The organism is Gracilibacillus halotolerans (assembly GCF_014206945.1).
Taxonomy (GTDB): Bacteria; Bacillota; Bacilli; order Bacillales; family Amphibacillaceae; genus Gracilibacillus; species Gracilibacillus halotolerans.
Window position 1 is genome coordinate 1 of sequence record NZ_JACHON010000009.1, and the last position, 57,671, is coordinate 57,671.

47 protein-coding genes, 1 rRNA gene and 1 other annotated feature (1 of these 49 running past the window's edge) are annotated in these 57,671 nt (G+C 36.2%); of the genes, 14 read left to right on the top strand and 34 right to left on the bottom strand.

The genetic code is table 11. The features are described 5' to 3' along the window. The 4 genes from GGQ92_RS09855 to rlmN all read right to left on the bottom strand — a co-directional run. Positions 1-95 (bottom strand): 16S ribosomal RNA (locus GGQ92_RS09855); the annotation flags it as partial. 352 nt (positions 96-447) lie between these two features. After that, complete coding sequence (leuS, locus tag GGQ92_RS09860; RefSeq protein ID WP_184247912.1) at positions 448-2,865, bottom strand: leucine--tRNA ligase; 2,418 nt, start codon at positions 2,863-2,865, stop codon at positions 448-450. Positions 2,866-2,929: 64 nt separating this feature from the next. Then, positions 2,930-3,155 (bottom strand) — a binding site (T-box leader). A 62-nt stretch (positions 3,156-3,217) separates the two neighbouring features. Continuing rightward, positions 3,218-4,876, bottom strand: a complete 1,659-nt coding sequence (locus GGQ92_RS09865; protein WP_184247916.1) for a glycoside hydrolase family 13 protein — start codon at positions 4,874-4,876, stop codon at positions 3,218-3,220. 231 nt (positions 4,877-5,107) lie between these two features. Next, positions 5,108-6,178, bottom strand: coding sequence for a dual-specificity RNA methyltransferase RlmN (gene rlmN / locus GGQ92_RS09870; protein WP_184247920.1), 1,071 nt, complete (start codon positions 6,176-6,178; stop codon positions 5,108-5,110). A 360-nt stretch (positions 6,179-6,538) separates the two neighbouring features. Here rlmN and cspD point away from each other — a divergent pair, with 360 nt between their 5' ends. From cspD to GGQ92_RS09890, 4 genes are all read left to right on the top strand, one after another. After that, positions 6,539-6,739, top strand: coding sequence for a cold-shock protein CspD (gene cspD / locus GGQ92_RS09875; RefSeq protein ID WP_184247923.1), 201 nt, complete (start codon positions 6,539-6,541; stop codon positions 6,737-6,739). A 222-nt stretch (positions 6,740-6,961) separates the two neighbouring features. After that, positions 6,962-7,468 carry an RNA polymerase sigma factor gene (locus tag GGQ92_RS09880; RefSeq protein WP_184247926.1) on the top strand — a complete coding sequence of 169 codons (507 nt, stop codon included), beginning with the start codon at positions 6,962-6,964 and terminating at the stop codon, positions 7,466-7,468. After that, positions 7,455-8,303 (top strand): hypothetical protein, encoded by an 849-nt coding sequence (locus GGQ92_RS09885; RefSeq protein WP_184247929.1) that lies wholly within the window; start codon positions 7,455-7,457, stop codon positions 8,301-8,303. The genes GGQ92_RS09880 and GGQ92_RS09885 overlap by 14 nt, the downstream gene beginning before the upstream one ends. Before the next feature lie 210 nt (positions 8,304-8,513). Continuing rightward, positions 8,514-9,515, top strand: a complete 1,002-nt coding sequence (locus GGQ92_RS09890; RefSeq protein WP_184247932.1) for an LLM class flavin-dependent oxidoreductase — start codon at positions 8,514-8,516, stop codon at positions 9,513-9,515. Between the two features lie 49 nt (positions 9,516-9,564). Here the strand turns inward: GGQ92_RS09890 and GGQ92_RS09895 are convergent, their stop codons facing one another. Next, positions 9,565-10,359 (bottom strand): alpha/beta hydrolase, encoded by a 795-nt coding sequence (locus tag GGQ92_RS09895; RefSeq protein WP_184247935.1) that lies wholly within the window; start codon positions 10,357-10,359, stop codon positions 9,565-9,567. 163 nt (positions 10,360-10,522) lie between these two features. Between GGQ92_RS09895 and GGQ92_RS09900 the strand changes: the two genes are divergently transcribed. Next, positions 10,523-12,004 (top strand): MDR family MFS transporter, encoded by a 1,482-nt coding sequence (locus GGQ92_RS09900; RefSeq protein WP_184247938.1) that lies wholly within the window; start codon positions 10,523-10,525, stop codon positions 12,002-12,004. A 164-nt stretch (positions 12,005-12,168) separates the two neighbouring features. Beyond that, positions 12,169-12,435, top strand: a complete 267-nt coding sequence (locus GGQ92_RS09905) for a hypothetical protein (RefSeq protein WP_184247941.1) — start codon at positions 12,169-12,171, stop codon at positions 12,433-12,435. Between the two features lie 26 nt (positions 12,436-12,461). Here GGQ92_RS09905 and GGQ92_RS09910 read toward each other — a convergent pair whose 3' ends face one another. Next, positions 12,462-13,208: a TSUP family transporter gene (locus GGQ92_RS09910; protein WP_184248127.1), complete on the bottom strand. Its 747-nt coding sequence runs from the start codon at positions 13,206-13,208 to the stop codon at positions 12,462-12,464. Positions 13,209-13,233: 25 nt separating this feature from the next. Next, positions 13,234-14,145 (bottom strand): AEC family transporter, encoded by a 912-nt coding sequence (locus tag GGQ92_RS09915; protein WP_184247943.1) that lies wholly within the window; start codon positions 14,143-14,145, stop codon positions 13,234-13,236. A 204-nt stretch (positions 14,146-14,349) separates the two neighbouring features. Here GGQ92_RS09915 and GGQ92_RS09920 point away from each other — a divergent pair, with 204 nt between their 5' ends. From GGQ92_RS09920 to GGQ92_RS09935, 4 genes are all read left to right on the top strand, one after another. Continuing rightward, positions 14,350-15,168: a lipoate--protein ligase family protein gene (locus tag GGQ92_RS09920; protein ID WP_184247946.1), complete on the top strand. Its 819-nt coding sequence runs from the start codon at positions 14,350-14,352 to the stop codon at positions 15,166-15,168. Positions 15,169-15,180: 12 nt separating this feature from the next. Continuing rightward, positions 15,181-16,128 (top strand): lipoyl synthase, encoded by a 948-nt coding sequence (gene lipA / locus GGQ92_RS09925; protein WP_184247948.1) that lies wholly within the window; start codon positions 15,181-15,183, stop codon positions 16,126-16,128. Between the two features lie 99 nt (positions 16,129-16,227). Continuing rightward, positions 16,228-17,022: an HAD family hydrolase gene (locus tag GGQ92_RS09930; RefSeq protein WP_246384339.1), complete on the top strand. Its 795-nt coding sequence runs from the start codon at positions 16,228-16,230 to the stop codon at positions 17,020-17,022. A 205-nt stretch (positions 17,023-17,227) separates the two neighbouring features. Continuing rightward, a complete protein-coding gene (locus GGQ92_RS09935; RefSeq protein WP_184247952.1) occupies positions 17,228-17,380 on the top strand; it encodes a YjcZ family sporulation protein in 153 nt (50 codons plus the stop codon). A 40-nt stretch (positions 17,381-17,420) separates the two neighbouring features. Here the strand turns inward: GGQ92_RS09935 and GGQ92_RS09940 are convergent, their stop codons facing one another. From GGQ92_RS09940 to GGQ92_RS09950, 3 genes are read right to left on the bottom strand one after another with little or no spacing between them, the layout of a single operon-like run. After that, positions 17,421-18,608 carry a D-alanine--D-alanine ligase family protein gene (locus GGQ92_RS09940; RefSeq protein WP_246384348.1) on the bottom strand — a complete coding sequence of 396 codons (1,188 nt, stop codon included), beginning with the start codon at positions 18,606-18,608 and terminating at the stop codon, positions 17,421-17,423. Between the two features lie 11 nt (positions 18,609-18,619). Next, the gene (locus tag GGQ92_RS09945; RefSeq protein ID WP_184247958.1) at positions 18,620-20,194 is read right to left on the bottom strand and encodes a UDP-N-acetylmuramoyl-tripeptide--D-alanyl-D-alanine ligase; all 1,575 of its coding nucleotides are present in this window, start codon (positions 20,192-20,194) and stop codon (positions 18,620-18,622) included. A gap of 1 nt (position 20,195) precedes the next feature. Continuing rightward, positions 20,196-20,966, bottom strand: coding sequence for an alpha/beta fold hydrolase (locus GGQ92_RS09950; protein WP_184247961.1), 771 nt, complete (start codon positions 20,964-20,966; stop codon positions 20,196-20,198). Between the two features lie 302 nt (positions 20,967-21,268). On the opposite strand from GGQ92_RS09950, the gene GGQ92_RS09955 reads away from it, so the two are divergent. Continuing rightward, positions 21,269-21,826, top strand: coding sequence for a biotin transporter BioY (locus tag GGQ92_RS09955; protein WP_184247964.1), 558 nt, complete (start codon positions 21,269-21,271; stop codon positions 21,824-21,826). Positions 21,827-21,912: 86 nt separating this feature from the next. Here GGQ92_RS09955 and GGQ92_RS09960 read toward each other — a convergent pair whose 3' ends face one another. The 4 genes from GGQ92_RS09960 to GGQ92_RS09975 all read right to left on the bottom strand — a co-directional run bounded on the left by GGQ92_RS09960 (position 21,913) and on the right by GGQ92_RS09975 (position 28,566). Beyond that, entirely contained in the window at positions 21,913-23,223 is a 1,311-nt protein-coding gene (locus GGQ92_RS09960; protein ID WP_184247967.1) for an ABC transporter substrate-binding protein, read from the bottom strand. Between the two features lie 6 nt (positions 23,224-23,229). Beyond that, the gene (locus GGQ92_RS09965; protein WP_184247970.1) at positions 23,230-25,056 is read right to left on the bottom strand and encodes a GGDEF domain-containing protein; all 1,827 of its coding nucleotides are present in this window, start codon (positions 25,054-25,056) and stop codon (positions 23,230-23,232) included. Positions 25,057-25,541: 485 nt separating this feature from the next. Beyond that, the gene (locus GGQ92_RS09970) at positions 25,542-26,819 is read right to left on the bottom strand and encodes an MFS transporter (protein WP_184247973.1); all 1,278 of its coding nucleotides are present in this window, start codon (positions 26,817-26,819) and stop codon (positions 25,542-25,544) included. A gap of 619 nt (positions 26,820-27,438) precedes the next feature. Continuing rightward, positions 27,439-28,566, bottom strand: a complete 1,128-nt coding sequence (locus GGQ92_RS09975; protein WP_184247976.1) for a peptidoglycan-binding protein — start codon at positions 28,564-28,566, stop codon at positions 27,439-27,441. A 289-nt stretch (positions 28,567-28,855) separates the two neighbouring features. Here GGQ92_RS09975 and GGQ92_RS09980 point away from each other — a divergent pair, with 289 nt between their 5' ends. The 3 genes from GGQ92_RS09980 (at position 28,856) to GGQ92_RS09990 (ending at position 32,840) form a co-directional block, all read left to right on the top strand. After that, positions 28,856-29,563 carry a DsbA family oxidoreductase gene (locus GGQ92_RS09980; protein WP_184247979.1) on the top strand — a complete coding sequence of 236 codons (708 nt, stop codon included), beginning with the start codon at positions 28,856-28,858 and terminating at the stop codon, positions 29,561-29,563. Positions 29,564-30,176: 613 nt separating this feature from the next. Continuing rightward, complete coding sequence (locus GGQ92_RS09985) at positions 30,177-32,315, top strand: methyl-accepting chemotaxis protein (protein ID WP_184247982.1); 2,139 nt, start codon at positions 30,177-30,179, stop codon at positions 32,313-32,315. A gap of 135 nt (positions 32,316-32,450) precedes the next feature. Continuing rightward, positions 32,451-32,840 carry a hypothetical protein gene (locus tag GGQ92_RS09990; protein ID WP_184247985.1) on the top strand — a complete coding sequence of 130 codons (390 nt, stop codon included), beginning with the start codon at positions 32,451-32,453 and terminating at the stop codon, positions 32,838-32,840. Positions 32,841-32,848: 8 nt separating this feature from the next. Here the strand turns inward: GGQ92_RS09990 and GGQ92_RS09995 are convergent, their stop codons facing one another. The 20 genes from GGQ92_RS09995 to GGQ92_RS10090 all read right to left on the bottom strand — a co-directional run. Continuing rightward, a complete protein-coding gene (locus GGQ92_RS09995; RefSeq protein WP_184247987.1) occupies positions 32,849-34,120 on the bottom strand; it encodes a hypothetical protein in 1,272 nt (423 codons plus the stop codon). Continuing rightward, positions 34,083-34,751: a YesL family protein gene (locus tag GGQ92_RS10000; protein ID WP_184247990.1), complete on the bottom strand. Its 669-nt coding sequence runs from the start codon at positions 34,749-34,751 to the stop codon at positions 34,083-34,085. The genes GGQ92_RS09995 and GGQ92_RS10000 overlap by 38 nt, the downstream gene beginning before the upstream one ends. A gap of 22 nt (positions 34,752-34,773) precedes the next feature. Beyond that, positions 34,774-35,484 (bottom strand): DUF1961 family protein, encoded by a 711-nt coding sequence (locus GGQ92_RS10005; RefSeq protein ID WP_184247993.1) that lies wholly within the window; start codon positions 35,482-35,484, stop codon positions 34,774-34,776. Positions 35,485-35,547: 63 nt separating this feature from the next. Continuing rightward, positions 35,548-36,426, bottom strand: a complete 879-nt coding sequence (locus tag GGQ92_RS10010) for a carbohydrate ABC transporter permease (protein WP_184247996.1) — start codon at positions 36,424-36,426, stop codon at positions 35,548-35,550. Between the two features lie 19 nt (positions 36,427-36,445). After that, positions 36,446-37,330, bottom strand: coding sequence for an ABC transporter permease (locus GGQ92_RS10015; RefSeq protein WP_184248133.1), 885 nt, complete (start codon positions 37,328-37,330; stop codon positions 36,446-36,448). Between the two features lie 131 nt (positions 37,331-37,461). Then, positions 37,462-39,000: an extracellular solute-binding protein gene (locus tag GGQ92_RS10020; protein WP_246384353.1), complete on the bottom strand. Its 1,539-nt coding sequence runs from the start codon at positions 38,998-39,000 to the stop codon at positions 37,462-37,464. A gap of 204 nt (positions 39,001-39,204) precedes the next feature. Next, the gene (locus GGQ92_RS10025) at positions 39,205-41,799 is read right to left on the bottom strand and encodes an exo-rhamnogalacturonan lyase family protein (RefSeq protein ID WP_184247999.1); all 2,595 of its coding nucleotides are present in this window, start codon (positions 41,797-41,799) and stop codon (positions 39,205-39,207) included. Between the two features lie 131 nt (positions 41,800-41,930). Further along, positions 41,931-42,548, bottom strand: coding sequence for a rhamnogalacturonan acetylesterase (locus GGQ92_RS10030; protein WP_184248002.1), 618 nt, complete (start codon positions 42,546-42,548; stop codon positions 41,931-41,933). Beyond that, positions 42,523-45,048 carry a glycosylhydrolase-like jelly roll fold domain-containing protein gene (locus GGQ92_RS10035; protein ID WP_184248005.1) on the bottom strand — a complete coding sequence of 842 codons (2,526 nt, stop codon included), beginning with the start codon at positions 45,046-45,048 and terminating at the stop codon, positions 42,523-42,525. The genes GGQ92_RS10030 and GGQ92_RS10035 overlap by 26 nt, the downstream gene beginning before the upstream one ends. Before the next feature lie 12 nt (positions 45,049-45,060). Continuing rightward, positions 45,061-47,382, bottom strand: coding sequence for an AraC family transcriptional regulator (locus GGQ92_RS10040; RefSeq protein ID WP_246384356.1), 2,322 nt, complete (start codon positions 47,380-47,382; stop codon positions 45,061-45,063). A 299-nt stretch (positions 47,383-47,681) separates the two neighbouring features. Continuing rightward, positions 47,682-49,148 (bottom strand): sodium:solute symporter family protein, encoded by a 1,467-nt coding sequence (locus tag GGQ92_RS10045; RefSeq protein ID WP_184248008.1) that lies wholly within the window; start codon positions 49,146-49,148, stop codon positions 47,682-47,684. Beyond that, positions 49,145-49,333, bottom strand: a complete 189-nt coding sequence (locus GGQ92_RS10050) for a hypothetical protein (protein ID WP_184248011.1) — start codon at positions 49,331-49,333, stop codon at positions 49,145-49,147. The genes GGQ92_RS10045 and GGQ92_RS10050 overlap by 4 nt, the downstream gene beginning before the upstream one ends. 305 nt (positions 49,334-49,638) lie before the next feature. Then, positions 49,639-51,507, bottom strand: coding sequence for a PTS fructose transporter subunit IIABC (locus GGQ92_RS10055; RefSeq protein ID WP_184248014.1), 1,869 nt, complete (start codon positions 51,505-51,507; stop codon positions 49,639-49,641). Between the two features lie 13 nt (positions 51,508-51,520). Then, positions 51,521-52,441, bottom strand: a complete 921-nt coding sequence (gene pfkB, locus GGQ92_RS10060; RefSeq protein WP_184248017.1) for a 1-phosphofructokinase — start codon at positions 52,439-52,441, stop codon at positions 51,521-51,523. Beyond that, positions 52,438-53,193, bottom strand: coding sequence for a DeoR/GlpR family DNA-binding transcription regulator (locus GGQ92_RS10065; protein ID WP_184248020.1), 756 nt, complete (start codon positions 53,191-53,193; stop codon positions 52,438-52,440). Before GGQ92_RS10065 ends, pfkB begins: the two co-directional genes overlap by 4 nt. A 784-nt stretch (positions 53,194-53,977) precedes the next feature. After that, positions 53,978-54,436: an ASCH domain-containing protein gene (locus tag GGQ92_RS10070; RefSeq protein ID WP_184248023.1), complete on the bottom strand. Its 459-nt coding sequence runs from the start codon at positions 54,434-54,436 to the stop codon at positions 53,978-53,980. Positions 54,437-54,439: 3 nt separating this feature from the next. Next, positions 54,440-56,005, bottom strand: coding sequence for a ribosomal protection-like ABC-F family protein (abc-f, locus tag GGQ92_RS10075; protein ID WP_184248026.1), 1,566 nt, complete (start codon positions 56,003-56,005; stop codon positions 54,440-54,442). A gap of 290 nt (positions 56,006-56,295) precedes the next feature. Further along, positions 56,296-56,466: a hypothetical protein gene (locus GGQ92_RS10080; protein ID WP_184248029.1), complete on the bottom strand. Its 171-nt coding sequence runs from the start codon at positions 56,464-56,466 to the stop codon at positions 56,296-56,298. Further along, positions 56,459-57,484 (bottom strand): LLM class flavin-dependent oxidoreductase, encoded by a 1,026-nt coding sequence (locus GGQ92_RS10085; RefSeq protein ID WP_184248032.1) that lies wholly within the window; start codon positions 57,482-57,484, stop codon positions 56,459-56,461. Before GGQ92_RS10085 ends, GGQ92_RS10080 begins: the two co-directional genes overlap by 8 nt. A gap of 64 nt (positions 57,485-57,548) precedes the next feature. Next, on the bottom strand, positions 57,549-57,671 hold the 3' portion of the coding sequence (locus GGQ92_RS10090) for an RluA family pseudouridine synthase (protein ID WP_184248035.1). 552 nt of this gene lie beyond the right edge of the window; only the last 123 of its 675 coding nucleotides appear in the window; the start codon falls outside the window, past its right edge; the stop codon is at positions 57,549-57,551.

Genomic DNA, 57,671 nt, shown 5'->3' on the forward strand with positions numbered 1-57,671 from the left:
ATCCCGAAGGAATCGGTTTGCTTCCCGCGCTCGACTTGCATGTATTAGGCACGCCGCCAGCGTTCGTCCTGAGCCAAGATCAAACTCTCAATAAAGTAGTTGACTTTAAGCTCGCTTAAAAGCTAGCATATTGCTTATATTTCTTACTCGTTGTTTGATTCAGTTTTCAATGATCAAGTAATTGCTGTTATTATCGACAGCTTATACATCTTATCATTTTCTTGTATAAGTGTCAATAACTTTTTTGAGTTGCTTTGTCGACTAATTGCGACAAATTTATTATACCAAAGTACCAGTGTTTTGTCAATAAATGTGAAAAATAATTTTCTCATTACTTTTACGCCGTTTTATAAATGACCTTTCGTTTTTTGGCGTAGTTTTATTTTAACATAACAAAAGAGCTAGTCAACAACCAATTACTTCCAGCACGACTAGCTCCATGTTAACTTAGTTAGCTACAATGTTCACTAACTTACCTGGAACAACAATAACTTTACGAACCGTTTTTCCAGTTAACCGTTCTTGAATACTATCCAGTTCTAAGGCCTGCTTTTCGATTTCATCTTTCGTAGCATCCTTAGCAACCATCATTTTCTCTCTTACTTTTCCCATGATTTGAATAACTATTTCTACTTCATCTTCAACTAGTTTTGATTCATCATAAGTTGGCCAAGACTCATAAGCAATGGTACTTTCGTTTCCTAATCGTTGCCATAGCTCCTCTGCTAGATGTGGCGCTACCGGCGATAGTAACTTCACAAATCCTTCAGCATATACTTTAGGAAGCTTTGTAGCTTTATAGGCTTCGTTTATAAAGACCATCATTTGAGATATACCGATATTAAATCGTAAATCTTCAAAATTCTGCGTTACCGTCTTAACTGTTTCATGATATACCTTTTCTAACTCGTCGGATTTATCTTGATCTACAATCTTTTCCGATAACGCTCCTTCATCGGTTACGTATAATCTCCATACTCGGTCCAGAAATCTCCTCGCACCATCCAAGCCTGTTTCAGACCATGCAATCGATGCTTCTAATGGACCCATGAACATTTCATATAGACGTAATGTATCTGCACCGTGGCTTTTCACAATATCATCAGGATTTACTACATTACCTTTTGATTTACTCATTTTTTCATTATTCTCACCAAGTATCATTCCTTGGTTGAATAATTTTTGAAACGGCTCTTTAGTAGGAACAACTCCAATATCATATAAAAACTTATGCCAGAATCGTGCATATAGTAAATGAAGTACAGCGTGTTCCGCACCGCCAATATAGACATCTACAGGCAACCATTCATTTAATGCCTCGTAGTCAGCTAACTTATCTGAATTATGCGGATCGATATAACGGAGAAAATACCAACTACTACCTGCCCACTGTGGCATCGTGTTAGTTTCTCGTCGGCCTTTCTTTCCTGTCACAGGGTCCGTTACGTTAACCCAATCTTCTATTATTGCTAATGGAGATTCTCCAGTTCCAGATGGTTTGATCTCATCTGTTTTCGGTAAAATTAAAGGAAGTTCTTCCTCTGGAACAGCTGACATTGTTCCGTCTTCCCAATGAATAATTGGAATTGGTTCACCCCAATAACGTTGGCGGCTAAATAACCAATCACGTAAACGGTACGTTATTTTCCTTCTACCTACTTTATTATCCTCTAACCACTCAATGGCTTTTTTAATTCCCTCTTCCTTATTTAACCCATTCAAGAAATCAGAATTAATATGGATACCGTCTCCAGTAAAGGCTTCTTCTTCAATATTTCCGCCTTCTAGAACTGGAATGATTTTTAGGTCAAATTTTCTAGCGAACTCGTAGTCACGCTCATCATGTGCTGGAACAGCCATAATTGCCCCAGATCCATACGACATTAATACATAATCCGCAACCCAAATAGGTAGCTTCTCTCCATTAATAGGATTAATCGCATAAGCTCCAGTAAAAACACCTGTTTTATCTTTTGCCAAATCGGTTCTTTCCAAGTCACTTTTCTTCTGAACTTCTTCTATATATTGTTCAACGACTTCTCTTTGAGATTCCGTTACTATTTTTTGTACTAATGGATGTTCAGGAGCGAGTACTGCGTATGTAGCTCCAAACAAAGTATCTGGTCTAGTTGTGAACACTTCAAAACTTTCATTAAATTGGTCTACTTTAAAAATAACTTCTGCACCTTCGGATCGACCAATCCAGTTACGTTGCATATCTTTAATACTCTCAGGCCAATCTAGTTCCTCTAAATCATCGAGTAGTCGATCTGCATAAGCCGTAATCTTTAACATCCATTGTTTCATTGGTTTACGAATGACAGGATGTCCACCACGTTCACTTTTGCCATCGATTACTTCTTCATTAGCTAGAACTGTACCGAGAGCTGGGCACCAGTTAACCGGAACTTCATCGATATAGGCTAAACCTTTTTCATATAGTTTAAGAAAAATCCATTGTGTCCATTTATAATAGTTAGGATCTGTTGTATTGATTTCTCGATCCCAATCGTACGAAAAACCAAGCTCCTGGATTTGTCTTCGAAATGTGTTAATATTTTTTTCCGTGAATTCTGCTGGATCATTACCTGTATCAAGCGCATATTGTTCTGCAGGAAGGCCAAAAGCATCCCAACCCATTGGATGAAGTACTTCATAATCTTGCATTCGCTTCATTCTCGAAAGTATATCCGTTGCTGTATAACCCTCAGGATGACCAACATGTAACCCTGCACCTGAAGGATACGGAAACATATCCAATGCATAGAACTTCTTCTTATTAGAATTTGTATCAGTTTTAAATGTTTTATTATCTAACCAATACTTTTGCCATTTTGACTCGATTTCAATATGTTGATATGACAAAACAACAACCTCCTTATAAAACATATGTTCTCCCAACACAAAAAATCTCTCCTATCCCAAAAAAACATGGGACGAGAGAGATTCCCGCGGTACCACCCAAACTTAGTACTGACCGTGCCAGCACTCACTTAAATTCCTTAACGCGGACTAACGGCAAAAGTTAATAACGTTCGTGTGTTCACTTTTGCAACATCAAAGGTGAGTTCATAATAGTAAAAGGATAGCTCGCACCAATATGCTATCTCTCTGATTCCTTTACTATCATTACTACTCCTAATCATCGTTGTTCCTTATCACTAATTATACTAATGATAGTTTAAAGAATTGTGTGACTATTGTCAAGATGGGACGATTACCATACATAGACACGCGTTTCATAAGGACGTAACATCATCTGTTTTTCCATCGATGTTGCCTCATAATTCGTTAATTCAATTGTAGGTTGCTTTTCGAGAATGTTACTTGGTATATCGATCGTTGTATCTTCAGCAAACATGTTACAAACAACGAGCGCTCCGTGATCTCCAGAATTTCTTGTATATGCATAAACTTTTTCATGTTCTTTCTCGATTAGCTCGTAAGTTCCATATACAAACAAATCATATTTTTTACGCAATTGAACCATCTTCTTATAGAAGTTTAACACAGAATCTTCATCCGCTAACTGCTGCTCTACGTTAATCTTCTTATAGTTCTCGTTCACTTTCATCCAAGGAGTACCTTTTGTAAAACCTGCATTTTCTTCGCTATTCCACTGCATTGGCGTACGACTATTATCACGCCCAGTTTGCCAAATGATCTCCATTACTTCTTGGTGAGACATACCTTCTTCAATCGATTCGTAATACAGATTTTTAATGGCTACATCGTCATAATCATCAATAGAATCAAACTTTACGTTAGTCATACCTATCTCTTGACCTTGATAAATAAAGGGTGTTCCTTGCATAAAGAAATAAAGTGCTCCCAGAGATTTAGCAGATTCCTTCCAATAATTCTCCGCATCGCCCCATGTTGAGACCGATCGTGGCTGATCATGATTTTCGAAGAATAAAGCATTCCAACCAACGCCTTCTAAGCCCTTTTGCCATTTAGTTAGCGTATCCTTAAGAGCTCTAAGATCGAAACCTCCATCAGCAGTTCGTTTCCATAGCCCTAGGTGCTCAAATTGGAAGATCATATCGAAGTAACCCTTTTCTTCACCGACCCATTTATCCGCGTCTTCAATCGTAACCCCGTTTGCCTCACCAACCGTCATTACATCATAATTATGGATTGTTTTTTCAGCGAATTCAGATAGAAAAGCATCAATACCTGGTCGATTCATATGTCCTTCAAATGACGGTACATATTTTTTATTATCAGGGTTAGGCATGTCAGGGAACCCAGGAACTTTTTTAATATGAGAGATAGCATCGACACGGAATCCATCAATTCCTTTATCGAGCCACCAATTAACCATATCGTATAGCTCATTTCTAACTGTTTCATTCTCCCAGTTTAAGTCAGGTTGTTTTCTTGAAAATACGTGGAGATAATATTCTCCTGTCTTCTCATCGAATTCCCAAGCTGAGCCACCAAAGATAGACTCCCAATTATTTGGTTCTTTTCCATCCTTACCAGGGTGCCAAATATAATAATCACGATAAGGGTTGTCTTTGGAGGAACGAGACTCAATAAACCATTCATGCTCATCTGAAGTGTGGTTAATGACTAAATCCATAATTAATTTCATCCCACGTGCATGCACAGCATCTAACAATTCATCGAAATCTTCCATCGTACCGAAGTCATTTAAGATTGCTTTATAATCACTTATATCGTATCCATTATCATCATTAGGTGATTGATAGATTGGAGAAACCCAAATAACATCAATTCCTAAATCCTTTAAATAATCAAGTTTATTTAAAATACCTTGTAAATCTCCAATCCCATCTCCATTTGCATCCATAAAGCTTCGCGGATACACTTGATAGGCTGTCGCTTCTTTCCACCATTTTCTCTTCATCCGTTTACCTCCTGATAACTTCACTATTGCGCAAACGATTGCATTTACATTATATCATTAATATGAACGATTCTGTCAATATATATTATCTTTTTAATAGCAAACGATTGTATGAACTGCAAAAAGTAATTGGAAACGTTTATTTATTTATTTTATCTTTAACAACTTTCCATAAAAAAACCGAACTATTTCGATTTTTATACAATCGAATAGCTCGGTCTTCATCTCTATTTATGCGTATTTTTTCTCTTTTCTAATTTGTTTACTCCGTAATTGTCCACATGCTGCGTCTATATCTGTACCTTGCTCTACCCTTACACCACATTGAATACCATTCTCTAACAATATCTGATAGAAATCTAAAATGGCTTTTTTCTCACTACGATTATATTGGTTATGTTCGTCCACAGGGTTATAAGGAATCAAGTTCACGTATGATAAATGTCGTTTGTTTTTTAATAACTCCACAAGCTCTAAAGCTTCTTTCTTATGATCATTAACGTCCTTAAGTAGAATATATTCAAAGGTAATTCTGCGATTTGTCTTCTCTAGGTAGTAGTCAATTGCTGGCATTAATTTCTCTAGAGGGAAAGCTTTATTTATTTTCATTATTTGCGTTCTCAATGCATTATTAGGTGCATGTAACGAAACAGCTAAATTTACTTGTAGATTTTCGTCGGCAAAATCATATATACGTTTCACTAGGCCACTAGTTGAAACGGTGATATGTCGTGCACCAATGGATAGCCCATTTTGATCATTAACGATATTTAGAAAGTCCATCGTATTATCGTAGTTATCAAATGGCTCACCAATACCCATCACTACTATATGACTTACACGATCATCATTTTCTCTACTGTCCAAATGTCTTTGTACATTCACGATCTGCTCAACAATCTCTCCCGCTGATAAATCCCTGCTTTTTCGGAGCAACCCACTAGCACAGAACGAACAACCTATATTACAACCTACTTGGGTCGTCACGCACACAGAATACCCATAACTAAATTTCATAAGAACCGTCTCAATAAGATTCCCGTCCTCAAGTTTAAATAAGAACTTAATTGTTCCATCCTTGGATTCTTGTCTAATCTCTTCCTCCATTGATTGCATGGTGTATTCATCTCTAAGTAATTGTAAACATTCATTGTTGACATTTAACATATCATCAAACGAAGTAACTCGTTGCTTGTATAACCAGTTCCATATTTGTTTTGCTCGAAACTTTTTTTGTTTATTATTTACAACCCATTCAACCAGTTGATCAAAGGTAAGCGAATAGATGGATGGTTTTTTCATTGTTATTTCCTCATTTCATTTCCTGAATTCATCTATCTATCATAAACAAATGAAGAGCCAATTGCAATATATTGTTAGGCAATAAGCCACTCTTTAAAAAATTGAGATAACTTTATAATAATCTGAAGATAACTGGGAATAATGGTACTAAGCACGGACATAGCTCTTATTTACTATTTTTAGCATGGTTGGCAAATCCTTATGTAAAAGCTTGATTTTTGTTTTTTCGGCTGATATACTATGATTAACTATTTTGTTCGATGACACCTTCAAGTGCGTTACGTGAAGTTTTCGTTTTGGGGTAAGAGCAAGAATAGTAATACATTTGTGTGATGCATCACACTAGGAGGAAAAAGATCTATGGTAGAAGGTAAAGTAAAATGGTTTAACGCAGAAAAAGGTTTCGGTTTTATTGAAGTAGAAGGCCAAGACGATGTATTCGTTCACTTTTCTGCAATCCAAGGCGAAGGTTTCAAAACACTTGAAGAAGGTCAAAGCGTTACATTCGAAATCGAAGAAGGAAACCGCGGACCACAAGCAGCTAACGTTGTTAAAAACTAATCTTTTTAACTCGTAATGGCTTAAATAAAACCGATAGAGAATATTCTCTATCGGTTTTTCTATGTCTTCATCTATATCCACTTTAAGCTCCCCTATTTGTAGGTATCCCTTTCATTCCATTAGTGACACTACATAATATATTTTTTAAAAAAGTGTAATATTTTTATTTGTAAGACGTCTATTAAGCAAAGACATGAAACGTTCGCAAAAGGAGGTTCCTAAATGAACGAGGAATTAATTACTGATTGGTTTGATGCTTACGCAAACGATGTTTATCGTTTTTTAATTTATTATACCTCCTCCGCTGATGTAGAAGATCTCGTACAAGAAGTTTTTATAAAGGCGATTCATCATTACGACCACTTTAGAGGAGATTCTAGTCCAAAAACTTGGCTCTTTTCCATCGCAAGGAATGTCGCGATTGACCAAGCAAGGAAAAATAACCGAAAAAACTGGCGATCACTCATTCATTTATATGAAGATAATACGGATCCTTCACCAGAGGAAACAAAAATAACGAAAGAAACTGTACAGGAGCTCTATGAAGCCATCGAAAAATTAAAGCAGAGTTACCGTGATGTAATTATTCTCAGAGCAATCAAAGAATTGTCAGTGAAGGAAACCGCTAAAATTTTAAACTGGACTGATACAAAAGTCCGGGTCACCTATCACCGGGCATTAAACGTATTAAAAGAACAGTTAAAGGAGGTTCATAATGAAGGAGAATAATCATCAGCCCTTAGAAAATAAATTAAAAAAATTAAAGCTTTCATCCACGTTAGACCTTAATAAAAAGGAGGAGATTGTAATGGCACTTCAAAAAGAAGCGAGGACAAAAAAGAAACCAAACCGATTTTGGATTTACTTTCCGACAGCGGCTGTTATCGTACTTTGTGGAATATTTATTTACAATGTGATTATTGACAATGATGCATCGCATAACGCTAATGATTCTAATCAAGAAGAGCCTCCAGTTCAACAACCAATCGAGGAGGATAACAAAGACGAAACAGAGGATAACGAACAAGAAACGAATGTTGAGACTGATAAAACTACTAATGAAGAGGAAGACGAACAACCAACCTCTGAAGAGACAGGCAGCCTATCTATAACGGAAGGTGACTCTTCTAAGAAGACCATTCTCGTCGAAGGTATGGAGGAAGAAGAACTTTTCATAACTTACACATTAGAACCATATGATATTCAGTTTGAAATTGCCGATTATATTAATAATTATGAAATAAACGACGATCAAGTAAGATTCTATACCGATCCTTCTTATTCTTCTATTACAATGGAGATAAAAGAAAACACAACACCAGAAGCTATCTTGCCAGATATACAGCAAGAATATGCCGCCAATGAACCTGTCGAAGAAGTAAATGACTTACCGACTGACGAGAACAGCTACTATGGAGTATTCCAAAATTTCTATGATCCTCCACAAGGTTTTTACCTCTACCAGATAGGAGATCATGTATTCGTTATTCAGTATGAATATGGCATCGAGGGTGGAGACGGCATGGACCCAAGACTTGAGGTATTAAGAAAGTCGATAAAATAGCCCTAGCTAGAACCATTTCATGTTTGGTTTATTCAAGCATGAAATGGTTCCTTTTTTACATTATCTATATTGAATCTTCCTTACTTTTCTACGCTGTTTATCACTTATCCCCTTTACTTACATACACAGACCATAAGCAGATAATTAGAACTTCTTCTATCAAGAGCGTATCATTTCTTTAAGAAACTGTTCCTAAAGGAGTGTCCATTAATGTCCAATCCGTTTGAAAATATTAAAGCGTCTATCCTTGATTTAGCACCTATCTTAGAAGAAGGAACAATATCGGAATCCTTCGAAAAAAGTGCTGATTTGGCGAAACATGTCGAAAATTTAGGTTATTACCGCTACTGGTTAGCGGAACATCATAATATGCCTGGTATTGCTAGTTCAGCAACCTCCGTTGTAATCGGACATATAGCAAGTCATACTTCTAAAATAAGAGTTGGTGCAGGTGGAATTATGCTACCTAACCACGCTCCGTTAGTTATCGCAGAACAATTCGGAACATTAGATGCTCTATATCCGAATCGAATCGATTTAGGCCTTGGTCGTGCACCAGGAAGTAATCAAGCTACGGCTATTGCATTACGACGTACACTAAATAGTAGTCCGAATGATTTCCCACAGCAAGTTGAAGAATTAGAGGATTACTTTAAAGGACAAGGTTATGTGCGTGCTATTCCAGGTGAAGGCGCGAATGTTCCGATTTGGCTATTAGGCTCAAGTGATTTCAGCGCTAGACTTGCAGCAGAAAAAGGATTACCTTTCGCATTTGCTAGCCACTTTTCACCTGATTATACCATCCCTGCTTTACGTATTTATCGAGAAAATTTCAAGCCTTCTGGTCAATTAGCAGAGCCTTTAGCAATGGTTGGTGTAAATATTGTAGCAGCGGAAACAACAGAAGAAGCCCAATGGCTAGCAACCTCTCAACAACAACAATTCCTAAGCCTTGTGAGAGGAGAACAATCCAAGCTACAGCCTCCAATTGATGACATTGATAAAGAGTGGTCCATTCACGAAAAAGCTTCGGTAGAGAAATCACTCAGCTCTGCGTCTACCATAGTTGGAGATAAAGATATCGTACGAGAAAAACTTCTATCATTCTTAGAGGAAACAAAAGCTAATGAAGTAGTTATTAACTCGCAAATTTATGACCACGAAGCTAGAAAAAAATCATATGACATTGTAGCTGATATAATGCAACTGTAGAATTCAGAATTGGCTGGCACAAACATCTCCGATTGTGCTAGCCAATTATTTATTCATTTTTACTTAGTGGAAGCCACTCTAATACCTCTTGAATCGTTTGATCCCAGTAATCCCATTCGTGTTCCCCTGGAGAAAATGTCGTAGTAATTGGCACGTCATACTTTTTGGCCAATTCCAAAAATTTCTGATTTTCCTCAAAAAGAAAATCCTCTGTCCCACACGCCTGAAAGAGTTCCGGTATGACTGCTCCTTCTTTTTTTAATCGTTTCACTAAATAAAATAAGTCCTCTTCTGTTTCCTCGATATCTCGTTCACCAAAGACATGATATAGTGCCTGTTCAATCGGATTATGAAACTCCCTTTCAATTTCCAGATGTCCGACTATGTCTAATGCTCCTGACAAACTCGCAGCCGCAGCAAACATTTCTGGTTTTCTTAACGCCCACTTAAACGCACCATAGCCACCCATCGACAATCCAGCAACAAAATTATCTTCTCTTTTATCTGAGATTGGAAAGAAGGATTGAGCTACTCGTGGTAATTCCTCAGACAGGAAGGTCCAATACTTCTTTCCATACTCCATATCCGTATAAAAACTATGGTCAACTTGCGGCATGATTACGGCTATACCATAAGAAGCCGCATAACGTTCTATTGAAGTTCTCCTAGTCCATATTGTATGGTCATCGCTAAAACCATGTAGAAGATACAATACAGGTATTTTCTCTCTTTTTCTGTTACTCTTCATTCCGATTTGGTTCGTTGTATTCTCTGGTAATATAACATTCATTGCTGTACTAATTGATAATGTCTCCGAAAAGAAATTACATTGAATAAAAGCCATTGTATCCCTCCGCTATCGATTTTTAAACAAGTCTAAACGTATCTTACATCATGTTGTATGATACTGTAATCATAATATATCTCATAGAACAATCCTAGCCAATATGCATTTATGACTGTTATTTGGTACAATATGGGGACAAAAATACAAAGGAAGTATAAATATGGTTGCAAAAGAGACGAAACGACCACTCGTTTTACTATCACTTATGCTCGCAATGTTCATGGCTGCCATCGAAGGAACGATTGTTGCTACAGCAATTCCAAATATCGTAGCAGATTTAGGTGGCTTCTCCTTATACAGTTGGGTTTTTTCTAGCTTTTTACTAATGCAGGCAGTTACAACGATGTTTTATGGGAAGCTCGCAGATATATTTGGTAGGAAACCTATTTTTATTATAGGTATTACTATTTTCCTTATTGGCTCTTTTCTTTGTGGATTAGCGCCGACAATGGGTTGGTTAATCTTTTTCCGTTTCGTTCAAGGCTTTGGAGCGGGAGCAATGCAACCAATTGTTACTACTATTGTTGGTGACATGTATACATTAGAAGAACGTGCAAAAGTACAAGGTTACCTATCAAGTGTTTGGGGAATATCCTCTGTATCAGGTCCTCTCATTGGGGGGCTTATTGTACAATACGTGGATTGGGCTTGGATTTTCTGGATGAATATCCCGCTAGGAATATTAGGTCTTATCGGTGTTATTGTCTTTTTCCATGAAAAAGTGGACAGAGAAAAACAAACGATTGATTATGGTGGATCTGCTTTATTCTTCATTGCGATTTCCGCTTTAATTATTGTGTTTATTCAAGCAGGAACAGCATGGAATTGGCTCTCTACTCCTGTCCTTACATTAATTCTAGTTTTTATTGTTGCAACTTTGCTATTTTTACGACACGAGCGAAATCACCCAGCACCAATGATGCCTCTTTATTTATGGAAAAATAAATTAATGGTTATCGCGAATAGTGCTACCTTTTTAGCAGGAATGATCATTCTAGGCTTATCTAGTTTCTTGCCAACCTATGTTCAAGCTGTAATGGGAATGTCACCAATTATTGCTGGCTTCACATTAAGTACGATGTCGATTGGTTGGCCAATTGCCGCCACTGCTGCTGGCCACTTAATTATAAAAATTGGCTTTCGCAAAACGGCGATTTTAGGAGGGACATGCTTACTTCTTGGCTCCAGTTTATTTTTATTGTTAGATGCTGAGAAAGGACCTATTTTCGCAGGGATTAGTTCGTTTATTATTGGAATTGGTATGGGACTAGCCAACACTAGCTTTATTGTTTCGATCCAAAATTCTGTAGGCTGGAAGGAACGCGGCATAGCTACCTCACTTAATATGTTTATGAGAATTATAGGAAGTGCAGTAGGTGCAGCCCTTTTAGGTGGTATTTTAAACACAACACTAATGAACTACCTAAACAATAAAAATATGGATACAAGTCTATCTAATACAGAGATTTTATTAGACGAGACAATGCGACAATCATTACCAGTTCAAACGATAATCGATTTACAAACAGGGTTATCAGAGGCTATTCATATGGTATTTACAGTTTTGTTTATTATCGGTCTTGCTACCTTCGTTATCCTGTTATTCTTTCCTGCTATTAAGATTAAAAAGAGTGACGAGTAATTTCGTTTTATCGATTTCTACTTTGAAAATTACAGTGTCGCCGCTTTCAAAATATGATATGATGGAAGAAACACTTCAATATTATTAACCGGCAACCGCAACACCAGTTCATTTCCTTTGGGTGATGAACAGACTTATTTTCAAAGTGAACGGAGGTGCCTTACATGAAGTTAAGTAATCTTATTCTTCATAAAGATATATTATTAATCCATGCAGATATTCGAGGCAACGATTATATTTTCACCGTCAAATGGAAATTACACGAGGATAAAAAAGGTGGCGAATGGCAATTGGCTTCCTATATGAACAATACAACTGGAAAACTTGATTTAACAGAACAAGAAATAAATACTTTCCTAGATCAAATTAATCCTAATTGGGACTGGGAACAAGATCAGAAAGAAATTATGAAAGCAATCAAAAATGACTAGCATCTTAAAGGCTAGTCATTTCTTATTTAACCGATGATCAAGCGAATGGCTCCGATTGCAGCGAAAATCAATACAACCGTCTGGAACATTTTCTGTGGCATCCACTTAATCACCTTCACACCAACTAATGCTCCTATTAATATAAAGACTATTAATTTTAGATTAAACGTAATCGAGTCGACTGTAATCATTCCTAATGAAACGTATAAAGGCACTTTAATTAAATTTACAGTTAAGAAAAACCATGCACCCGTCCCAACAAATTCAGTTTTCGGCAGTCCTTTTACGAGTAAATAAATAGCCATGACTCCACCTGCTGCATTACCAATCATTGTCGTAAATCCTGCTAAAATCCCCATTAAATAAGTGAATAACTTTGATTCTGGTAGTAGCTCAACGAATCTCTTCCCAAGCTTTTCTCGACTAATATGTAAAATAATTAATAATAAGACCAAGATTCCGATTAAAGGCTTTAATTGTTCACTCGAGATAAACTCTAATACAGCATACCCACCTATAATTCCAATTAACACCCAAGGCATCAAACTAATCAAATACTTCCATACTACATGACGTCGATAATACACTACAGCAAATAAGTCACCTACGATTAATAAAGGTAGTAAAATACCAACTGAATCGCGTGCAGGAAATATCATCATAAAGATTGTTACAACTAAAATCCCCATACTTGATACTCCTGCTTTTGAAAAACCGATTAACATGGCAGCAATGACTAATATAGCCCACTCAAGAATTGAAAGGTCAAATATAGTAAGCCTCTCCCCTCTTTATCTTCTATAAAATAAAAGTAGTCGTTATCCATATAAGAACAAAACTTATTAATATCGTAAGATTTGACGCTGTACCAACTAACTTTTTATCGTACTTAAACATCACGGCATATGGAACAACAGATGTCGGTGTTGGTAGAATAAAACCAATGATTAATGTATAGAGAAACAAACCATCGATTGGCACAAAAAAATAACAAAGAATACTTGCGGTAATACCAATACCGTATTTCGTTAATAGAAATGTAGATAATTGAAGTACATGTTCCCTTTTCATTGAGAAATTCAGATATATTCCAAGTAACAGCAGGGATAATGGCATATTCGCAGAGCTAATAACAGATGCGGTGTCGACCAAAATTTCTGGCAATGATAAATTGATAATATTTAATATGAACATAATTAAGTAAGTAACAAGGGGGACAGAACGAAAAACTCTCGTAAAGATTGTTCGAATATCAACCGTCCCTTTTCCACCAGCATAATAAGCGGCAATTAAAAACGTCAGGCCAAAGACAATAAATGCATTCCCTACGTCCAGCATACCAAAATACTTAAGACCTTCAAATCCCCATAGTCCTTCTACTAATGGATAGGCAAATAAACCGATGTTCAAACCAGGCACCATCATCATAAAGGTACCTTTTGTACGTGGTGCTTTATGACGGAACACAAAAAAAGCAACGAGCCAATTGAATAAACCAAATCCTAAACCGATTAATACGAGCCATAATAAACGAAGGTCGAATTCAACGCCGCTAAACGTCACAATTATCACACATGGTAGAGTTACGTTAAATACAATTCTAGCGATCGCTTCTCCATCCGCTTCTTTTACAAGATGTGTACGCTTTAATAAATATCCTAGAAGTATAATGGTGATAGACAATAAAAATTGCAGATGAAAACTACTCATTGGTTAACTCCTCATCTTTAAATTACCTCCTTACTATATCATAACGAAACAACAATTCTAACTATTCAGATTGGATTTTCAATCAACACTTTTGACAGCGCATTTTTAAAGTTGTACGATTACTATAGAAAAAAATTGGTAAATGAGAAAGGGGAGAAAGAGCTACTGCTTCAATTCATCAACATTAACTAGCTCTATATACAAATGACTGAATATTGGTATTATTTAGACTCAGGTAAGCAAACACCCGCATATAATATGGCGGCGGATGAATGCTTGCTTCATTGGCATAGCAAAGGTGAAATTCCTCCGGTTATTCGTTTTTATGAATGGAAGCCAGCAGGCCTTTCTGTAGGCTATTTTCAAAAAACGAAGAATAGAATAGATGGAGAAGCTGTTAAACAAAATGGTTTCGATTTAGTTAGAAGACTTACTGGTGGTAGAGCTGTACTTCATGACGATGAACTTACCTATAGTGTAATCGTTTCCGAAGATCACCCAAAAATGCCAGCATCTATAAAGGAAGCCTATCTCGTTATATCAAAAGGTTTGCTACAAGGCCTCCAAGCATTGGATATCCCAGCAGATTTTGCGATACCAGAAGGTAAATTGGATATTCAATCATCTGCAGTATGTTTTGAAGAGCCTTCTTGGTATGAAATCATTATCAATGGGAAGAAGGCGATTGGGAGTGCACAAACGAGGAAAAATGGTGTTATTTTACAGCATGGTTCGATTCCAATTACAATCGATAATAAAGTATTATATGATATGTTTCTCTATAAAAATGATAAAGTAAAGGATCGCGCTATGAAAGGCTTTAAAGACAAAGCAACCTCTTTAACAGAAGCAACGAATCGTTCGATTTCAATAGAAGATTTAAAAACATCTATTAAAAATGGAATAGAACAAGCCTTAAACATTCAATTGAAACCGTTCCAGTTTTCCCAAGAACAAGAGCAAGCTGTCTTAGATTTAGCAGAAAAAAAATACAAAAATGATGAATGGAACTTATCAAGATAGGAGTGAACAACATTGGCTAAAAAAGAAGAACATCTCCGTAAGCCCGAATGGTTGAAAATTAAGTTAAACACGAACAAATCGTATAATCGTTTAAAACATTTAATGCGAGATAAACGATTAAATACCGTATGTGAAGAAGCGAAATGTCCGAATATTCATGAATGCTGGAGTGAGCGTCAAACAGCTACCTTTATGATTTTAGGGGATACGTGTACACGTGGATGTCGATTCTGCGCAGTTAAAACAGGTCTACCTAATGAACTTGATTGGCAAGAACCAGAGCGTGTTGCTGATTCTGTAGAAATTATGGGACTAAAGCATGTCGTTGTTACCGCGGTTGCAAGAGACGACCTGAAAGACGGTGGTGCTGCAGTTTTTGCAGAAACAGTAAGACAAATTCGTAATCGAGTACCTGGATGTACGATTGAAATCTTACCTTCTGATATGAAAGGTGACTATGAGAGCTTACATACATTAATGGATAGTGGTCCCGATATCTTTAACCATAACATTGAAACCGTACGTCGACTTACGAAAAAAGTTAGAGCGATTGCAACATACGATCGTTCACTAGAATTACTACGTCGAGTAAAAGAAATTGCACCTCACACTCCTACTAAGTCCAGTCTTATGGTTGGTTTAGGAGAGGAAAAAGAAGAAATTATTCAGGCGATGGATGATTTACGTGCAAACAATGTAGACATTATGACAATTGGTCAATACTTACAGCCAACGAAAAAACATTTAAATGTTGAACGTTATTACCACCCTGATGAGTTTGAAGAGCTTAAGGAAATTGCACTCTCTAAAGGATTCACGCATTGTGAATCAGGTCCGCTAGTCCGTTCTTCTTACCATGCAGACGAACAAGTAAATAGTACTTCTATGCAACGTAGAATCAAGTACATGAAAGGCTTCGAGGAAACAAGCGGCGAGAAACTAACCAATTTTAACTTTTAATATATTCTAGCGAGAAACTGGTGAATCGGCCATTTCTCGCTTTTTTCTTCCTAATGAGCTAACATGACAAGTAGAGAAACGTTAAAGGTGGGATAAATCTTGAGCAACAACTATAAAGTATTATTTTTAGACATGGACGGTACCATTCTGCGTAGCGACCATTCAATTTCAGAAAAGACAAAACAAGCCATTCACATTGTTCAAGAGAAAGGCATCGAAGTATTCCTTGCTACTGGTAGGCCAATTCACGAAATAAGAGAAACGGCAGTAGAGCTAGGTATTGATTCTTTTGTTGGCTATAATGGGGCATTAGGAATCTATAAGGATGAAGTTATAGTCGATAAGCCGATGTCTCCTTCGATTATAGATCATTATTTACAAATTGCTACATCAAATAATAACCAAATGGTATTATATACAGATTCCTATAACTTGTTTACAAATTTAGATAATAAAAAAGTAAAAGAGTTTATTGATTACTTCGGATTAGTTCACTGTAAAGCTTTCCAAAATAGTTATCGTGATCAAATATTAGGTATTACCATCATCAATGCTAATAAGGATGACATTAAGCAATATGAAATGGAACATGAGGATATTTATTTTGCACCTGTAAATGTTCAAGGTATGGGACATTGCTACGATGTTATCCGTAATCAAGTAAATAAAGGAGTAGCAATCCAACACCTATTAAGTCGATTAAATCTTACTGCTGACCAAGCAATAGCATTTGGTGATGGGTTAAATGATATTCAGATGCTCAACACAGTTGGCACAGGGTTTGCTATGGGAAATGCTCATCCTGATTTATTCCAGCATGCTACATACAAGACAACCTCCGTCGAAGATGATGGGGTATATTACGGTTTACAAACATTAGGACTAGTAAAGTAAACAAGTACAAATATGAATAGTTATAACCTTATAACTTTTTTCTTAAGCGTCATTTTACAATTGCATATATGAAGTACAGCTGTTCTAACTCACTCTTTTATTTTCCTTGAAAGCGCCTATTTTTATAAAAACTAGACGTTTACCTAAACTTTTAAAGAAAATCCACATACATTAATTAGTGAAAATAAAGGAGGAGGTTTTCAGTATGAGTCATTATGGATGTTATAACCCTTGCGATAATTATGGTTACGGATATGGATACGGCGGAGGATACAGCGGCGGAACTGGTAGTACTTTTGCCTTAATTGTAGTTCTGTTCATCTTACTAATCATTGTAGGTGCTTCTTTCTACAACTAATCCAATCAAAAAGAAAACTTGGCTTTCCGCCAAGTTTTCTTTATTTTCCTTTTGATCCTTTTGACCCTTTTCCATGAAGTGAAAAAAGATTTGAATCAATAGAAAAATGAATGGATTGTCTTTCTCTTTCTCTCTTTAATGCCAAACGGATAAGTTCATCCGTTAATTGTTGAAAATTCTTTCCGGATGGTTCCCAGAGATAGAACGATAACGAACCAGGAATCGTGTTAATCTCATTTACAAAGATTTCTCCTTCATCGTTAAGTAAGAAATCGATACGGGAAACACCACTAGCATTTAGGAGCTGAAATGTCTTTTCCGCTAGCTCCTTCACTTTCAAAGTAGCTTCTTCTGAAATGTCAGCAGGAATAATCCGGTTTACACTTTCCATACCTTTCGTATCCCCTGTTTTCCCACCACTTTGGTATTTATCTTTATATGATAAAATTTCGTCTGTCATTAATACTCGTTCACAAACAGAGCTTTCCACATTTTCGTAATCGCCCAACACAGAGCAATTTACTTCTGTTAGATTCGTAATCATTTTTTCAATGATTATCTTATTACTATAACTTACCGCTAAATCGATTGCTTCCTCTAATTCTTCAGGGTTTGTAGCCTTAGATATTCCCACACTAGATCCTAAATTAGCAGGCTTCACAATAACAGGATACGCTAATTCATCTGCATATTGGATAATGTGTTCCTTATTTTCCTGCCAAGCAGAAGCATAAAACCAGCGATAATCTACAATTGGGACACCAGAATCTCGAAGTATTTGCTTCATTATAACTTTATCCATGCCAGCTGCAGAGGATGCAACATCACATCCTACATAGGGTAAACCGAGCAGTTCTAAATAACCTTGTAACGATCCATCTTCTCCGTTTGTCCCATGAACGACAGGAAAAACGACATCAATCGTCGAAATGATACCTTTGGAGAACAAGCCACGTTCTTTCTTTTTCAATACAACTTGATTATCAGCCGCTTGTTCCAATACTACCGTATCCACTTCTTTCAATAATTGATCTAACTGCTTATAATTTTCTATCTCTAACAGCTTTTCTCCACTATACCATTCTCTGTTTTTACTTATATAGATTGGAATTATTTCGTATTTCATCGTATCCATCGCATGAATTGCCTGTAATGCAGAAATAACAGACACCTCATGCTCGACGGATACACCTCCAAATATAACAGCAACTCTAGTCTTCAAGTCCATGTACCCCCTGTTTATTCGTTGTACGTATCTGGTAAATCATTTTCCAATAAAATAATTGCATCCGGTCGATTGAACGTTTTAATTTGCTCAATCGCATGATTTAAATCTTTTGCTATAAATAATTGATCTTCAGGATAACCTTTTTCTCTTAGCCCATCTTGAATCGGCTTTGTTTGTTTCTCTCCGACCAGTATGACATAATCTGCTGAATCTGCGGCATACGTCCCAAAGGCTTTATTATAATCATATTCTTTATCTCCAAGCTCTACCATTCCAGGTGTCACTAGCACTTTAAAGCCTTCCATAGAGGAAAGAACTTCTAACGCCATTTTGGAGCCAGTTGGATTCGAGTTAAAACTATCATCAATAACCGTTAAGTTTCCAAAGCCTTTTTTAATTTCCATTCGATGAGGAACGGCTTGAATTTTCTTAACCCCTTGTTGAATTTTATTTAAAGGTACCTCCATCTCCCACGCTACACTTATCGCCGCTAATATATTGTAAACATTATGCTTACCAAGTAATTTTGTTTCAAAGTCAGCATCTAATGAACCATCTTTATTTTTAACATGGAAAGTAGTCCCTTTATGGTGGAATTGAATATTTGTCGCTATAAAATCTGCATCATTATTTTCAATCCCAAAATATACTTTTCTACAATTATTTTGCGGGGTATACGACATAATATTTTCGTCATCCCCATTTAAAAACACTACACCATCTGGTGGTAATGTTTCTACAATTTCAAATTTGGTCTTCTTAATAGTATCTAGTGTCTTAAACGTTTCTAAATGTTGCTCGCCAATTGCAGTTAAAATCGCGTATTTATGACCAACTAGCTCACAGATTTCTTGAATATTACCAGGCTCTTTTGCTCCCATCTCAGCAATAAATACATCATGGTACGGCTTTAGAGAGTTTCGAATCGTAATCGTTACACCTATTTTCGTATTATAAGAATTAGGAGTCTTTAATGTATTTAAATGCGTTGATAAAATTGTATCTAAAGCAAATTTAGTACTTGTTTTTCCGAAGCTTCCTGTAATACCTACAGTTGTCGTCTGTCTTGCACTATTCATTCGATTTCTAGCATCTTTATAATAGCGCTCTTTAATTCCATTCTCAATTGGTCGATTGACGAGATTCGCTACTAATACAATTCCATAAACAAAGATAGTAGCTAAAACCATAACAAGCGTACCAATTCGGTATGTTTCCTCGTGCCAAACAAAGTGTAAATTAACGGCTAGTATAACGATATAAATGATTGCAATTGTAGCCATTAATCGTTTTACACGCGCGGTAATAACAAGTTTTTTCTTTTCTGGTTTTTCACGATGCGTAAGTATACCAATAGCGAGTATAGCTAAAATGACGATATACCAATCAAAAAGCATACATATAAGTGCAAGGATTATGATGATGATGTCTTTTACTGGTACGACTTTTAGAGGTGAGCCTTTCATCCAATGAAATAAACGGTTGTTGAAATAACTATTAAGCTGTAACATATGAATTGCTTTTTTTGTACGGAGTAGCAGATAGACAACCCATACGATTGATAAAATAATAAAGATAACTTTCATATTAGTTGACCCCTTTATCTTCTTCTAAAAACGAGTTCATAATGAGGTGTACTCGATTCTGTTGTTCTAAAAACACGTAATGACCGGCATTGTCTAGAGCAACAAGTCCAGCGCCCGGTATAAGCTGCTCCATTTTTTTACCGTCCTCTAGCGGAGTAGCAGTATCGTTCTTTCCCCAAATTAATAGAGTCGGGGCCTTAATGTGTGGCATATGATGCTGTAAGTCCTCATTCACAACCTTACTTAAGGTTTGTTGCATAACTCTAGAAGCCTTCTGATAATCACTAGATCCAGCTTTACCACGATATTTCTCCATAATTTGATCTTTATATTTATTTAAAATTGGTAAGTTTAACACTTTTTTCAACGCTTTATAGGAGTATACTTTCATATAATAATCGAAGCTTCTTTTTGGCTTAATCCCTGCACTTCCAATCAGGATAATTTTATGAACAGAGTGACGGGAGGCAAATTTAATCGAGACTCTTCCTCCAAAAGAATGACCAACAAGAATTGGATTTTCGATTTCAAGCTTAGCTAAAAACTCTTCAAAAAACTGGACATATCTTTCTACATCCCATGGCTCAAGTGGTTCATCACTTTTACCGAATCCTGGAAAATCAAGAGAAATTACTTGGAAGTTGGGAAGTAAATAATTTTCCATGGATTCAAACAAATCTAGGCTAGTTCCCCATCCATGCAGTAATACAATTGGCTGACCTTGCCCCGCCAAATGATAATGTATTTTTAGTCCATCTATATTTATAAACACACGCAGACTCTCCTTCAGACGATATCATACCATTCGTTCGTCACTCTTACTATATGAGGTTTGAACGTTATTTAGTAAAAACAATTAAATTTCCTTAATAACAAAAAAAGAAAAGGCAAACCTATTACACCTGTACTCTGACAAAATTCTATCCTTAATCATATCACAATTTATACCTAAACTAATAATGAAAAATGTCTCTTTAATCAGAATTCGCTCTAACTTATTTAAAAGTAAACTTGTCATATTTCTTTTTATATGTTAACCTTCAATTTATAAAAGTTAACAAAGGAGAGATAAAGTTGAAAGTTAATGCGTTACGAGGTTTAATTTTAGCAAGTATTTTTGTGGCTATTACAGCAATCCTAGCACAGGTACAAGTTCAACTATGGATTGTTCCGTTTAGTGGACAAACCTTAGCAGTTGGGTTGGCTGCTACTATTCTCGGAAGTCGGTACGGTGCACTTTCAATGGTCGGTTACTTGTTAGTTGGGCTAATAGGGGTTCCAGTGTTTGCTGGACTTTCTGGTGGGCCACATGTAGTATTTGGACCTACTGGCGGTTATATTATTGGATTTATCGCATCTGCTTTTGCAATTGGCTGGATTTTGGAGAAATCAACATTTAATTTGAACATGGCGATAATAGCCAACGTAGTCGGTATGTTTGTTAGTTTACTATTTGGAGTTGTACAATTAAAGTTTATTCTAGACTTAAGCTGGGGTGCAGCGATGGCATCAGGATTTTATCCATTTCTAATAGTTGGCTTAATAAAAGCATTTCTAGCTAGTTGGATTGGAATTATGGTACGCAAACGACTTATTCAAGCAAACGTAATGGATGTAAAATCTGTAGCTTGATCTGTCATATGTTATTTCTACATAAAATAACTTAACAAATAAAAAGGATTCTATTATCTGCTTGATAGTAGAATCCTCTCTCAATATTATTCTCTTTCCGCTTTATCGAACTCTTGTAATAATTGTTGTTCATATTTAATTCTGCTTTTTACATCATCATGGAAACGGTGGACATTTTCCATCGTAAATGGTTCTCCCCAATTTAAGTTTTTGAGGGTTACATCCCATATCATCTTAATGTCATCATCAAAGACATGTGGTTTCCCAGGCATATTACTATCTAGACTTTCCCAGTATACTGGTTGTAGGTTCTGATTCTGAAAATAAGGGTCTTGTTTGATACCTGTATAGATATTTAACATATCATTCGTCATATGTTTTACAAACTCCCATGCAAGCATCTTATCCTCGCTTTGAGAGCTAATAGCCATAGACATACTGTTGTATTGGTCAATAGCGGTTAATTCAAAAGGCAATGTAGTAATCGCCCATTTCCCTTCTTGTTCAGGTGCCCACCCTTTTAAATGATGGTCCATATAACTCGCACCTATAAACATGATAAGCTCATCATCCCTTAACGCTTGTTGCGTCTCCTGTTCCCAAATTGTCTTTCCAAAATCTAATTGTTCATCATAAATAGTTATCGCCGTTTTATGGATATCTAACCATTCATTCGAACTGCCGATATACTCGTTTTGCTCGTCCATAAAATAGTTAGCTCTGAATAGAGTATCTAGAAACGTTACCTCCGTATCAGTTATATAATATCCCTTCTCTTTCAAATCTCGCGCCATTGTTAACCAATTATACGTATTGTTTAGATACACTGCTAGATCTTGCGGATCACTTGGATATCCTAATTCTTCTAAAATGTCTACTCGATAATACATTACATACGGAAAATATAGTAATGGAACAATATTCATTTCTTGGCTCTGCGAATCTATATATGGTTTCATGAGCCCTTCTGGTCGATTATCTAGGTAGGTAGGATCATCGTAATATTCATCTAATAAGTTCTCAAAACCATTTATACTAGAAAAAGACCCTAAAAACTCATCGGGTATTACAAATATATCCGGTGACTTATTCATGACGAGACTCGACCGATATTGAGAGACTAACGTACTTTTTCCCATCTCCTTAATTTCTACCTCTACATTCGGAAACTTTTCAGAAAAAGCAGTAAGTGAGCCCTGCAATATATCATCATGTGTCCATACCTTTAAAACTTTTTTTTCTGATATTTCTACAGTATTATTTTCTGTTTTTTCTTTATAATTAGCTAACGGGGTTTGCTCAATTGGAATAAATGCTGATTTACTACAAGCTGTTAATAGTAAACCTATAACAATATATAAGGCTAAATAGAATATTTTCTTATCTATGATAATCAACCTCCGCTACCCATCATTACTTTCATCTCGCAAAACTTTCCGCTCGTACATTTTTTGATCTGCCTCATGCAGTAAATCGTCAATCGTTGCTCCATCGTCTGGATAGAAGCTAACACCTATGCTGGCAGTTAAATGAATAACTAGTTTGTTATTAAGCTGTATAGGCTGCTCGCATATATGCTCTAGCTCTTTACGTATAATCGTTACTTCTTCTCTAGACACGAATCGTAGAACACCGACAAATTCATCACCCGCTAGACGATATGGAGTGAACTCTGGGTATGATGCTTTGAATTCAAGAAGACGTCTACCAAATCTCTTAAGTAATACATCTCCTGTTTGATGCCCATACGTGTCATTCACTTCTTTAAAACGATCCAAGTCGATAAAAAACAGGCAAAATTCTTGTTCTTGTAAATCCGTCCGCCTTATTATATGAGGTAATTCTTCATAGAATTTATTCCGATTTCCTAGTAAAGTTAAGGAATCATAATGAGCAAGTCGGAATAGCTTATTTTCTGATTCCATCAATTGATCTGTCTTCTCTGTTAATTGTTTGTTTTTTCGTTCTATCACAGAGAACATATGGCGTAGTTCCGTTGCAACTTGCTTAATATTGTTCGCCAATTCATCAAATTCTCTGATCCTAGTAGCTTTAAAATTCAATGCCTCATTATTTTTCATTCGTATCGGAAGATTAGTAGCAAGGCTCGTAATATGGAAAATAGATTTAGTTAAAATCCTATTAATAATAATTGTAAACAGAAGAGCTACTAATATGACAGCTAATAAAAATATTAAATAGTGGTAAAGCTGCTTAATTATTTTGACAATACTTTCTTCTAAAGGGACGATTAAAAAAGCCTCACTAGACAACATGGAGGTGCTAGAAATAAACGAACTTTGATGCCATCCGTTTAGAGATTCCCCCGATTGAGGAATATAAATAAAACCATTCTCCATGATTGTTTTACCAATACCGTTTTGGATATCATCCTTATGACTCCACTGGATTTGATCTTGATTTATTGTAAGCCATGCTTCTCCATAATTATTAAAAAGTATCACTTGCTGATTCCGATCACCAATAAACTCTGAGAAAATAGCGTATAAATTAGCCTTTTGTAGGTCTGATTCAAGTCTAAACTCCATAATTTCTGACAATTCTAATGAAGATGCTTCCTCAGCTACTCTATTTTTAAAGGAGTTTGCCTGATACTGTAACGTTTGATACATATCATTTTCTAGGCTTTTTGCGACAATAAATACGATTAGTAATAATGGAAATATCGTAGCAAACAAAATAATATGGGAAATAATCTTTCCAAAATAAAAAGAGCTAGTAGAACGGAAGATTGTACGAAAGCCTTTTATAACTGGCAAATAATCACTAATAATATCTGCAACTAATGCACAGAAAAGTAATGTTACTATCTCTTTTACCATTTCAAAATGAAAAAGAGTTGTAGGTAAATCGCCTGCCAAATATTGACCAATTGGATAAGATAAAAAAACCAGAAGAATATAAACAAAACTCCAGGTAACAAAATCCTTTTTTCTTTTTATCCATAAAAGGCCAATGATTGCGACTTTGATAATAGAAGTAACAAGTGTGACAATGCTGCCTCCAGTGAACAATGCGGCAACGGAAGTAATAATGGTAACTAGTAACGCGTATGGAAGTCCAATTAAGCGGATAGCGGCAAAGAAGATAATATCTGTAAAATAAATATGCGTTCCAAATAAAAGTGGAACTGGGATATGATGAATTAGTATTGCTATCAATGTAAAAATAATGACTAAAAACATTGGCTTTCTCGTTATTTTATTCATGGAAACGTCAAACTCCCATCAAAATAGCATATCTAGCATTCCTTCATATTATAGATTAAACATTACTAATCTCTTACTCTATAATTTCTATATGAAAGGAGCCTATACCTTCATGAAAGAAAAGTATAGGCTGCCTTCTATCTATTTCGGCAACTATTCTTATAAATGCCAATATCACCAATTAATTCTTTTTACCCATTAAAACACTTTCGATATAGTCCTATTATATCACAAAAGTCATTTTTATCTGATATAATTTAACATTTCATACTAAAAGAGTAGTAATAAAACTCAATATCCAGGCGAAAAGTTTCAAAATTCGATAATTCAATTCCTTAATTTGGTTATGCCGTATTATATTAGTCTTATTAAGTTATTTTCAGCCTATTCTCTCATTATTATAAACGAGGATAGGACAATAGAAAAGCTAAGCCTGTTAATATATCTACTCTATTGACAAACGATAGTCTAGAATACTACTAAAATCATCTTTCTTCATTACCTTCTTTAATAGTTTTTTTTGCCAGCAATGCACTTATCGCTCCTATTATCGGAAATATAAGAGTTAAGAGTAAGATTGGAGTGTAGCTTCCGAAATAATCGTAACCAATTCCAAAAGGCATGGGGCCTAGAGAAGATCCGATTACGACTATCGTCATTCCTACCCCACTAATACTTCCAATATACTTTCTACCAAAGTAATTTGGCCAAATTACGTTAAGACCAATTCGTTCTAAACCGCCTGATATCCCCCATAAGACACCAAAGACAATTGCTAACCAAAATTGATTCGTAATCATTAAAAGAAGTAAGATGATAAATTGTACGACAAAAATAAAGAATAATATGTAATTTGTTTTGATTTTATCCACAATGAAACCAGACGCAAGTGCCATAGGAATTCCTACTATAGCCATTAAACTTAATACTAATGCAGCTACTTCTATCGATAATCCATTCATTTGCATGATAGAGCTGATATGAAAAGTAATCCCTGTATTAACCATTGCAGGAATCCCCACACATACTAGTATCGCCCAGAAGGCACGTGTTTTCATCGCTTCTTTTAATGTCCAATCTTCTTCAGCCTCTACATTAGTAGAAGCAAGAAGTCCTTCTTGGTTGATTTCCTTTTTCTCTGAAAAGCCATCAGGTTCTAATCCGATTTTTTCTGGCCTATTCACTACACCAAAAAAAGCAATCGGAACAAATATAATTAACAGAGCAAATCCCCAAAATTGCCATGCAGTTTGCCAATCCCATCTTTGAATAATCCATGTATTTATAATTGGAAATAAGGACGCACTACCAAATGAAAATAAAGTTAAAAGGCCAAATGCTTTTCCTCTCTTTTTAACAAACCATTGAGCTACTAATGTATTTGGGATAAGCGACATACTTCCTTGACCAAGAATTCGGACGAGAAAAAAACCAATTGCAAGCATCCAAATACTTGTAATAAAACTATTATAGAAACAAGCTATTAAAAATAGGAGACCTATTAGGACCATCATAAACCGTTGGCCGAATCGATCGATAAACTTACCTACAAACACCATTAATAAACCAGCTGCCAACGTAGCTATTGAATAAACACTAGATACTTGAGTGCGTGACCATCCAAATTCCGTAATGTATTCATCTATAAATTGAGAATTAGAATATGTTTGACCCGGGCCAGAAAAAAATAAACCTAAACCTGCTATGATAAGAATAAACCATCCATAGTAAATTCGTTGAAAGACTTTTAACTTATGTAACATGCACTTCACTCCTAGACGTTATAAAAACAGTACAATTCATTTTAGCAATTACTCTTTAATAAGGAAAGGTAAGCGTTTAATATAAGCTGTTCTTTTCTGAAGAGTAAGATGTGCTAAATCACCCCCGTACACTACCCTAAAGATTATCCTTTTGTCGAGGACACCTGAAAAGGGGCTGGGACAGAATTATTTAATCATACTACAAACCGAACGATTCGTTAGAATCAGGGAGTAAATGTGGTGCAAGAGGGAGAACCATTCGATGGGCCTTTCAGGGCGAGGCAGGTAAAAGAGGCTTTCAGCCGCAGAGTAAAAAGGCCGAGCATAAAAAAATAGCACGAAAATCCAATCAAATCATGGAAAGGATATAAATAGCCAAGTCAAAATACAAGACTCCTGCAGGAAAAGCAACAGCCGAAAATCCATTACAAAAGTTTTTATATAACTTTTGTAATTAGTTGAGGCGTTGCCGAGGTATAGGAAACACTGTGCAAGTATTTTTTGCACAGATGTTAACTTATACCCTATGGGTAAAAGCGAAGTATTTTGACAAGGCGTTAGTATAACACTCGGATTTTGCATTATGAAAATTACTTCTGTCTCAGTTCTCTTTTTCTATCTAAAACAGACGTTTCCATGTTTCTGGTCCAACGATTCCATCTACTTTAAGACGATTCTCTCTTTGAAATTGTTTTACTGCTGCTTCCGTATTTGCTCCAAATATACCATCAGGGTCCGTACCTACTTTTCTTTGAATCGCCTTTACAGTGTCTCCACGCGATCCCCTTCTAATTAAGCTTCCAGGATATTTACGAACACTATTTAACGCCTTCTCTAATGCGTTCCATGTTTCTGTGCCAACTATACCGTCCACTCGAATCATTTCTTGTTTTTGAAATTCCCTTACAGCTACCTCTGTCTCTCGTCCAAATCTCCCATCTACTCCATATCTATTTAAGTTCATTCCTACAGTGATTAATTGTTCTTGTAGTTCTCTCAATGCTGCCCCACTCATCCCATAGCGCAATGTCCGAGATTCTTTTGAGCGATCATTTACCGCATTCTGTAATCGTGACCTAGTAACAGGTCCCGCTATACCATCAACTGTTATATTCTGTTGTAACTGAAATCTCCTTATAGCAAGCTCTGTTTCCTGACCGTAGATCCCATCAGCTCCATGATTTGATAATGCTATGCCAATAGATTGAAGTTGCTCTTGTAATTCCCTAACTTCTCTACCACGCATACCTCTTCTTAAAGTGGAGGTGTTATTATTATTGGACTGATTACCCCCGCTAGATTGAAAGTTATTTAAATAACTAATTGGTTCCAACGTGGAGCCTTCTCGATTGCTACGGTAACCATATGGCGGCATTCTATCATCATTCGTTCGCACCTCAAAATGCAAATGTGAACCTGTAGATTGTCCAGTATTTCCTTGATAGCCTATGATTTGATTTTGGCGTATTTGATTTCCAGTCCTAACTGCTACCCGATCTAAATGTGCGTATAGCTGTAAGTTATTATTCTTGTCCAGAAGAACTACAACATTTCCATACCCACCAAGTCCCGAGCCACTTCGTCCAACTCCAGCATAGACTACTTCGCCTGCAGTAAAGGCATGGATAGGCGCTTGATGACTTTTCACCAAATCGACACCTGCATGAAAACTATTGGACCCACTAATAGGACTTCGTCGTCTTCCATAATGACTTGTAATTCGATACCCTCTAAAGGTTTGTGCCATTCATTTTAACCTCCTAATCGAGTTTCCTTATTAGCTTATGAGGCAACACAAAAATTGGAGACGTTTTTAACCTCTTTTTCTCATTTTTCTATTCAATTTCAAAATACCTTTACACCTGTTACTATCTTGCTGCATATTAAAAATTGAATCGATTCACTTAAATAATCTTAGATTTAGTTTAAAAAGTGTTGCTCCTTATTCATATAAAAAGCAGATTCCTTTTCCTTTTCTCCTTAATATGTTTACAATAAGAAAAGTTATTTTTATAAATGAAAAATGAGGTGAGCTCATGAAAGTAGAAATTTGGTCAGATTTTGTATGTCCATTTTGTTATATCGGAAAAACCAAATTGGAGCAGGCAATCGAGCGATTTCCGGAAAAATTATCCGTTGAGAAAGAATATAAAAGTTTTCAATTAGATCCACAAGCAAAACCATACGATGGAACGAGTATTCATGAATCACTCGCAGCCAAATATAATATGAGTGTAGAAAAAGCAAAAGATATGAATGAACAGGTTGGAGAACAAGCGAAAATGGTGGGCCTAGACTTTGTATTTGATACGATGAAGCATGGAAATACACTCGATGCTCATCGTCTAACTAAATTTGCTAAAGCCGAAGGAAAAGAAGAAGATATGGTGAACCATTTACTATATAGTTATTTCACACTTTCCATTGACATTAGTAATCATGAGGCTCTCTTAGAAGTTGCAGGGAAAGTTGGACTAGACACAGATAAAGCGAGAGCTGTTTTAGAAGATGATGAAACATATAAACAAGAAGTAAATAATGATATTTCTAAGGCTCAATCACTTGGAATAACCGGTGTACCATTCTTCGTATTTAATGGAAAATATGCTATCTCTGGTGCACAACCTCTGGAAACTTTTATGCAAGCTCTAGAAAAAGTTGCGGAAGAGGAAAATCAAGGATTTGAAGATCTATCAAGTAATAACAATGGTAGCTATTGTGATGGAAATTCTTGCTCCCGATAAAACCGTCACTAAAAATTGAAATAGACGAGAAAGATAATGACTTATAGAATAACGTGGGAACGGAATGATTCATTAGAATCAGATAGTTCCCACATTTTTATTACGTTGTCTAAAACCCCCTCGATAAATGAATATTCTTCTTATTATGTTGCAAGTTCTTCGTTATTTTCACCCGAAAATGACTTATTCAATTCACTTATAGTTCTAAAATCCCCCAAGAACTAGTCTAAAGTCCTTATTAATACGTTTTCATATTATGCTAAAGTTCTTATCGAAAAATGACAAAATCCATGATATAATCTATTTGAACTACATTTTTTAAGTTATTATCCTTATTTTCGACAAAGAACGGAGTGATATACCATTCCTATTAAAGTAAACCCTTCCATTTGGACAAATAGACCTAATTTTTTTATTCCATTTTGTAAGTGCTTTATTTTCTTTGTCTCGAAAAAATTTATAAAAATTGAAAGTATTGAATACTAAACTATCATTGTCTTGAATTCAGAAAGTCTATCTCTTTGTCACAGTTATACTCTCTCTTATATTCAGTTTTATTGAAACGCCAAATAATTGTTAAACATCCTAACACTATAAATGGAGGATATACATAATGAAAAAAATAAAATTTAAAAAGCCTAGATGGTTAAAGGGATTCAAGGTAAAGAACCCTTTAAAAAATCGTCAATTATTTAAGAAGTTGTCTAGAAAAGATAAAAAAACGACTAAGACTATATCAGGTGGCATAGAAGTTAAGAAAAAAGATTCAATTAGCACTCGAATTCTATTAGGCCTTCTATTATCGACACTTTTAGCGGTAGTTGTTGTAGGCGTATCTTCTTACCTTATTTCTAATAATATAATTAAAGAAAAAGTTACAGATGCATCCGAACAAACAATTATTCAGGCCGGTGATAAGCTAGACTACATGATGCAAGGACATCGAGATAGGATTAGCGAGCTTTTATTAAGCGATAATTTCACTACTACTTTGACGGAAGTTACTCGATTTGAAAACACAAATAGCTTTGAATATTACACTGCGAAGAAGGTTATTGATGATGCACTTACCAACATTTCGATGGTAGATAAAAATGTAACTCTTTATTTGTTAGATTTAGATAAAGATACATTAATCTCATCTTCGGCGACTGTTCCCGAAGTCAACATTTTAGAATCTGAATGGTATAAGGAAGCTAAGGAAGCAGATCAATCTACTTACTGGGTTGGTGGTTTAGAAAAAGGTGTTTCTCAATCTAATAAAGAACCTACCATTTTATTTACGCAGAGACTAAGTATTTCTAAAACAGATTTCTTATTACTAATTGAACTAAACAAAGCGGTATTCGCTGATGCATTGGAAAGTGTTCGTTTTGGTGAAGATGAAAGAGCTTACGTTGTGAATGAAAATAATCAAGTTGTTTTCTCTTTTGAAAACAATGAGATTACAAATGCCTACCCTTATAAATTTTCGATGGACGAGGGAACAAACGTGACACAAGTGAATGATGAGCTTGTTTTCCATTATCCATCTACTGTTACGGATTGGTACTATGTTGGTTCTGTGTCTGAATCCGAACTAACGAAAGATACAAGAATCATTTTCTACATTACGATCGGAATTATTATTCTATCTTTAATTGTAGCGTTCTTTATCGCTAACTTTATTGTTCGCTCTATTGCTACACCATTAGCGAATATGTCTGGTCTTATGGCACAAGCACAAGACGGAGATTTACGTGTTCGTTCTAATGATGTAAGTCGAAAAGATGAAATTGGTTATTTAGCGAAGAGCTTTAATCAAATGTTAGAGAACATCAATGATTTAATGCACCGTACAACGGAATCTTCAAATAAGGTAATGAGTGCAGCAGCAGAATTATCTGAAATCGCGCAAGCACAGTCTCAATCAGCTAAAGAAGTATCCGCTGCATCCGAAGAGATTGCAAGTGGTGCGGCAGGATTAACAGATGAGGCAGAACGAGGTAATACATTAGCAAGCAGTATTCATGATGAAGTCGAAAATGTATATCGAAATAATAGTGAAATGGAAAACTATGCAATTAATGTACTAGAAACAAGCCATCAAGGACTAGAAAAAATGAATGAACTCGTCCAAAAGACAAAAGACGGCGAACAAATGACATCCTTACTTGCTGATAAAGTAGACACATTAAAAACAAGCACCGAACAAATAAATGAAGTAATGGTAATGTTGACAAACATCGCACAGCAAACGAACCTCTTATCTTTAAACGCGGCAATAGAAGCTGCTCGTGCAGGTGAAGCTGGAAAAGGATTTGCAGTAGTTGCAGACGAAATCAGAAAGCTATCTACTCAATCTAAGGATTCAATTGACAAAGTAGAAGAAATCACTTCAGGTATTGTAAATGAAGTAAATGAGACTCTTGTTGTCTTAGAAGAAGCAAACCCTAGATTTAAAGAACAAGTGGATCAAGCAGTTGATACACAATCAATGTTGAATCAAGTTGGGGAGCAAATGGCAAGCTTTACGAGTAAGATTCAAGAAATTACGACTTCCATGGAACAATTAAGAGAATCTCAAGAGGTCTTAACTTCTACTGTTCACCAAGTAAGTGCAACAGCCGAAGAATCATCAGCAATAAGTGAAGAAGTTTCCGCTACAACGGAAGAACAGCTTAAAGTAAGTGATTCGTTAGTGACTACTTCCAATGAACTAAAGACTCTCTCCGAAGAATTACAAGAAATGATCAAACGTTTCAAAGTATAATAGCACAGAATGAAAAGAGCGTGGTACTTCCAATATGGCAGGTACCACGCTTTACTATTGATTAAAAAGAGTTATTTTAAAAGATTAGTTGATGTGCTACAATTACCATAAATAACTAATTGGAGGTGAAAAGTATTGTTAATACGGTTACTAATATCCGTCTATTACCTTCTTCTAGTTTATAATTCTTTTGAGTATATAAATACGTATATCGAAAATAATCAAATATGGATTAGTTTCTTTTTTATTGGTTTTGCACTTTTCGCATTAGCTGCCATCCCAGGATATTTTATTAAGAAAAAAACACTTGGATGGATTAGTCTTGCTTTTATTTCATTCTTAACCCTTTATCAAATTGGTGCTTTTTTTTGGGGTCTATTTAGAGAATTTGACTTGTTGTTTAGCTTATTCCTTTTTATGGTTCTCTTCTTTGTCCTTATCATTAATTTACCGATATTCTTTTATACACGTAAACATCTATTACAAACAAATAATTATTCTACGACTAACACAGCAACTGAATGATACAACTATTATTTCTTCACTGTTTTCTTATATTCCCCTCCTGGATACAGCGTGACAGAGTATAGTCTTTTTTCTTGATTTTTAATGCTGGCATACTTATCCAAATCCAGATAGTCATTATTATAAATAAACAGTTCGTTCTCATCATAAACGATTACTTGTGTTTGCCCTACTCCTGTTAAATCTGCATGAACAACATAACCATCTACCGGGAAAGTTACGACTTCATTAAGATGTCCATCGTATATGGTAGGGTAGACGCCCCCGCCTCTTCGATATGCTAATATGTAATCTTTCTCACTATTATCCCAATGCCTTAATGTTTCAATAATAGTAAGCCAACCGCCTGTCTGTCGATCTTCTTTGCCAATTTCTCTACCATGTGCATCTAATAGAAAGATACCATCTTTACCATCATCATAATGTTTTCCTCGAACAATACGATCGAGTCCTGCAATTTGCAGTCCAGGAAGGTCTTCTCTAAATTTTCCTATACTTACATGTTGGGATTCCACTGAGCCATTATATCTCCAGATTTCTTTGCCTTTCCAGCTATATAAAACGGTCACACTACCGCCAATGACTAGCTGATACTCCTTGCTACCAGGGGTAATTTGACCAATCCAAATACAATCTGCATGGTCATCTAGCTCATTACAAGACCATAAGCGTTCACCGTGACTATTCAAAAAATCGTACCCTGCCATCACTTCATCTTTTCCATCACCATCAAAATCAAACACCCACGGGTAATGACCAATATTACCTTTATGTGTCCAAAGTAGGTTGAATTCACTATCTAGCGCCCACATTTGTTCGTAGCGATTTTTTAAAATGATATCTTGTGGAAAGTCCTGACCCGTTAAATTGGCAATGATTATACAATCGTGCGCATCGTCTGCTGGTAAAGGAAACTTCTTTTTTACGTTACCTGTACTACCCTCTATAATTAAAAAGTGCTTTTCCATTACGCAAAGTACTTCATTTTCTCCATCTCCATCAATATCGTATATTTGTATCGGATAATCGCTCCCTGGTCCTCCTGGATGACGATCTAACGTACCTACTTGCCATAACTTGTTTCCATTCAGATCGAAGGCTGTCATCGCTTGCACTTGATGTGGGACATACCGATCATCGATACCACCATCTGGTTGAACGAATAGTAAATCACTTCTTCCATTACCAGTTAGATCACCAGTATACAACTTTGTATTTTTACCTGCAGTTGCGATATCCAATTTACGTAGTAAGACTGGTTCTTTCTTCTCTATCTTCATGTTCGTTTAACACCTCCTGCTTATATTCCAGACGCAAAAATGTCCGATAAGAAATGTACATAATGACTAAACTTGTCAGGCTACCTCCCAAAAAGAAAATGAAAACTGGAAAGTAAAAATATAAATAATAAAGCGTCAAACAAGCGGCTATTAAATATGCAGTACGGATCGGCGAATATATTGCGAGTAAAACTGCATTTTTAAAGTATCCAAAAATCTTATTCTCATAGTGAACAAACATCGGGAAAATATAAATAATCATAAGAACATATACCGCGGTGGCAATGATTAACATTACTCGAATAAAAGATTCCCCTGATATATCCGTAAGCGATAAAAAATTAAAATTCACATACAACATGTAGCCAAAGAGTAATAAGATAATACCTAAAACATTAGCCTTCACAAATTCTTTTCGATAAACAGACCAAAACGTTTTAAATGCTGGCATATCTCCCTCCCCCATCGACCATTTACGAAAAACAGCAAACATGGCTACGGTGCTTGGTCCAATCCCAAACAGGATTCCTCCCAATAAAGTGAAACAAATCCATAAAAAATTCACGTATAGTAATAGAAGCACCGTTTCCCCAAAATGATAAAACTTACCAAGTAAGCCGCTATCTAACATATAAAATACCTCCATTTCATTTTTACTTAAAGGAAGGTGAAGTCTCTAAAATAGCCTTTTTCACTGTAAAATTAGCATAAGCAGCCTTCATGGGTGCCATCTGACGAAACCCTACTTTTCCATTCGTATAAATGGGACCATAGTTTTGCCCATTATCCTTCCACTCCAAGACAGGTAACCCATTAATCGAAAATTGGACGATATCGTTATACTTTACAACACGCATTCGATAATAAGATTCGGAATCAGACGCAGCTGGCAAAGGGTCCGCACCTTGAGCAACTAGATGAAATCCGTAGCTCTTCCGTAAGTTACATGTTCGAAAGGCGCGTTCTTCCCTATGTTTTCTGCGGTAATACGATAAATGTAAGGTGTTCAAAGAACCTGAATGATACTGAGGATAATAACCCGTCCGTTTCGGTAGTACATCCGCCATAATATCCTCTCCATTTCGCCCCTTTGCAGCCAAAAACAGCATACATAAACCATGTTCACTAAGTGGAGTAAATTCCCACTCGATGATTATCTGGTCAGGGAAGTCTTCAGGACACCATAATACCCAATGTGCATGATCACCATATTCTAGTGCATCTCGTTGATGACTGAATACTAGTTTTCCTTCTAATTCACGAATCCCTATTTCTCCTTCTTGAATCCAATCACTAATGTCCGTTTTTTGTGATAATGGGTTCTTATATATGAGCTCGCCATCACTAAATGAATGATAATTCATTTAAATGCTCCTCCTTATTAACGGTAAGTAAGGGTAAAGTTAACCTATGCCACTCATAGCTAACTATCCTTTTACAGAACCAAGCATGACACCCTTCGCAAAGTGCTTTTGTAGAAACGGATAAAATAATAAAATTGGCACTGTTGCTACTACAATAACTGCTAGTTTCACAGATTCCTCAGGTGGCTCATAGAGAGATGCTTCTGCAATATCCCCAATTCCAACATTCGCTACCATCACTAATTGCTGTAATAATAATTGGATCGGCCACTTTGTTGTATCTTTTAAATAGAGTAATGCTTGAAAGAAATCATTCCAATAGTAGACGGCATAAAACAATGTAAATGTAGCAATAACAGGCTTGGATAATGGTAGCATTACTCTCCAAAACGTTTGGAATTCTGTACAACCATCTATTTTAGATGCATCCTCCAGCTCTTTCGGTAGCTCTTGAAAGAAAGTTTTCACGATAATAAGGTTAAATGGATTGATTGCAAGTGGTAAAATAAGAGCCCAAATAGAATCTAGTAAACCAAGACTTCGTACTAGAATAAAGGTAGGAATCATTCCACCACTAAATAACATCGAGAATAACACTAAATTCAAAATTACATTTCTACCTATCATAGTTCTTCTCGATAAAGGGTATGCCATCGTTAACGTTAATATCATACTTATTATCGTTCCAACGATCGTCACTAGAATCGAAACACCTAGACTTCGAATTACTGAATTGGTAGAGAATATATAACGGTAAGCATCTGTTGTTATCTCCTTAGGGAATATAAAAAAGGACCTTGTTGCAAGTTCAGTTTCAGATGCAAATGAGCCTGCTACGATATATAAAAATGGAACAACGGTTATTATCGCAACAAGTAACAGAAAAATATGATTAAAAAAATCAAAAATTCTACCAGCTGTTGTATTATGCATCTTGTGCATATCACATACCTCCAATTCTTTAGAATAGTCCACCTTGACCAAGTTTCTTCGCCAACCTATCTGCACCAACAATTAATACAATTCCAACTACTGATTTAAATAAGCCGACTGCTGTACTATAGCTAAACGCTCCTTCTGTAATACCGACGAAATATACATACGTATCAAAAACATCTGCAACACTACGGTTAAGAGAGTTTGACATTAAATATATTTGCTGGAACCCTGTATCCAAGAAATTACCTAAACGCAAAATTAATAAGATAACGATTGTGCTACGTAATGCAGGTAAAGTAACGTGCCACAATCTTCTAAAACGTCCAGCTCCATCTACAATTGCAGCTTCATATTGCTCTTGATCAACACTAGCTAAAGCCGCTAGAAAGATTACCGTCCCCCAACCTGTCTCCTTCCAAATAATTTGTCCAATAATCATTGGGCGGAACCAATCTGGACTCGATAGAAAGTTGATTTTCTCACCTAATAAACCTTCTAACAATTCGTTAACTACCCCACCACTAGTAGTAAGGAAAACATAGCTAATACTCGCAATAATTACCCAAGACATGAAATGCGGAACATATACGAAAGTCTGGATTGCTCGTTTATAAAAGCTAATTCGTATTTCATTTAAGAGTAATGCTAGAATAATAGGTGCAGGAAAAAAGAAAACTAAATCATATAGGGCTAAAATAAATGTGTTCCTTAATAACCGTAAAAAATCCGGATTAGAAAAGAAATATTGAAAATGTTCGAATCCAACCCAATTACTTCCTAGTAATCCCCTAAAAGGTGAATAGTCTTGAAAAGCTATCAGTACTCCCCACATTGGAAAATATTTAAAAACGATAAAGTAAATTAACCCGGGTAATACCATGAGATAAAGCCATTTTTCTTTTCCCATTTTCGCCCATTTACTTTTCTTTCTCGGTTGTTTTACTACTACAGAATCCAAAACTTCCCCTCCTTGTAAGTAAACGTGATATAAAAAGCAGGGAGTCTAAGACATCACCTGCTTTTTAATCTCCATAATTTTTACTGTGCTTCCTTATGAAGTTGGTTGATTTCTTCGATATAGTCGTCTCCTCCGCTGCTTCTCCATAATTCCACTGCTTCTTCTAAGCCCGATTCATCAATTTGTCCAACAATATACTGAATTCTTGCATCAAGTATAATGTTATCCATTTGTTGTCCCTTTTTAGCATATACATCTGAAATGTAAGGCTCTGCAGGGTTAGCCACGACGATATCTTCATTTTCAAGCTTTAAGTCCTCTTCTAGTTGTCTTAATTCACTCGTATCAGGTGTTAAGCTTAATGGTTCTGGAATGTACATAAGTAGCTGGTTTAAGCCATCCATCTCTGCAAGTAATCCAGCATCATCTTTTACAAGAGATACATATTCCCCGTCTTCGATTTCAAAATGGCGACCTTCGATACCATTTTCAGCTAATATTTGTGCTTCCTCATCATTCATCTTATCTAAGAATGAGAGTACTTTTTTCAATTCCTCTTCGTCTTTAACAGCAGTTGTAGATATCGATAGCATTCCTGAATATCCTGATGTAGGTAAATTCTTCATACCAAACGGTCCTTCCACGGCCTTGATAACAGTGATTGGGTCTTCATTTTCCGGTTCAGCGTCGATAATTTTTTCTTGGATACGGTGACCTTCATCAAGTACGTTTACTTGAACACCTGCTTCACCCGCTACTACCGGGTCAGACCATTGTGCTGGATCCATTACAGCAAAGTCTTCATTAACCAATCCTTCATCATAAAGCTTTTTAAAGAAGTCTAGTGCATCCTTATAATTATCATCTAAGAACCAAGGGTATAAGTTACCATCATCATCGATACCCCATTTATTTGGAACTCCAAACCATGTTTGCATAACATCCCACGGACCTTCATACTTTGATACTACTAAACCATACGTATCATCTTGTCCATTTCCATCAGGATCTTCTTCCGTAAAAGCCTTCAACATATTATAAAAATCGTCAATTGTTTTTGGTTCCTCTAAACCTAAATTTTCTAACCAATCTTTTCGTATGATAACTCCATTCCGTCCTAAATCCCTTGATCGGTAGATTCCAAATATTTTTCCATTAATTGAGCTATTATTTAATATGATTTCGTTTGCTTGACTTAAATTCGGGTAATCATCTAAATAAGGCCCTAGTTCCCAAAAAGCCCCATCTTCAACAGCACTAATAAAACTCGGTGATTTACCTGGCACATACATGACATGAGGTAAATCGCCAGACGATAGGGTGATATTGAATTTGTCTTCTAAATTACTATTTGGTGCCCACTCAATTGTCAAATCAGTATTTGTGTAGTCCTCTAATGCTTGCCAAACCGGACTGCTGTCTGTAGGTGGCTCTGTCGTAAAGGTAGGTACAAAAACATCGATAGCCATCCTATCTTCATTTTCCTCGTCCGAACTGTCCGAATTTGAATTAGAATTTGTGCTTGATTCCTCACTGTCACTACTACAAGCTGTTATAAAAAGTAATCCAAATGCGAATATAGCTAGTAGTAACAAGCGTAATTTACTTGCTTTCATCATTTTATGACCTCCCATTTTTTAAGAATCCATAAGATTAAACGTTATGTTGTTTCGTTAAAACTGCTTTATCACCTCTTTTCTTTTTTACAGCTCGTTTGCTGCTACACCAAATATAAAACGCTTACATTTTTCCAGCAATAATCATTTTTTGTCATCCTTTACACTATAGCTAATTTTACAGATTCTACTTGGAAAGGGGCTATGTTATTTAGCACCTTTTTGCATTTTGACACTTTCTTGCATATTGAATAATTGAGGAAATGCATCCTTGTTTGGTGGCATATCCTGTAACAGCTCCAAACATACGATTACATTAATACACCATTGTGAAATTGTGTTCGTTGTTATCCAAGGTATTTCTTCTATTCTCTTCCAGTCGTTCACTTCTTCCACTACAATTGGCAGCGGTGTATGACTATATTTTTCATCTAACAATAATGTCCAAGCTTTTTCTGCTAGTTCTAAATTATTTTTGTGCTTGGCTGCATAGGCTGTCATGGCTGCTGCAAACATCGGCCAATGAAAATGCTGATCATTTAATACATTGTTTGTTTTATTTCTTTTTTCCTGATCAGATAGGACATAAAACTCTCCATATTCTGCGAGCATATCCTTCCATTCCTCATCCTCTAACAATTCAGCAATCTCCATCCAAACTTGTGGTGCACCAAACGCTATCATCATATGGTATCCACCTGTTCCATCTCCCATATGTGTCAATTGTGATGTTTCTGGATCATAGCCAAATGTTGGTCCCGACAACAATCGTAAGGGTAGTTTCTTTAAAGTGTTCATGCCGCTCGTTATTTTATCTAGATATTTAGTATTTTCTGTTCGCTCCCACTCGACCAACCAATTAGACGTAAATGCCGCCCAATCTGGTCCTGACCTTACATGCGTTGGATATTGATCCTTCGGAAAATATTCTCTCATTGGATCTAAATCCCTTGTCGCATAGTCCGCATCTTTCACTTCTTTTAATAACTCTCCTGTTCGTTCATCAGCTGTTAAATAATAATAGTAACGATACAAGCCTGCCATACTAACTCTTACCTCTTTACAGCCACAACCCCAATGGCTCACATTATGTCGTGAACCCAAACCTTTATATTCTCCAAAATGGTAACAATCAACCTCACTAGTATGTCGTGTCATCGCTTCTGCAAAATCAAAGATATCATTTCTTCCTGTTCGAAAAAACATATACCAGAGCCATATGTTCGGAGCAAGCTCCGTATTTTGCCAAGCAAATCCACCTAAATCATAGCGCCACTGATGGCGAATCGGATCATACGTATGCATGACATCTCCATAATTCCAGAATCCATACCAACTCCGCTGTTCAACTTCTCTTTTATAAAACGTAAAAGCATTGTCTAACTCGACCTCTAAAAATCGGTGAAACGGTGAAGATTCGTTTGGTAAGCTATAGGCACCTACTGCTTTCGTTTCATAATAGTATGATGGTTCACAAATTAATAATGGGTTGTTTCTCCAATTATCTATATAATCTTGAAACTCTTCCTTCTTGGGTATTTTGCTATAAAATGAAATAAACAACTCATTCGTATTTGCGATTCCAATCGGAGTTGCTCGCATTTCATCAAATCCTTCGTAAGCACTCTTTACATATGTTTCGTTGCTATAATGGCGTAAATCCATTGCCTCACTGTCTGGAGACCAAAGCCAAATCGTTAAAACGGGTTCTCCAGCTAATTGATTCACCTCTAATCCAGCAGGATGCTTCTCACGCATCTTCGGATGTGAAATAGCGATTGCACCGTTTTTACTTCCTACACACATTGCACCACTTGCCCTTTCTCCATGGGCAATTTCAATCCATGCATGGTTCGCTGATGTTCGTTTCAGCATTTTATAATGATTAGCTGAGTCATGAACAATTTTATAATCATTCCATATCGCATTCGCCGTTACATGCTCCTTCAGTTGTTCAAACTCATCTAAATCGACTTCGATATTTTCAATTTGCTTTGCATATAACCCGTTAGCATGTTGAAAACTCCTTGTTAATAAAAGTTGAGCAGCTTCACTATAAACCCCAGTTTCTGTTCCAATTTGAACATAACGATTCCATGGTGGCTCACCAGTTGAAGCTGAGTTTACTTTTAACGCCATTCCTTTTATAAAATACTTTGATGGATTGATATCAATCATCTGTGTATGAATTACCTTAATAGAATTCGTATTCAGACGAAATTCCAAACGGAGTATGAAAGGTAATACTCGATGATTTTCATTATTAATATGATGTCCTGTAACTTTGGTAACCGAGCGAATCTGACCTGATGTTTCGATTATCACATCATCGATTACCCCTCTGTAAGTACTCTCCACCCTTACCTTTTTATCTCCGGATTCTTCTCGTTGCTCAAGCAATGTTTCAAGCGATAAATTTGAAGCAACAATACGATTATCTTTTCTAATCTCATCAATAAGAATATTACCCTCTCTTAAAATTCGATAATTCATGTTACCAGTATGAATCACTAGTGAAGATGGTGTTTCCTCCACTTGAATCCTTTGTGAAGAGAGAGTAGACACAGACTTTCGCTTGATTGCTAGATTCGCCTCTCCAGCTAATAATGCTGAGTGAGCCGTCCATTTTATCGTTCCATCTGGCCAATATGCAGTTGGTCTTACTTCGTGTAACTCTAGTTCCTCATCACCATTCCATAAAGAAAGCGGCTCATCTTTTTTCAATTTTCCTTTTGGCCAAGGTACTCCCCACGTAACTACCGTTGGTACATGTGGTCGATAAAGCCAATTAAGTTTCACCATTAAAGTTCCTCCATTCGATTACTATGTTCCAAGTAAACTTAAAAACTTTAAATTACTACTACGTCGAGTTACTCTTTTAGTGCGAGAAAATAGATTGGTCGAGAATTCACTATTCCCCGACCAATCTATGTTTATATCAATTTCAAAAATTGCTCTGATACTATTCTAGCTATTTGATTAGCACCTTTCTCCGTAAAATGCGTGTAATCTGTGCCATTATGCGCAACCATGTAATAAGATTTAACCTCTTCGTATCCAACTTCTTGATAATGTAGGATACTATGTTTCATTAAATCGATCAGTTCTATATTTTGTTCTTCCGCAACCTCCTTCATCGCATTACAATAGTCATTGAAATCGTTGAGAAACTCATCTAACACATAATGAAGCCTTGCGACAGGCGTTATTAAAATTGGCTTCGTTTGCCTCTGTCTTGCTGTATCAATATATTGTTTTAAATAGTCCTTATAATCATGATATGGCTCTGTGAACCTTTCGGGTTTTTCTTTCGTTGAGTCATTGTGACCCATCTGTATAAGAAGATAATCACCTGGTTGCATACCATCCTTCATAGCATCCAAACGACCTTCTAAAATAAATGTTTTTGAACTTCTGCCACCAATTGCGTGATTGTGAATTTCATAGTCTGCTAAATAGTTAGCTAAAAATTGTCCCCAACCAGCTTGAGGTGATTGTTCTTTCTCATATGTTTGACATGTAGAATCACTCGCTAGAAATATTCTCTTCATGGCTTAAATCTCCCTCTTGAGCGATTACTTTCACTTTGACTGGACCGATTAATCCAGATGGTTGCGGTTGTTGATCCATCGCAACAGCACTATTATTCGTAATACGGACAACTATTTCGTTTTCTCCGTCCCTTAAATATTGCTTTGGAATGGAAAATTCGTATGGCGCCCACATTTTCACACCGACTAGCTGATTGTTTATATGTACTTCAGCTATCTCATAAACACTACCTAAATCTAGCACAACCATGTCAGCTTTTTTTGCCTGCCATTGAAAATGTAACATATAGTTAATCGCGCCAGAATAATAGGTTAACTCATCCGTTTCTTGCCAATCTTGTAATCCAGAATATTGCCAGTAGCCATCTTTTCTACTAGGAACTAATTGTACTTCCAACGTATGTACTTCTTTAGTAGAATCATCCAACCTCAAAGGTGCCTCCTCATTTATTGTTGAAGTTAGGATAATTGATTCTCGATACCCTAAATGTAAATTGGTTTTATTTTCGCTAAATTCTAATGAATGTCTTTTACCTGTCCATGCATCCCACGCTTCGGTCGGTATATCCTTTGAAAATTGAATATTGCCAGAAAAAGGCTCTTCACCTTCGTTAACTATAAAGTAAAAGTATTGCTTTCCTTTCCATACTTTAGATACTCGAATATTCGATGAACGAGATTCTAGTTGTATTTGTTGAAATCGGGAAAAGGGCCCCATTTTCTCAAGTTGATCATAGGATAGATAATGAATTTGTTTGAGTTGTTTTATAGGTAACGTAGAGGAGATAACATAAACCTTTCCTCCTTGAGAAATAAAATTATATAACACAGTAGCAACTCTTGGATTAAATTGTTCTAATTGCATATCATCTAATATAATCACTTCATATTGTTGTTGTTCTATTTTTAGTATATTTCCTATTACTTTTACTTTATTTAGAAGAAATAAGTCTTCGTGCACATAGTTAAATTCCATTTGATTCTCAAAGAAATAACGAGCCATTTTCCAAGGTAGTTGATTATTTAATGTCAATATTCCAATCTTCGCCTCGTTGACACTGTCGGTCATTAACCAGCTTAGTCTTTTCATATAGTCGCTAAATAAACGATAATAAGGCCACCAAACATTATTTGGACCAACATCAGGTGGTCGTTCATGACTTCTTTCCACCCCATCAATCGAATAATAAAAAGCATGTGGACAAAATAAATTAACCCCTCGAACAGCTAGCCAATCGGTATACCATTTCATATCTGCTGCTGATAAATTCCATGTGTTTTCTTTTCCACAAACACCTAAGTACTCATTCATGTTCCGTCTTCTACCGAAATGTCTAGCGGCATCTGCCCCACACTTTCCTGCCGTTGAATGTGGACCAGTTATACCTTTGTCATTTTCAGGAGCTACCCATCTCCAAACAACATCTTGACCAGGAATATGGAAGGCTTTCAATAATCCAATATCGTCACTTTTTTCAGGATGACCTGTTAAATCGAGGTTATTTTCCAAACACCATTCACTAATTGGAATATAATAGCTTGCTAGCATCCGCTCATTTATGGCTCGATCATAATCTTGTCGCACCTGTTCTGCATTCGCACTATCGAAAAAGAGACTTAATAAATCATTATAACGATATCCTTCATTTATTAGTTCATGTTCAAACCCTTCTGTCCATGCAAGATAACCTGGCTTCGAATTCCTACCTGTTATATCTGGCTCATCGGTAAACATGGCAACTATTGTATTTCCAAAGTATTCCCCAACTACTTCCTTGTAACGTTCATGCGTCAATTGAATAAATGCTTTTACTGCTTCAGGATTTAATAAATCTGCTGACCTTGGAGCGTATTTTTCACCATCGTCTTGACCATAATGTATACCTCGTATTGTACCGTTTGTATAGTCTTCAGATAGTACAATAATTTGTTTATTTTTCATTAAATGATGTTCCGAACTTTCAATCTGTATACCATGTTGTTTATTTAAAATGGTGTACGAATCATTATTTTGCTCCGGATAAATACACAAAATATTTCCCGGGTCATATTCTTTTTCTTTCTTATCAAGTACAAATATCGCTACAATACGTTCATCCTCTTCTAACTTAATAGAGAATGGAAATTGCACCTCTTCGTATACAGTTGCATGTAATCCTCTACTTGCAAATCTAGGATTTAATTCTACAACTTTTCCATTGGCAGCTCCTGATGGATACATTGCTTCATCGTATAACATTACTCGCATCTTTCGTTGGTGAGCCTCTTTCACAGCAAAGGCAACAAACTCCATAAACGTATCCGATAAGTATTCGATATCTTTTGGAATGCCTAGACGTGGGTGTAGTACGAATCCCTCCACTCCTTTTTCCTGAAAGCCTTCTATTTGTTGTCGCAGCAACTTTTTATCGAGTTGGTCATTCCAAAACCAAAATGGAATTGGTGTATATGCTGCTCCTGGATTAAGGAATTCCTTAAATATTTTACGATCCGTTGTCATTTTCTCTCTCCTTTAACTACTTCTCCTGCGGAATTGGCTCGGTGTTATTCCAACATGTTTCTTAAAAATACGATTAAAATAACTATGCCTATACCCTACTGTTTCCGCTATATCACTTATTTTTTCATTTGTTTCCATCAGTAATCGTTTTGCTTTATCCATTCGAATCTTTGTTAAATAATCAATAAAATTGATTCCTAAAATCTTTTTAAATGCTTTGCTCAACGTATATGGCGTTGTTTGGACATAATCGGCACAGCCTTCCAATGAGATATCCTCCATATATTTTTCCTCTATATACGAAACTACCTTATCTACAATTAGCTTCATTTCCATATTTATATTTTTCTCTAAATACGCTGTGTACGGTTGGACTACTTCATCTATAAACCATTTGATAATCCACTCTATTTCACGTAATTGTGTTAACTCTCTCCACATATTTCTGCCGTCATAAAGTTGAAATGGATCGATACCTGATAGTAATATTTCATGTTGAATCACACTATATAGTTGTTGTACACCAGTGTTAACACTAAATTCCTTAGAACTTCCCTGAACCAATTGCTCAAAAAACTCACGAATAAGCGTTTCTGTTTCCTCGCCTCCACCACGACGAATGGATTGGATAATTTCTTTTTCAATCTCAAAAGGATAATGAAGACGACGGTAATTCTCTTCCTTAAATTTATCTTGCATAACGATAATTTGATTATCTGTCTTGTAATCTCTGTAGCTCCTAACACGCCTTGTTTCCTCAAATAAATGATTGATTCCTTTTATCTTATTTGTTTCAGAGCTTATCGTAATCGTAGCAAACACATTTAAAATACGATTAATTGCTAGAGTCATTTCTTTCGCTAGAGAATGTAGCATTTTCTGACTATCCTCTATTGTTTCAGGGAGTAAGATAAAAACACTTGCTGTCATATCGTAATGATTTAGTACGGTAAATTGCTCCACATAGTCTTCAATTAGCTCCTCTGCAATGTTGGACATGGCGAATGCCAACCAGCTATCATCCTCCTTGTAATGACGATGATCCATACCTGTTATTTGAATATCTAATAATACAAAAGAATGTCCTTCCACATTCCAGCCGTAATTCTCCATCCTTCTTTTTAAAGCCTCTTCATTGAAATTGTATAGGTAGCCTCTCGTTAACTGTGTTAAGAAATTTTGTCTTAGCTGCGGAATTTGATGGCTAATTTTATCCTTAAGCTGCTGTTTTTCAATTGTTAGGGAATTAAGTCGATCACGAATCTGGCTAAATTCATCATGATTTGTACTAGATACTCGATTAGCCCCACTGATATACGAGCTAACAATATTTTTAACTGGCTGATATAATCGATTGGAAGCAAATAATGTTAGGAAAAATGCAACAGCCAATACTGTAAAACTAACAATTAGAATCACTTTTGATATCGTCACGATTGGAGTTGTTATGGCAGAAATAGGTGCAGCGGATATGTATGTCCATTCTGAGCCAATTCGATCAAAGGAACCATAAGTAACTGAATAAGTTTTATCATCCCATTGAAGTTGACCAGTCCTACCTGATTCCTCATCCATATATAAATCAATAAGTTCATTAATAAAAGGGTTATTCTTTCTCATCCCACTCGTTAAAAGTACATCATTGGTTTCATTCAGTAGTACAGTAACTCCGCCAGTATAAGGTGTTAAGGTTTCTAGGTTTTTAGCGAGACTTTTTTTATCAAGGCTTACAATAATCGCACCAAACGGCTCTTTTACAACTCCCGGTATTTGATGCGCTAATACTATTTCCTCCATGTAACCTGCATGTTCCATAAATTGTTCGTCATGGTCCCACGTTATATTTTTCCTTCCTGAAAGCAGAGTTTCATATCCCTTATGTTCATTCGTATTATGTATGTAATTCACATAAGGACTGAACACGACCGCTCCTTCTTTCGTTTCAATATAGAGATCTACTTCATTTATAAAGGGGTGGCTCCCTTCAAGAATCAGAAGTTTTTGCATCAAATCTCTTGTTTTTTGGAATTCATAAACAAAATCTGTAGTGATTAATTGATAATTAAACGTTGGCTCAAAAGCCCAATAAGTTAAGGATTCTTCCAAGTAAGTTAACTGGTCATCAATATTTTGTGCACGCTCATCGATTTCTTCTAAATGGACTTTCGTTAACTCTTTTTCCGTTGAGTTCAAACCAATTGAATAAATTGCAATACCTGATATAATTCCGGGAATTGAAGTTATAAATAAAATTAAAAGAAAACTCCTACGGAAATACTGACTTTTCCATCTAGATTGAATCCATTCCACCATTTGTTTTTTTTGTTGCTTCATCCATCTCTCACCTCACTTCTTTTATTCTACCACTAAATTGTAAGCACTTACATAAAGCTGTGAGGAAAAGTAATACTGTAGTTCTGTTTCTGCTTATTTATCATAGACGTATTCTTCTTTTCAATCAATTGTATTTTTTTGCTCCGTCAAAATTTCTTTTATTTAAATACTGTACTTTTTTGCAAAAATAAAACTTTTTTGCAATCATAAGAGATACGTAAAACAGGTGACCCTTTATTGGATCACCTGTTTTATCACATCTATTACGTATCGTCCACACTAGTTACAAGTAATTATCGTTAAATTGATTTTTTTCTATTTTTCATTATATGAATAAATTCATTCGCTTTTTCTATAGGTGCTTTCGTTGAAAGACTTACAACAATAAATAGCAATGTGGATAGTGCTAATCCCCATATACCTGACATAATTCCGAATGGGGTCGTACTCGTAAATTCTAAATAAATAACTACGATTCCACTAATTGCGATACTGGAAATAGCGCCTGCAGCTGTTCCTCGTTTCCAAAAAAATGTTCCGATAATAGCAGGAACGGATACAATTAATCCAGCTGACGATGCAACGGATAATACAGCAATTAAGTCTAACTGCAATTGCGCAAATAGAAACGCTAAAACTGCGATAATAGGTATCACAAGTTTTCCTACAAGCAACTGCTGCTTATCTTTCGCTCCTTCTTTTAGGTTGCCATATACATCTCTAGAGAATAGTGAAGATAGTGTCAGCAGGATGGAATCAATAGTTGAAACTGCTGCTGCCATAATACCTACCATTACAATTGCCCCTAGTACTGGTGGAATGATATCCGATGATAATAATAACGGTGTTGCTAGATCCGGATTATCCAAATCAGGGAAAAGCAGTGTTGCCGAGAAACCCCACGTAACACTTACAATCGTATAAATAAAACCAAAAACCATAAATCCTAATAACATGGAGCGCAAGCTTTTCCTCGATTTAGGCATAAATAATCTTTGACTTACTTGAGGGTTAGAAATACTAAAGAAGAACCATGGAATTGTCATACCTAAAAAAGTCCAAAAATTAAAAAATCCATTACCTGGAACACTTAAGGATTTCTCATTGGTGTTCTGTAGTTGTTCGAAAAATGCTCCTACTCCACCTAAACTATTTAAAAGTAGAAGAACAACAATGGTAGATGAAATAATCATAATAATAGCTTGTAATGAGTCTGTCCATGCTACGGATCGAATCCCAGCAATATAGGTGAAAACAAGTGCTAGTATCGTAGCAATCATAACACCGGTCGTAAATGTAATTCCATTATCGGTAACACCTGATAATAAATATCCAATCCCAGTTAATTGTACAGCGCTATATGGAATTAGGAAGAGACAACTTGAGATTGCTGCAACAACTGCCACCCATTTATTTTGATATCGATCACCTAGCATTTCAGCTGGTGTAACGTATCCATTTTTCTTTCCAACAAGCCAAAATCTCGGACCAAAAACTGCTACCAAGGACACACCGATAAAATAAATGATTTCAAAACCGAATGCACCTACTCCACCGTTGTATGTTAATCCAGCTAAACCAACTAACATAAACGCACTAAAGGTAGTCGCACTGTAACTTAGCGCTGAGACGAAACCGTTTAGTCCTCTATTACCTAAAAAGTATCCATCCATGCTTGTTTCATTTCCTTGTCGAGATAAAAATGCAATTATTGAGGCAATAATAATGTAAATAATGACAATTCCCCAAACTAACGTTGTACTCATTCGTCATCCTCCCAGCTTTTCGTGTACTGATAATTAATGATAATTGCAATTATTGCTAGGATGGACCACCATAAAAAACTACCATACCATGTATGTACGTCTCGTAATAAAGTATAAGGAACGATATATCCTAAGAGAACTACAATTACAATGGTAATAGCAAATATTTTTTCTTTTTTCCCCATCATCATCTGTCCTTTCTTGAGTTTACTATTTTATTATACACATAATCTAACACGTGTAAAGACACTTGTAACACACTAAGAAAAAATCTAGTTGATTAGTAGAATAGAACCGTACCAGCTAGTATAACCTTTTATATACTCCTTTATAAAAAAGCACCACCCGTTTGCTGTGAGTCTTTGACTTGTGAATAAATTCAAACAGACTAGGGGACGAGGAGAGTACTTATCTGAAATTAAAAAATCAGTGTAGTTTACCTCTACTTAAGGCTTACCACACTGATTTTAAAAATGTTCATTTTATCTCTTTAAACTTTATTTTTCTTTAGCATTCCGAGCATCAATCCCGTTATAACTGCACCAATAATTATTGCAAGAGCAAATAGCCATGGACTACCATCGACAAGTCCAATTACAAAAATTCCACCATGTGGTGCTGGAATTCCGATATTAAATGCCATAGAAAGAGCACCTGCCACGGCTGAACCGACTACTAACGAAGGAATAACACGGCCTGGGTCTGCTGCTGCAAAAGGAATAGCACCTTCTGTAATAAAGGAAGCACCTAAAATAATGTTTGTTTTTCCTGCTTCACGCTCCTGATTCGTAAACTTTCTTTTAAAGAGAATGGTTGCTAAAGCAATCCCTAATGGTGGGACCATTCCACCTGCCATAATAGCTGCATGTGGAGTTAAAAATCCTTCAGCAATCATAGCAATACCAAATGTATAAGCTGCTTTATTGATTGGTCCACCCATATCAATCGCCATCATACCACCAAGAATTGTACCTAATACGATTGCATTCGCTGCTCCCATACCTTGTAGCCAATCACTAAGAACGTTATTAAACGCCGCTAATGGCGCATTTACAATAAAAAACATAATCATTCCAGTTGCGAAGATACTGATAACAGGGAAAAGTAGTATTGTTTTTATTCCCTCAAGTGATTGTGGTAGTCTTTTTAGCATTTTTCGAATACCTACCATGAGATAACCGGCAAGAAATCCTGCTACAAGTCCACCGATGAATCCTGATCCACCTTGGGCAGCCATAAACCCGCCGATCATACCAGGTGCTAAACCAGGTCGATCTGCAATACTCATCGCGATAAATCCTGCTAATACAGGTATCATTAAACCAAATGCATTTCCACCACCGATCGTATTTAACGCTTCGGCAAATTGATTATAACTTTCTTTACCAGGAATGTGGGCTTCAATACCAAATAAGAATCCGAGAGCAATTAAGATTCCTCCCCCAACAACGAAAGGTAACATGTTGGAAACACCGTTCATCAAATGTCTGTAAAACGCATTTTGTTTCGTTGATCCATCATCATCTGTAGCTGTTTCACTACGATCGCTCTTAAAGATAGGAGCAGAGCCACTTGTTGCTTTCTCAATCAATTCCTGTGCTCGATGAATTCCATCAGCTACCCTAACTTGAATTACTGGTTTCCCTTCAAATCTATTCATGTCTACATTAGTGTCCGCGGCTACTATAATCGCATCGGCCTGTTTAATGTCATCAGCAGTTAACACATTTTTGGCGCCACCTGAACCACGAGTCTCGACTTTTATATCAACCCCTAATTCACCAGCTTTCTCCTTTAGGGAATCAGCTGCCATATACGTATGGGCAATACCAGTTGGACAAGCTGTTACAGCAAGAATTCGGTTTTTATTTGACGTTTCTGGTTCAGTTTCTTTCTCTAATCTTTCTGTTTCCTTTTTATTGATTACGTTTAAAAGTTCTTCCTCAGTGTTAGCAGCTAGCAATTGCTCGCGAAACGATTCATCGATTAACATCGAAGCTAGGCGAGCTAACGTATCTAAATGATGCTGATTTGCTCCTTCGCTCGCAGCAATCATAAAAAATAAGTGTGCGGGTTGACCGTCTAAAGATTCATATTCGATACCATTTGTACTTCTACCGAAAACAATGGAAGGTGCTTTTACTGCGCTTGATTTTGCATGTGGAATTGCAACTCCATCTCCAATACCTGTTGAACCTTGTCCTTCTCTCGCTAAGATTTCTTGTTTAAATATTTCTTTGTCTGTAATTTTGCCCGCTTCATAAAGCTTATTAATAAGCTCTTCAATCACTTCCATTTTTTCGGTTGATTGCAAATCTAAGATGACTGTATCTTTCAATAATAATTCAATGATTTTCATCGTTCTTTCCCCCCTATAGTTTATAGTGTTTGATTTGGATTTTTGGTAATAAATTTTCGACTTCTTCCCTTTTACATAAATCATGAGAAAAAGCAGTTGCGCTACCTGCCGCCACACTATAGCGAAAGGCTTGTTCAATATTTAAGGATTTCATATAGGAAGACAGGAAGCCTGCCACCATTGAATCCCCGGAACCAACTGTGCTTTTAACTTTTCCCTGAGGAACAATCGCAATTAATGTCTCCTTTTCATTAACAAATGCGGCACCTTCGCCTCCTAATGAAATCATGACATTTTGGGCACCTAGGCGCTGTAACTCTTGTCCTCCTTCTAAGATTTCTTCAATGGTTGTTAATTCTTTACCTAATATTTGATTAAGTTCTTCTTTATTAGGCTTAATCAATAAAGGACGATACTGTAATAAGTCTTTTAATTCCGGATAAGAAATATCAATAATTAGTGAAACTTCGTTTTCATAACATATTTGAGATAATTCCTTATAGTATGAGAATTCAAGGGATGTAGGTAAACTACCTGATAACACGAGATAATCTCCTTTTTTTAACATTTTAATTTTTTCAATTAATGCTTCCCTTGATTCATTTGATATCTTCGCTCCAACTCCGTTAATTTCTGTTTCCCTATCTGTTTCCTTTAACTTCACATTCACTCTTGTTGGACCGTCATGACTGACGAAACTATGGTTTACTTCTTCTCCATTTAGGTAATCTACAATAAATTTCCCAGTAAATCCGCCTAAAAATCCGAGAGCAGTATTTTCTGTATCTAAATTATTTAAGACGCGAGATACATTAATTCCTTTTCCACCTGGATAAAAGGTTGATATATTCGCTCGATTTAAGTGACCGAGTTTTAACTGATCTGCTTCAATTCGGTAATCAATCGACGGATTCAATGTGCAAGTATAAATCATTTGTCTACCACCATCTCAATCTTTGTTGTTGAATTAAATTCTTTTATAATAGCTGGGTCATTTATATTAGTAATAATCGTTGCTTCTTCTAAAGGTGCAATCTCTGAAAAAGTGACTTCGTGAAATTTAGATTCATCCGCTAATACATATACATGTTGCCCTAATTTAAGAGCTAATGACTTAATAGCAGCTTCCTCTGGGTCAGGTGTTGTATAGCCGTAATCAATATGAATACCATTAACACCGAGAAAGGTTTTATCAAACCGAAACTTACTTAACATCTCACGTGCAGTTTGGCCAATTACCGCTTTTGTAATACTTCTTACATAACCACCGATAATATAAGTCGCAATCCCTTTATCCGACAAAAGTTCAAGATGAGTAATACCAGTTGTTACTACTGTAATATCTTTCGCAGTCAAATGTTTAATCATCTCGTATGTTGTTGTGCCAGCATCCAAGAAAATACAATCACCATCTTTTACTAGTCCAGCGGCATACGCTCCAATTCTTTGTTTTTCTGGTAGGTTGTGTAATAGTTTTTCATTCATACTTAACTCTGTTCGTTTTTGCTGTAGTAAAGCTGCTCCACCGTGGACCCGTTTTAATTTATTTTCCTTTTCTAGTAAGCTTAAATCCCTACGCACCGTTGATTCTGATATATTCAACACCTCAACGATTTCTTGAATATGAATCGTTCCTTTTGAATTTAAAACGTCTAAAATATACTTATGTCTTTCTTCTGTGAGCAATTGGAACAACTCCCTTTCCATCTTCTCATGTACCATTTCTTATCATTATATGTAAATCGTTTTCACAAATCAATCATTTTCTTTCATTTTCAATCATAATATATCATAAGTTGTCAAAAATACGTCAAATTCATTCAAAACTATTCTTAAATGATACCGAAAACTTTATTAGCGCAGGCAATCGCCTATATGGAGCTTATACTCGAAATTTTGATTTTTACTACGTCGAATGACTTCTACGTTGAAAAGTTTATGCTTCACTAACGTGTAATCAAAACCACCAGTGTGAACTGGAGGTTTGCTCTGCGGCTGAAAGCTTTTTATACCGGCCACGCTGAAAACTTTCCGGAAGAGCCTGGGACATAACTCAGTCTTAAATCATCACAAAAAAATGCTGTTATATTAATTACGTAGTTAAAACACTAGACTCCTGCAGGAAAGCAACAGCTGAGGGATTACAGGATGTAATTCAGTTCGGCGTTGCAACAGGACGTTGCAATATTAGCCGAACATCCTATACGTTTTCAATTGAACTTTTGTAATTAGTTGAAGCGTTGCCGAGGTATAGGAAACACTGTGCAAGTGTTATATCTTGCACAGATGTTGACTTATACCCTATGGGTAAAAGCGAAGTGTTTTAGCGAAGTAATTAAAAAAAGCGTAGATACCGAATGAATCCTAACAATTCGTTCGGTATCTACTATGATAAAATACTTCTGTCCCGGCTCTTTTCAAAAAACATAAAAAACTGAGACAAAATAGTCTCAGCCTTATTCTTTCGTTATTATTTTACATATAAAAGTTTTAATTTCTCACATACCACTGGAATTTTATTATGAAAGGGTTGTTGAATACCTTCTAGCTCTTTTTTTAAAAAATCTTCATGTACCTTTCGCCAATAAGATAAAGAACGATCACCTTCTCCTTCCAAGTAAGCGTGCTCTTCGGTTACTTCATCGAAAGGGACGATTTCCACAGCGACTGTTTCCATCACCGCCACAGCCTCTCCATTTCCATCGAGTATAATATTGTGAAGTCCTATATAAGGTAACGGTTCGTCATCTATTTGATACATCGTATAGTTCGAAGCTGTGGCAGACTTTGTCCCTTCTACAACTAATTTTGCTAGTTCATCTGCCATTTCCTTTGAATTTCCAAACGGCCATGCATCATAATGATCAGGAGCATTCGGATTGATTTTGTTATATTCTTCCCATAGTTGTTTAATTGAATCGTTATTCATGGATTACTCTCCCTTTGTCGCAGTGTTCTCTGCTGCTTTCTTTTTCTTTAATAATTGTTGAAATTCTTCTTCTAATTCAACTGTTGGTTCAAGGCTTAACCGTCCTAAGACGTCCGATATCTTTGTCTCGATAACAAGTAATTCTTCTTCAGTAGTGGATTGTTCTGATTTATGTTCTATCATTGTATCAGAATCATGAAGCATTTTATCCTTCATTTCTATAACTCTTGATGCTACCTGTTCCACAAATCGGCGGTCATGTGATACAAATAAAATCGTGCCTTCATATTCCTGTAATAGCTGTTCCAATGCTTCTACTGCATCTATATCAAGAAAATTCGTTGGTTCGTCAAAAATTAATGTATTCACGTTACTTACGAAAATTTTAGCCAATGCAACTTTTACTTGTTCTCCACCACTTAAGACACTTATTTTTTTATGGACATCTTCCCCTCTAAAATATAAACGAGCTAAAACAGTACGAACTAGCGTTTCCGTCTGATTAGAAGTAGCTAATACATTTTCAAGAATGGATAAATTACTATCTAGCTGAGATAGGTCTTGTTTAAAATATCCAATCCGACAAGAATCTGAAATGGTTATCCCATCTTGTCTGGATAGGATGCTTCGTATTAACGTCGTTTTCCCGCTACCATTTGGTCCAGTTATAGCTATTTTTTCACCTGTTTTTACTTCAAACGAAGCATTTTCCCAAAGTAATTTATCGCCGATCTTCCCCATGACGTTGTTCAAACGAATAATCGTTCGATTAGCCATCTTCTCTTCGTACGGCAGCTCCATTTTCAACGGTTTTTGTTCCATTGGCTTAGCGACCTTTTCTAATTTATCCAACCTTGTTTCTAATGCACTTGCTGTTTGGTGTAATTTTTTCTGCTTTTTTGCGAAATAAGGCTTCGCTCCAATTATTTTCGCCTCAGAGTTACTCGTTTTCTTCGGTTTTTTAGTAGCTCGTGCTGCCTTTTGATCTCTAAGCTCTAATGCGCGTTCTAACTGTTTTTTCTTTGCCAAATATTTTTCGTAGTTTTCTTGATGTTGTTTTTCTTTGCTTTCCTTTTGGTGCTTATAGGAAGAATAATTACCACGATAAAAATGAAGCTTTCCATCGCTAATTTCCCATATTTGGTTGCATGTCGCATCTAGAAAAGCACGATCATGAGAGACGATCAAATATGCACCATTCCAAGATTTCAATGTATCTTCAACCCATTCAATATGATTCGTATCGAGATGGGTTGTAGGTTCATCTGCAATTAGCAAACCAGCTTGCTTTGCAAAGGCCCGCTGAATATATTGTTGTGTAACTTCTCCCCCACTTTTTTCGGCATCTTGTTCTTTCAATTGGGGAACATATTCGATGATACCGCTCCGTGTTATTTCTCCTTTTTCAATTGGTATATTACCTATCAAAACATTGATGAGCGTTGACTTCCCTGTTCCATTCTTTCCAATCAAGCCGATTCTATCTCCATGATGAATCTCAAAAGAGACATTCTCCACTAAGTGCCTCGCTCCAACCGTAATAATAAGGTCTCTAGCTTGTAAAAGCATTCTTTTCCTCCTCTTTTCCTAAGGAGGCAAAAAAAGCCTCCTATCTGACTACCAGAACAGGAGGCGACCAAATATACACAAACAATTGTGCATGTATTAACGCATCCATATGAAGTCAGCAATCCTGTTCCGAGTATTTCATAAAAAAGGGCATACGAATCCTATTCGTAAACGAACTCTTTTTATGAAACTCATTCTTAAAAACAGGATTATAACTTCATCGGATTAACGTCATTCCTTTCCATAATTAATTAAAACTAGAATACCTAATTGATATGAGTTTGTCAACGTTATCTTTTTCTATTGTTAGCTGCATCTTTACGAATTTTTACATTATACCAAACTAAAAATAACACGGCTGCTAAGATAAAAAATCCCGGTACATGTATTACACCTGTTAAATCAAGGATTGCTAATATAATAAGAATTGCCAAAAAAGGTATTCGTATTTTATTATACATGCGCCGCTCCTCCCATCTTTTTTATTTCAGGAATTACTCTTTCAGCTAAAAGCTTTACCGTCTTCTTTATCTCCATTAGGGACTGACCACCAAAATCGACTTGCAATAACATGCGATTCTGATTGAAAAGAGTCTGCTGGTACTTTATTTTTTCGATAACTTGTGCTGGTGTTCCTACAAGTAACGTAGACTCCTTGCTTGTGACAAATTCTAAATCCGTTCGTGCCATTCCCATTGGACCACCAATTCCATTTTCCATTAAGTGCTTCCAATATTTCGCGTATAACGGATAAAATTCATTCTCGATTTCTTCCTCTGTTTCGCGAATAAATGTATGAGCGGCAATCGATACAAATCGATTATTAGATGAAGCGTTATCATTATAGGCATCTATAATAGGCGTGTATCTTTTTACTGTACCACCAAGCATTATTACTGCTAACCCACATTGTTTTTTTGCAGCGCGTATAGCACTCTCCTTTGTTCCACTTACTCCAATATGTACAGGCAACTGGGACTGATAAGCACGTGGTGAAACTTCTGCATTCACTAATGAGTGGTGTACGTCACCTTTCCAGTTAACCTTTTCCTCTTTATTCGCTTTCAATAAAATTTGCAAATGTTCGTCAAATAAATCATCGTATTTATTTTCATCGTAACCAAATAAGTGAAAGGACTCGTTAAAAGCACCTCTTCCTACAGTGATTTCAGCTCTTCCTTTCGATAAAAGATCCAGAGTCGCAAAATCCTCATATAGCCTTACAGGATTTGTTGTTCCTAGTAAAGAAGTAAGTGCTGTAAGCTTTATTTGCTTTGTTGAAGCAGCAATATAGGACAATATTAACTGAGGAGAGGAGCTAACATAATCTAGCCGATGATGCTCCCCTACTCCAAATAAATCGATACCTAGTTCATCTGCATAGTTTCCTAAATGAATTAACTCCTGAATCCGTCCTAATTGGCTTTCTTGACCGTTACTTGAAAATTGTTCTCCTAAAGAAAAGACTCCAAACTCCATTCTCTCTCCACCCCATTCTAGTTGTTTCTATCGTATCATAATTATTTCTTTTATTGCTAGCACCTTAATCAAACTGAAAATCTAGCCAAGGCTTTTCTTTCGGTGGTGAAGAGATTGTTTCTACATTTTCATCTCGGACTGGATGTGGGAACTTCAATTTATAGGACCATAAGGCAATTTGCTGACC

What these genes read in the sequence shown, in the direction of transcription:
- GGQ92_RS10015 (WP_184248133.1), bottom strand. Translation starts at nt 37,330, where the DNA reads ATGGGAAAAGAAAAATGGCTTTATCTCATGGTATTACCCGGGTTAATT.
- rlmN (WP_184247920.1), bottom strand. Translation starts at nt 6,178, where the DNA reads ATGAAAAAACCATCCATCTATTCGCTTACCTTTGATCAACTGGTTGAA.
- GGQ92_RS09885 (WP_184247929.1), top strand. Translation starts at nt 7,455, where the DNA reads ATGAAGGAGAATAATCATCAGCCCTTAGAAAATAAATTAAAAAAATTA.
- GGQ92_RS09995 (WP_184247987.1), bottom strand. Translation starts at nt 34,120, where the DNA reads ATGAAGATAGAGAAGAAAGAACCAGTCTTACTACGTAAATTGGATATC.
- abc-f (WP_184248026.1), bottom strand. Translation starts at nt 56,005, where the DNA reads ATGCTTTTACAAGCTAGAGACCTTATTATTACGGTTGGAGCGAGGCAC.
- GGQ92_RS09935 (WP_184247952.1), top strand. Translation starts at nt 17,228, where the DNA reads ATGAGTCATTATGGATGTTATAACCCTTGCGATAATTATGGTTACGGA.
- GGQ92_RS10045 (WP_184248008.1), bottom strand. Translation starts at nt 49,148, where the DNA reads ATGAGTACAACGTTAGTTTGGGGAATTGTCATTATTTACATTATTATT.
- GGQ92_RS09965 (WP_184247970.1), bottom strand. Translation starts at nt 25,056, where the DNA reads ATGAATAAAATAACGAGAAAGCCAATGTTTTTAGTCATTATTTTTACA.
- GGQ92_RS10080 (WP_184248029.1), bottom strand. Translation starts at nt 56,466, where the DNA reads ATGTATAATAAAATACGAATACCTTTTTTGGCAATTCTTATTATATTA.
- GGQ92_RS09880 (WP_184247926.1), top strand. Translation starts at nt 6,962, where the DNA reads ATGAACGAGGAATTAATTACTGATTGGTTTGATGCTTACGCAAACGAT.
- GGQ92_RS10085 (WP_184248032.1), bottom strand. Translation starts at nt 57,484, where the DNA reads ATGGAGTTTGGAGTCTTTTCTTTAGGAGAACAATTTTCAAGTAACGGT.
- GGQ92_RS10050 (WP_184248011.1), bottom strand. Translation starts at nt 49,333, where the DNA reads ATGGGGAAAAAAGAAAAAATATTTGCTATTACCATTGTAATTGTAGTT.
- GGQ92_RS10010 (WP_184247996.1), bottom strand. Translation starts at nt 36,426, where the DNA reads ATGCACAAGATGCATAATACAACAGCTGGTAGAATTTTTGATTTTTTT.
- GGQ92_RS09895 (WP_184247935.1), bottom strand. Translation starts at nt 10,359, where the DNA reads ATGGCTTTTATTCAATGTAATTTCTTTTCGGAGACATTATCAATTAGT.
- GGQ92_RS10070 (WP_184248023.1), bottom strand. Translation starts at nt 54,436, where the DNA reads ATGAATAACGATTCAATTAAACAACTATGGGAAGAATATAACAAAATC.
- GGQ92_RS10035 (WP_184248005.1), bottom strand. Translation starts at nt 45,048, where the DNA reads ATGACAACGGATCGTAAAATATTTAAGGAATTCCTTAATCCAGGAGCA.
- GGQ92_RS09900 (WP_184247938.1), top strand. Translation starts at nt 10,523, where the DNA reads ATGGTTGCAAAAGAGACGAAACGACCACTCGTTTTACTATCACTTATG.
- GGQ92_RS10040 (WP_246384356.1), bottom strand. Translation starts at nt 47,382, where the DNA reads ATGAAGCAACAAAAAAAACAAATGGTGGAATGGATTCAATCTAGATGG.
- GGQ92_RS10005 (WP_184247993.1), bottom strand. Translation starts at nt 35,484, where the DNA reads ATGAATTATCATTCATTTAGTGATGGCGAGCTCATATATAAGAACCCA.
- GGQ92_RS09920 (WP_184247946.1), top strand. Translation starts at nt 14,350, where the DNA reads ATGACTGAATATTGGTATTATTTAGACTCAGGTAAGCAAACACCCGCA.
- cspD (WP_184247923.1), top strand. Translation starts at nt 6,539, where the DNA reads ATGGTAGAAGGTAAAGTAAAATGGTTTAACGCAGAAAAAGGTTTCGGT.
- GGQ92_RS10055 (WP_184248014.1), bottom strand. Translation starts at nt 51,507, where the DNA reads ATGAAAATCATTGAATTATTATTGAAAGATACAGTCATCTTAGATTTG.
- GGQ92_RS10030 (WP_184248002.1), bottom strand. Translation starts at nt 42,548, where the DNA reads ATGAAGAGAATATTTCTAGCGAGTGATTCTACATGTCAAACATATGAG.
- GGQ92_RS09985 (WP_184247982.1), top strand. Translation starts at nt 30,177, where the DNA reads ATGAAAAAAATAAAATTTAAAAAGCCTAGATGGTTAAAGGGATTCAAG.
- GGQ92_RS09865 (WP_184247916.1), bottom strand. Translation starts at nt 4,876, where the DNA reads ATGAAGAGAAAATGGTGGAAAGAAGCGACAGCCTATCAAGTGTATCCG.
- GGQ92_RS09940 (WP_246384348.1), bottom strand. Translation starts at nt 18,608, where the DNA reads ATGGACTTGAAGACTAGAGTTGCTGTTATATTTGGAGGTGTATCCGTC.
- GGQ92_RS09890 (WP_184247932.1), top strand. Translation starts at nt 8,514, where the DNA reads ATGTCCAATCCGTTTGAAAATATTAAAGCGTCTATCCTTGATTTAGCA.
- GGQ92_RS10000 (WP_184247990.1), bottom strand. Translation starts at nt 34,751, where the DNA reads ATGTTAGATAGCGGCTTACTTGGTAAGTTTTATCATTTTGGGGAAACG.
- GGQ92_RS09970 (WP_184247973.1), bottom strand. Translation starts at nt 26,819, where the DNA reads ATGTTACATAAGTTAAAAGTCTTTCAACGAATTTACTATGGATGGTTT.
- GGQ92_RS10020 (WP_246384353.1), bottom strand. Translation starts at nt 39,000, where the DNA reads ATGATGAAAGCAAGTAAATTACGCTTGTTACTACTAGCTATATTCGCA.
- GGQ92_RS09905 (WP_184247941.1), top strand. Translation starts at nt 12,169, where the DNA reads ATGAAGTTAAGTAATCTTATTCTTCATAAAGATATATTATTAATCCAT.
- GGQ92_RS09975 (WP_184247976.1), bottom strand. Translation starts at nt 28,566, where the DNA reads ATGGCACAAACCTTTAGAGGGTATCGAATTACAAGTCATTATGGAAGA.
- GGQ92_RS09980 (WP_184247979.1), top strand. Translation starts at nt 28,856, where the DNA reads ATGAAAGTAGAAATTTGGTCAGATTTTGTATGTCCATTTTGTTATATC.
- pfkB (WP_184248017.1), bottom strand. Translation starts at nt 52,441, where the DNA reads ATGATTTATACTTGCACATTGAATCCGTCGATTGATTACCGAATTGAA.
- GGQ92_RS09915 (WP_184247943.1), bottom strand. Translation starts at nt 14,145, where the DNA reads ATGAGTAGTTTTCATCTGCAATTTTTATTGTCTATCACCATTATACTT.
- GGQ92_RS10025 (WP_184247999.1), bottom strand. Translation starts at nt 41,799, where the DNA reads ATGGTGAAACTTAATTGGCTTTATCGACCACATGTACCAACGGTAGTT.
- GGQ92_RS09945 (WP_184247958.1), bottom strand. Translation starts at nt 20,194, where the DNA reads ATGAAAGTTATCTTTATTATTTTATCAATCGTATGGGTTGTCTATCTG.